The organism is Spirosoma sp., assembly GCF_048594605.1.
In the GTDB taxonomy this organism is placed as follows: Bacteria; Bacteroidota; Bacteroidia; order Cytophagales; family Spirosomataceae; genus Spirosoma.
On the sequence record NZ_JBMDWV010000219.1, the window covers coordinates 1 to 57,671 of the forward strand.

Genomic DNA, 57,671 nt, shown 5'->3' on the forward strand with positions numbered 1-57,671 from the left:
GGAACGCATGAAAGGCACACGTAGTAACGAAGAGTTTTTTATTTCGATGAATCGGTAAAACGTAACAATAGATTACACACAAAACGGTCCGCCGTTGCGGTGCAAAGAACATGGAGAAAACTCTCTGTACTTTGTACCGCAACGGCGGACCGTTTTGTGTGTAATCTATTGCTACGTTTTACCGATTCATCGAAATCAAAAACTCTTCGTTACTACGTGTGCCTTTCATGCGTTCCAGCAGGAAATCCATTGTTTCCATCGGATTCATGTCGGCCATGTGCTTGCGGAGAATCCAGACACGCTGAAGAGTTTCTTTATCCAGCAGCAAGTCTTCCCGGCGCGTACCCGACGCCAGTACATCGACGGCTGGATAAACACGTTTGTTGGCCAGCTTCCGGTCGAGTTGGAGTTCCATATTGCCGGTACCTTTGAATTCCTCGAAGATAACCTCATCCATTTTCGAACCTGTATCGATCAGAGCTGTAGCGATGATTGTCAATGACCCGCCATTCTCTACGTTACGGGCCGCTCCGAAAAACCGTTTTGGCCGGTGTAGCGCATTGGCATCAACACCACCCGACAGGATTTTACCCGACGAAGGAACGACAGTGTTGTAAGCACGTGCCAGACGCGTAATCGAATCCAGCAGGATCACTACGTCGTGGCCACACTCAACCATCCGTTTGGCTTTTTCAAGCACCATGCTCGACACTTTTACATGCCGGTCGGCCTGTTCATCGAACGTAGAGGAAATAACTTCTGCATTTACACTACGTGCCATGTCCGTTACTTCTTCGGGGCGCTCGTCAATCAGCAATACGATCAAATACACCTCCGGGTGATTTTTCGTAATGGCATTGGCGATTTCTTTCAGAAGCACCGTTTTCCCCGTTTTAGGCTGGGCTACAATCATACCACGCTGACCTTTGCCGATAGGAGCGAACAGGTCCAGCACCCGCGACGAATAATTTTCCGGACGATTACTCAGCCGTAATTGTTCATCCGGGAAGAGCGGGGTTAAATATTCAAACGGAATACGGTCACGAATTTCTTCTGTAGTTTTGCCATTCACCGTCGATACGCGCAGCAGGGCGAAGTATTTTTCACCTTCTTTCGGTGGGCGAATAGAACCACGTACTGTATCCCCCGTTTTCAGGCCAAACAGTTTGATCTGCGAAGGTGATACGTAGATATCGTCCGGGCTGGCTAAGTAATTGTAATCTGCCGACCGCAGGAACCCGTAGCCGCCATCCTGCATAATTTCCAGTACGCCTTCGTTATCAATGATCCCATCGAACTCACGAATATGTTGATTATACTGGCGACGGATGCGACTCTGATATTCTTGAGCTTCGCGGGATGGGCCCTGAAGCTGCGGCTGGCCCGACGGTGTTGGTTCCGGTTGCGGCTGCTGCTGAATGGTTTGGGGTTCACTAGCTACTTCAGATGGGTTAAACAGGGCTTCGGTCGTTGCGGTTGGTTCGCCCGATAACTGAACGTTAGCAGCATTGTCGTCTGAAACAACGGTTGGTGTGATAAATTCCTCTTCGGGTTGCTCGCCAAAGCTGAGTGTCAGTTCGTCTGTTGGCACCCGGTGGGTGCGTGGGCGCTGATCACGTCGATGAATATTGTCGCGTTGGCCGCCGTCACGATTGTTGCGATCACGTGCTACGTCATTTCGATCGCGGTTATTATCAACACGCTGGCGGTCTCGCTGACTAGGCTGATTTCCGTCAGGTCGTTGATTACGGTATGGATTCTGATTCGAGTCAGGGCGGCCATTGCGATCATTACGCTGATGATTCGGACGACCTGTCCGATCTGAAGCAGGCCCATTGTTATCAGTACGTTCACGCCCATTCTCATTCCGATTTCGAACGGGTTGATTGTTCGAACTGTTACCTTGGGTTGTGTCAGTTGCCCCTTCCTGATTTTCTGGCACCGACTGGGGTGCTACCGGTATGCCGGCAGGGTCAGCCGTTACTGCTGCTACAGATGGCTGTGGGTTAGCAACTTCAGGCAGATTGGCTTCCAGTTCACTAACCGGAGGGTTAGCCGAAATGGTAGGGGTATTTTCCCGCCGGACACGCTGGCGCGAACGGGTACTGTTGTCTGAATTTGCAGCTGAGTCAACTGCTGGTTCACTTTGTGAAGCAACCTCGGGCGCGGCTTCTGCTAACTTTGCCCGGCGGTTACGTTTTGGTGCTTCTTCAACAGAAGTTTTCTCGTCGGCTCCTTCTGGTCCCGGACGTTCGGACTGCTGTTTTATTATTTCGTAAACCAGTTTTTCTTTGGTGAATTTACTCAGGTTACGAATGCCGAATTGTTCGGCAATAGGGTGAAGCTCCGCGAGAAGCTTCTTATCTAATTCTTCTTTCTTAAACATACAGGTCAGGTTAGCAATAAACCTTAAAAGGACCGCTGGTGCGGCAAAGATGGAAATAGGGGATTGTCGAAATATGAAATGGTAGTTTTGATAGGCAGGTACGCAAACCCAGATAAGCCTGATAGAGGGGCTATTGATTGATCACCCAAATTAACCTTAACTGATTGCAAGTAATATACGCGACGAATAAAAGTCAAAAAGTATGAACCGGGATGATGTACCTAATCCAAACATTAGTAGCTGGTGAGGCCAGACAGAGTAGGTATCAAAACATTTGGAAACCGATAGATTGCCATTACAACAACTTATCATTGTGCCAGGCTGTTTTCTTGGGAATACTACCTAACACTGGATTGATGGTAGCAAAGGTAATAATTTGATACGGTCTTGTCAAGATAACGTTATTTAAGAATAAATGTTTCCAGTTTCAACATAAAATTGTGACTGAACTATAGAAAATAATAGGTTGCCACAACTGTAAGTCTGTATATAGTTCATAATAGTTCTGTCGTTAAAAATCCTTAAAACGACGGAGAATTACAAATTTTGTGGATTAAATCAGCGTTGACTGCTCATACAACGAATGGGAATACTGACGAATGATAAACCGTCTGGTGTAAATCTGGTGATAGATTGGGGGAACTCCAGCCTGAAAACGGGCTGGTTTAACGGATCATCCTTAGTCGAAACAAATCGGTATGGTTCGCTGGGGGCCTTACATGCTGCGATCAGACAACGTTCTGTAGCTCATATTCTGGCATCATCCACGAGTCGACCGGCTGATGAAATTCGGACTGAGTTGTCCAGTTTGACCGACAATTTTTGGGTGTTAGATAGCCAAACGCTTGTGCCCATACGCAAGACGTATGAAACGCCGGCAACACTCGGGGCCGACAGGGTTGCTTCAGCTGTGGGCGCTGTTACGTTGTTTCCAGGTCAGGATTGTCTGATACTTGATCTGGGCACTTGCCTGACGGCTGATTTTGTTGATCAGGATGCGGTGTTTCATGGCGGTTTAATCTCTCCAGGGTTGCAAATGCGGTTTCGGGCTATGCATGAGCAAACAGCGCGTTTACCTCTGATAGAGGCACCTGCTGAATGGCCTTACATAACCGCCAAAAATACTCGACAATCCATGCAAAGTGGAGTGATGAATGGGTTGTTATTTGAAATGAACGGTATTATCGATACGTATCGTCAGAATTGGCCGGATGTGGCTGTACTGACTTGCGGTGGCGATATATCTGCCTTTGAAAGTCGTTTTAAACCCCCGATATTTGCAGTGCCCGAATTGGTGCTGATTGGATTGAATCGAATTTTACGCTATAATGTTGAGAATTTACAAGCGAATACGCCGGACGTTAACGCATAGTTTGCTGGCTGTTGCCGCGACATCGCCAATGGTACTGGCGCAAGGATTAGGAAATTCACCCTATTCGGCTCTGGGTATCGGAGAGTTATATAGCCCCGGTAACGTAACGAATATAGGAATGGGCGGAGTGGGCATCAGCAACGCCAGCTCATTTTACCTGAATCTGCAAAATCCAGCGCTGCTGGCTCGTCGAACACGATTTACGGTATTTGAGGTTGGGCTGATCGGAGAAACCAAAAGCATTAGCCAATACATCAGTAACAGCTTACAAAGCCAGCGATCCACGGCGGGTAACCTGGGTTATCTGGCATTGGCGTTTCCAGCTAATTCGCGCTGGAATATGGCCATAAGCCTGAAACCGTACACCTATGTCAACTATAGTATTCAGCAGAGATCAATCGTACCAGGAGCAACGTATGCCGCTCAGTATGATTATACAGGGCGCGGAGGGTTGAACAAAGCAACGTTTTCTAATGGTGTACGGCTTACAAAAAATATCTACGCAGGTGTAGAAGCAGCTTTCCTGTTTGGGAATATTACGTATTCGTCAAGTTCAGCCTTATTACTAAGCCCAACTACCACAGACGTGGGTGTTTCGCGTCTGAATCGGGTCAATTACAGCGATATAGTATGGAAACTTGGCGCTGCCTGGCGCCCTAAAATAAGTGAGAACTGGACGCTGAATCTTGGCGCAACCTACGATCCACAGACAGGAATCAAGGCCGTCCAGACGGATATTAATCAAAAGACTTACCTGGGAGCCGTAGCGGACACGCTGCGACTTAATTCTACGGCAAAGGCTATTTTGCCGCAACAGATGAACTTTGGTATTAGTCTGGAAAAGAACAACTCGCTTCTGATTGGTGTAGATGTTGGCTTTCAGGAGTGGTCAAAGTTTCGTACTGCCGATAACAAATCTGGAAATCTGGCTGATGGTATGACCGTTGCGGCTGGTATTGAATATACACCAAAACCGACTTCGAACCGTTATCGGGATCTGATTACGTATCGGGCTGGTTTTCAGTATAATCGCCTGCCATATCTGGTAAATGGTACGCAAATTAATGATGTCAATGGCAGTTTAGGCGTATCGTTGCCGCTCGGCTCTTATTTAGTTAACCATATTACACTGTCTCTGGTTGGTGGACAACGGGGCGTTCTGACAGGTACACAAATTCGGGAGCAATACGTACGCGTGGCACTTGGGTTTTCGCTCAATGACTGGTGGTTCCGTAAGCAAGTCGTTGATTAACCAAGTTTAAGGAACAATGAGTAGTACAAAAAGAATAATAGGTAGCTCGATGGTGAACTACGTTAGTCGTTATTTATTATTCGTTTGTTGTTGCACGCTCCTGTTTTCCTGTGAACAGCCAAAACAAAATAGGAAAATAGAGCCATTCTCTGGGCCAGTTGAAGAAATCAACGACGTAAAATTACTGTATAGTGAAGCAGCTGTGCTCAAGGTTAGGCTAAAAACACCCAAGCAGTTACGATACAGTAACGATGACAGGAAATACCCACAACCTATCAATATTGTCTTCTACGGCCCAGCAGGGGAAGAAATGACCACGTTACGGTCTGACTCGGGTCGTTATAACAAAGCCAAGGATCTCTACGTCGTAATGGGTCACGTAGTGGTTATTAATAAACAGAAGCGTGAAAAGCTACTTACTGATGAATTAACCTGGAATCCGGTTACCAAGAAAGTATATACCGATAAACGAGTAACGGTACTTAGCGATTTAACTGGCGAAAAACTCTACGGAGTCGGTTTGGACGCCAACCAGGATTTTACTCAGTACGCCATTCGCAAGCCGACAGGCATTTTTAACGTAGAGACAGGTATTTAAAAAGTCACTCGCACGTAGCAGGGGTGTAGCTTGCTACTGACTAGTGACTTTACTACACTTTTCCAGAATGGGGGTGACTTCAGTTACACTAGTCACTTTGGTTTCGTCACCCCATTCGTTATAAATGTAGGTGATTAACTCAGCCACTTCGAGGTCGCTAAGCTGCGGTTGTGGAGGCATTACCCGGTTATAAGGCTTTCCATTTACAACAATTGGTCCTTGTTGACCATAACGGGTCAAACAGATTACCGCGTTTTTATTCTTTAAAAAATCGGAATTGGCTATCGGCGGATAAAGGGCAGCAAGACCTTCTCCCTTGTTCTGGTGGCAATTCGCACAGTTGTTTCTATAGACGGCTATTCCTTCAGTAATATAACGTTGTCGCTTTATCTCTTCCTCACTCTGACAAGACAAAAGGAGAGTTATTGAAAGAGATAAGATTACCTTAATGACTCGCATCATGACTTATATTCGGCAAGCAGTCGCTCCATGTCTTTCATTAATTTATCAACACCTGCTTCGGTAGTACCGTCATATATACCCCGGATATGCTTGGCTTTGTCGATTAGAATAAAGGCTCCGCTGTGGACTACTCCACCAGGAGCTGATTCATCGGCCTGTGCTGTGACCATATAGCTATTTTGCCCGATGTCGTAGATTTTTTCGCGATCTCCCGTTACAAACAGCCACTGACGATCCGTAACCCCAAGATTGATGGCAAACTCCTTCAGAACAGCTACCGAATCATGTTCAGGATCGATCGTATGTGAGAGAAACATTACGTTCGAATTTCCCTTATATTTTTCATAAACCCGCTTCAACTGTACTTTCATTTTAGGACATATAGTTGGACAAGTCGTAAAAAAGAAATCGGCTACGTATATTTTATTCGCGAGGGTTTTAGCCGTCACGGTATCGCCATACTGGCTAATAAAGCTGAAATCAGGTATCGTCTGATAAACGGAGTCGGTTACAGATTTCCCGTCAACTACCCTCGTTACAGCCTCACGTTGCCCTAGAATAGGCAACGTATCATTCGTTTGCCCACATCCCCACAGCAGTACAAACAGACTAGCCAAAAAGAGATAAGCACTACTTCTTGTCCAGAAACTGAGTGGCCTGTTCGATACTTGAATTAACTTTTGTTTGAACATCACTAATTTGATCTTTTTGAGCAGCTAAATAGTTAAGAGCTTCCTCCGACGATAGTTTGGCGAGTGTATCGCCGTTATAACGGTTCATCCAGCCCATCATCAGACTATCTGCAACCTTTAAATCACGACTCAGACGCATAGCCTGATCTCTATCTTCATCAATTCGAAGCGTTTTCGATGCCGATTCAGTGGCTTTGAGACTGTCAAGCGAGGCAATACGTTGCTTCAGGCTTTTTTGCAATTTCATCATGTTTCCCATCTTAGGCATCACCTCGTCATGGATGGCAAATACTTCATTTTCAGCCTCCTTGACGCCATTTTCATCGGAGTTGCATGAGTAGACAAAAAAGCTGAAAATTAATCCAGTAACCACAATAGTAGATTTGTGCATAGATTCAGGAGTAGAAATTGAGATTGACTATATAAAATTGAGAGCATGCAAATAGATTAGCGTAGAATCAAATTATCTGGCCGCTGAAGCGGTACGTTGCTTTAAAATCTCGCGGGCGTTTTTGAGGGCGCTGGCCGATGGGTTTTTGCCACCAATCATTTGGGCGATCTCGTTGATACGTTCGTCGAGCGTAAGCTTTTTGATTCGGCTGACGGTTTTGTCCGCTGAATGATCCTTATAAACGAAATAATGGGCTGTTCCCTGACCGGCGATCTGATGCAAATGCGTGATAGCGATAATCTGGTGATTATGAGCCATATCGCGCATCATATTACCCATTTTAATGGCAATTTCCCCCGATACACCCGTATCAATTTCATCGAAGACAATAGTAGGTAACGAGCGTTTGCTGGCTAAGATGTATTTGATGGCCATCATCAGGCGCGAAAACTCACCACCCGACGCTACGTTCTTCAACTGCTGAGGTTTAATGCCCTTGTTGGCACTAAACAGAAAGGAAATGGTGTCGATTCCCGTTGGTGTGGGCTTCGACTTTTCGGCTGCTATTTTCAGCGAGGCATTCGGCATACCAAGGTCGTGCAGCAATTTTCCAATTTCGCTCTCGATGGATGACAATACGGCCTGGCGTGATTCGGAAAGCGTTTCAGCGCTGGCTTGAAGCTTGGTGCGGGCTGCATCAGTTTGACCTTTTGCATCCGCTAACGCATCGTCAAGATTTAATACCTTGCTTACCTTTTGACTAAGTTCGTCACGTAGTGCGATAAGCCCTGTTACGTCTTTAACCTGGTGTTTGGTTTGTAGCTGATAAATCAAATTCAACCGCTCACGTATTGACTCGGCCCGCGAATCATCGACGTCGACGCGGTCTTGCTCGGTGCTGATTTCGTCGGCTAAATCACGCAGTTCAATCAAACTACTCTGGGCCCGCTGCTGTAGCTGCTCGTACTGATTCGAAAGCTTACTGATGTAGGCCAGATTGCTGACGGTGCTCTTCAAAAAATCAATGACGGATTGCTCAGTGTTGTCGAGGTATTCATAAGCAAGTTGCAGCCGTTCTTTAATTTCCTCGGCATTTTCCAGGATAGTCAATTCCTGCTCAAGCGATTCCTGCTCGTCAGGCTGCAACTGCGCCTTCAACAGCTCTTCGTATAAGAAGTTGTTGTAATCAAACTCTTTGCGCATGGAAGCCGCTTCAGCCAGCAACTGGTCATACTGGTTTTTGCACGTCCGATACGTCTGATAATCTGCATGATAGGCACGTAGCAGATTATCGTTCTGAGCATACGTATCAACAATCTCCAGTTGGTATTCATTCGAGCCGAGCAAAACCGAATCATGTTGGGAATGAATATCCATCAACTGACTCGTTACGCGCCGGAGCGTTTCCAGATTTACGGGCGTATCATTTACAAACGCCCGCGACTTACCGCTGACACTAATTTCGCGTCGGACGATACAGGTTGAGGAATAATCTAACTCTTCTTCGTTAAAAATTTGCTCAATAATATAACCCGATACGCCGAATATACCCTCAATAATGCACTTCCGTTCCGGATTATATAACACGCGCGTGTCGGCCCTATTGCCCAGCAGAAGGCCAATAGCACCCAGCATGATCGACTTTCCGGCCCCAGTTTCCCCCGTGATAATATTAAGCTCACGATCGGGCGTGAGTTCAAGTTCATCAATCAGGGCGTAATTCTTTATAAGTAAATGCGACAGCAAAATCAGTGATTAGTTAGTAGTTGATAGTTAATAGTCAGCAGTTCATGAAATTTCCTGCTATCGACTAATGACTATTTACTGTCCTTCGGTGATTAATTTTCGATAACTCTCAGTTTTCGCCGGGTCTAAGTAAGAAAGTAAATCAAAAGCTTGTTTACGTTCTGCTGGTGTTCCTTCATACATGATGTTGTACAATTCCTGGGATTTGGCATCAAAGAAAGAGTTGATCAAGACCGAATTAGGTAACTGTAACCCAATTGTACGTATTGTATTCAGCAATCCAAGCGTTTGCTTTCTCACCTCTACCGGATTAACAGCAAACGCATCTAATCCTAATCGATGATACGTATATACTCCATCACGGAATGGTATTAACTGCTGGTTTTGCAGATTCTCAATCAACCAGTAACGATTCCGACGGTCGCCCCCTGTTTGCCAGGCTCCATTGGGTGAGCCCTGTTGCGCTAGGTTTGTGATGGCGTACGCTTTCTGAATAAACAAGTTGCCGCCCTGCTTACTAAATGTGTCATAATCGACAGCCAGAATTACATTCGCATAAAATGCCAGTAGCGACGTAAGATCGTCGGAAAATTGATTATCCCGGAAATAGACAGGTGTTGTGGGTAGGTAAACGAAATTAAAGGCCCGATCTACGTAGCTAAAAACCGTTGTCTCGTAATTGGTACCATACACAGGTCGTGTTACAACAATCTGCGCTGTTGCCTCAAAAGCGCCCTGAGTTAATGATTTTATAAGGTTGATATTCAGCGAACAATTGATACGTTCGGCAACGGTAAACTGATCATTGCTCCAGCGCCGATTGTTCATGAATTCGGTAATGATTCCTTTAAGCTGGTTTACGTATGAGAAGTCCGTTTTCTGCTGTGCGAACAATTGATCGGAGTTAACTGTCACCTGACAATTTAGCTCCTGTGCATACGCCGAGCGGAGAAAAAGACTCAGTAACGTAATGATATATAATGCTTTCATGCGGTTATTGCGCTGAGAAATTGTATTTTTCTACTAACCTCCGGCTTGCAATTATAACGAAGGTTTTTTTTCGAACTCTAACGTATCAGCAATCAAATTTACCAAATCCTGCGCTACTTCCTCCTTCGATTTCAGGGTAAATTCGTAGGTTTTCTCTTTCCTGTCGATAACGGTAATTTTATTGGTATCATGTCCGAAACCGGCACCCGCATCACGGAGTGAATTGAGAACAATCCAGTCCAGATTTTTCTGATGCAGTTTTTTTAAGGCGTTATCGCGTTCGTTGTTTGTTTCGAGGGCAAACCCCATAAGCAATTGCCCGGCACGTTTCTGACGTCCTAACGTAGCAGCAATGTCGATTGTCTTGACTAGTTCGAGCGCAAAGGTCGATTCGTTCTTTTTTATTTTCTGATCGGCAGGATGAGCGGGAGTATAATCGGCAACAGCGGCATTTAATATCACTACGTCCGCATCAGGAAAAGCCCGTTCCGTAGCATTGAACATTTCCTGAGCTGAGCGAACATCAATACGTTCAATCGAAGGGTCGGGGAGTTGGAGAGCCGTTGGGCCACTCACCAACGTAACGCTGGCACCAGCTTTTGCGAAAGCATTAGCGATTGCATACCCCATTTTGCCCGTAGAATGATTGCTGATGTAACGTACCGGGTCAATGGGCTCCTGGGTTGGTCCTGCAGTTATAAGCACCTGCTTGCCTGCAAAAGTGTCTTTTCTACTACGTATCTCCGTTTCAGGCATTACGTTCTTCTTAAAAAACAGGTTAAGAACGTTCATAATCGTATCGGGCTCAGCAAGACGTCCTTCGCCAATCAGTCCACTAGCCAATTCGCCATGTTCTGCCTGAATAATGTAGTTTCCAAACGATTTAATCCGACGCAAGTTTTCGACCGTGCTCGGATGTTGGTACATATCAACATCCATAGCTGGCGCAAAAAAAACCGGGCACCGCGCTGACAGATAAACGGCGGATAAAAGATCGTCACATAAACCAGTGGCGCAGCGGGCAAGCGTATGTGCCGACGCAGGGGCTACTATTAGGGCATCGGCCCATAACCCTAAGTCTACGTGGTTGTTCCAACGGCCGCTATCGTCTGCTACAAACGTTGACAAAACAGGCCTTTTTGAGAGGGTTGCCAGAGTTAAGGGCGTAATAAATGCCTTGGCCGACTCTGTCATGATGACCTGTACGTCGGCACCTGCCTTTATGAGAAGCCGTATTAATAAAGCTGATTTATAAGCCGAAATGCTTCCTGTTACGCCCAGTAGAATTCGTTTCCCTGCTACTGACATGGTTAGGTAGTCGAAAGTCAACAGTCGTTAATAAATAGCCAGGAGTAGATGTCTGATGACTAACGACTAATTAAAACGCCAAAACCGCACGATGTTGTTTACCGTGCGGTCATGAATAAATGAACAATACGGTTTACCTTATTGCTGAGCTTCTTCGTCGTTATAACGCCAGTAAACTTTTTCTTCCAGGAACTCATCGGTTGCAATGGAAGTAGGTTTAGGCATCCGTTCGTAGAATTTAGAAATTTCAATCTGTTCACGGTTTTCGAAAACTTCTTCGAGGTTATCAACCGCCGAAACGAACTCCGATAATTTGTTGCTCAACTCCTCTTTGTTTTTTGAGGCAATTTGCCGGGCACGTTTAGAAATGATCGAAACTGATTCGTAAAGATTTCCAGTCTGAGCCGCAATTTTGTCGTTGTTGCGGGTAATGATAGATTGATTCGTTGCCATAGTATATTCGATAATCGTCAGTCGGTAGTAAAAAGTCCGACAATTATTGACTTTTATTGTTTGGACGCCGTTACTTTCGCTGGCGCGTTCTTTAATCTTTCTTTCTCTTTTTCACGTTCCTTTTCCAAGGTATCCAAGCGTTCAATTTCTTTTACGCTGGTTTCGTACATTTTCTCCGATTGCTTCAGAAATCTACTGTTTGGATATTTGTCGACAAACGCCTGATGATAACTGATCGCTTCCTGATAACGTTCCTTTTGTTTGGTTTCCAGGCTGTTCTGCGCCAGGCTAAATTCCGCATCAACTTTCAGGAAGGCCAATTCTTCATTGTATTCAGAATCTGGAAATTCCTTTTGAAAATTATTGATAGAAATGACCGCCGATTTGTAGGAAGCAATATTAAAACCGCTGGTTTTAAAATATAATTTCGCCTTCTCGTACGCTTTTCGTTCCAGCTTACCGCGCAGATCCAGAATTAATTTTGTTGCCTCATCTTTATACTTGCTATCAGGATACATATTTATGAAATCCTGTAGCGCCGAGGTGGCAGTCAACGTATTGGATTGATCCAGGTTGAACGCAGGCGTGTCTTTGTATAGCGAGTAAGCATACATGTACATAGCCTCCTGCGCGTAATCGGAGCGGGCAAACGTCTCGTAAAACTTCTTGAACAGTGTCGAGCTGAGCAAATACTGCTGCTGATGGTACTGCGTGTAGGCGTAATAGAACTGGGCCAGCTCGGATTCCGTACTACCTTTCAATACAGGAATTAATTCTTCAAACAGCAGGCCGGCACGGTACCAATCGCCTTTTTTGTAATACTCCGTGGCGGCTTTATATTTTTCGTCATCAGTTCCACTTTTTTGCAGCTTTGAGAATGGGCTGCATGAACCAAGCAGAAACATGACCCAGATTCCCAGCAGAACCCTAACAGTATGACGGTGTTGCATATGGTTGCAAAGATACAAAAAAATTACAGGCTATACCGTTTTAACGACGACGTAGCCTGTAATAGTGCCGAAAATACGTAACGATTGTCTTTGTTTATACAATTTTAACAAAACGTAGTGTAACTTACTGATGGCGGACAAGTAGGCGTTTTGTCGCTACTTTTTTCCCATCAACGGAAAGTTGATACAGGTAGTAACCCATGTCAAGCTGACGGGTTGCAATACGTACCTTATGCTCGTTCCGATCCAGTTCGTGAGTTGCTATAGGGGCGCCCAGTACGTTTAGCAGGGTAAGTTTGGCTTCTTCAACCGGACCGTTGATTTTATAATCAAGTTCTGCAAAATCGTCGGCTGGATTCGGATACGCATTGGAAACCCACAATTTATCGCTGCTGTATAAACTTTCCTCCTTGCTTTCCTGAATAATAGCTGGCCGCTGGTCGTTAGCAGGTGCCGGCGAAGTTTCGGCAGTAGCAGTGCGCGCAGTTGCTTTGCTCGTCTGCTGGTTTGGGCTTATCAATAACGATCGGTAATGAGCGTTGATCGCCGTATTCTTGTTAACCGAAATAGCCCGATCAAGACCTGATAATCCCTGGTTCGACGTTATCGAAAACCGTTGAGAAGGCAAGGCAGGCGTGGGTTTTCGTGCGGAAGACGTGCGGCCTAGTTCAAGCCGGCTTCCCTTCCGGGCATCCGAATCTCGCTGAGCAACCTGGGCTCGGAGCGGGATTGTTGCCGTTAGCAAGCCCGTCAATACACCAATAAGTATAAATTGTTTCATGAAGTCCTATTCAAATGCACAAATATTCAACACAAACCTATCAATCTTAAAAGACAATGTCAACGTATCGGTGTCTAAAAAATTGTTAAAAGGTTATTTAGTATTTCTTCGAACGAGTTTCTTAGCCAATGGTTTAACGCCCGATTTATTTTTTGGCATTTTCTTAGCCAATGGTTGCTCGGCTGGTGGTGTTTCTGTCCATAAAACCTGCCCTTTAGTTGGCTTCTCCTGTTCGCGCCAGCGAAAACCATCCAATTGTTGCGCTTCACTTGTAAATTCTTTTGGCGGAATAAGTTGCGAATCGGGATGACCATAAAATCGAATTCGTCCGACTTTATTATCTGCAAACTCGATATTCATGCGGCTGGATTCAACATGATTCAACCCAATCATTTTATTTTTCTCGTCGAGCGCGTAATAAATACTTTGCCCGTTGCCTTCAACAATGACCCGATCAAGCACAGTCTGTTCCTGAAGTTGAGCCGTTGTTGACGCTGGCGTTGATATTTTATTTTTAACTAATACGCGTTCGGGAGGGGCATTCGTTGCAACGGCCGACGTATTACGTACATTAATTGTTGATGAGACGGCTTGGCTGACCGACGTACTAGAAACCGTAGATGCAAGCGTATCCGGATTTACGAGCTTTGTAACAAAGTAAGCCGTAATTGTTCGCCCTTTTACCTGATTGTAATTTTTCAGCGTATCAAGAGAAATTACGAATGATTTACTCTTCAGATACAACGTATTGATTCGATTATTTTTGAGCAAAGCCCGGATCGAATCGGCTTCCATTTGGTATTTATTTTGACTCCAGACAATTGGTTTTTTATAGAAGTAAAGCGTCGAATCGGCTGTACTATAAATGAGCGAATCGCATTTGCTTTGTAAGTCAGATTTATAGACAAATACGTTTTTCTGCCCCAAAAACCGGCGTGTATTTGTTTCTTTGTTATCGAACGAAAATAACGTATCGGCCCGCAGATAAAGCGTATCATTTGTCGTTTCGTTAGCCAGACTTTTGGCCACGGCATGACCCGTTACCCGCGATATACCTATTTTTCCGTTATATCGAACGTGATCGCCTAGAATTACCGCCTTACGGTCTTTGGCAACCATTATTACGTTGCCTTTGGCAATGCCCAATTCTGTTATGTTATCATAATAAAGTGAATCGCCTGTGAGTCGATATTTAGGCGTTTCGACCGTAGCTCTTTTCTGGAAATTTGAGATGCCGGTTACTGTATTGTATTCTCCTGCAACCGCCGTTAGAATACCATCCTTGTTTTTAATACGTGTTGGCCCCTGAAACGTAGCGATACGGGTTAAGGAATTGTATAACAGAGAGTCGGCGTTGAGCGTACCTTTCGGATTAACTAGCTGTACATTTTGTCGGAAGGTGAACAGTTTGGTGCGTGTATCATAATAGCCCTCGCGGCTGGTAAGTACGTTTTCCTTATCAATGATCCGGCCAGGTACCGGATAATGTGCAATTCCCGACAGCATGTCGTAATCAAGCTGCGCGGTTGTTAGGGTCATTTTTCGGTCGCGCATCACTACGTGCCCTCGCAGGTTAGCCTGGCGCGTATTGCCGTAATAAAACATCGTATCGCCCCGAACCGTAATGGTGTCTCCCTGTACTAATCGTACATTACCGTAGGCTTCAATAATATTGGTCGTTACGTTCTGAATAGCCAGATTGCAATACATCAGAACCCCTTTATGACGTAACCTGACGTTATTGTGTAACTTTCGAACGGCCTGACCAGGAATGTTGAGCACCACCAGGCTATCGGCATGAAACAGCTCCACTTTATCGGAGGCACCGCCGGCTGAAGATGGCCGACCCGATGAAGGAACGCCAACTTGAGCCTGTACATTTGTAGACAGGCAAAGTGAACCGAAGCAAAGGAACGTAACGAATAAGCGGAAAACGAAACGAATCATAGTAACAAAACTACGGTCTTAGGGCCGCGACCGATACATTGGAACGGGATTTTTTAGGATTTATTAACGATAACCATCTGTTCGAAGCGTCCGACCGAATTTTACTCGCGGTGAGCGGAGGACTGGATTCCATTGTAATGGCCGAATTATTTCATCACATCGGTCAGCCATTTGCCATTGCTCACGTGAATTTTGGTTTACGTGGAACAGAATCCGACGCCGATGCTTTCTTTGTGCAGAACAAGGCTGAACAGTATGGGGTTCCGTTCCATCTGATCCGATTCGATACAGCTACAATAGCTACTGAACGGAAAATGTCCATTCAGATGGCCGCCCGCGAACTTCGCTACGACTGGTTCTATCAATTGCTCAGGCAACACGACTACCCCTATGTAGCTACGGCGCATCATCAGAACGACGTACTGGAAACCTTGCTACTCAATTTGACTCGAGGTTCGGGAATTGCAGGTTTGCATGGCATACGGGTTAAGCAAAATCAACTTGTTCGACCATTACTCTTCGCCACCCGCGACCAGCTGGCCGCTTATGCCGAAACCCATAAAATAACGTATCGGGAAGATAGTTCTAATGCCGAAGATAAGTACGCTCGCAATCGAATTCGCCACCACGTAGTGCCGGTGCTAACAACGCTAAATTCGAGCTTGTGGCAAACTTTGCCACGTACTGTAGAACGGTTTCGTGCCGCCGAAGCGTTGCTAAAAGCTGAGCTTGAGCGCTCCTGGCAAGAGCTTACGGAGCCGGTAGGGGAGCAGTTATTACTTCCGATGGATCGGTTATTGGCGTCTTCTGAACTGCCCTTCCGACTTGCCGAGTGGTTAAAACCGTTTGGTTTTACTGAAGCACAGACTGCGCAAATGCTAAGTACGTTCGGTCAACCAGCCGGGCAGGTGTTTGCATCAGCAACGTATCGAATCACGCACGAACGTAACGGTCTTTTACTGGAGCCTTTACGCCCAAAGTCAGACTATGAGATCAGATTGGCTGAATGGTCCGATTCGCTGATATCTATAGTCGATAAATTTTTTATATCCGTAGAGATTGCTGAAAAACCGGAAGATTTTAAGCTGAATATAAATTCGAACGTAGCGTGTTTGGATGCAGATAAATTGACATTCCCGATTACGATTCGTCCCTGGCGGCAGGGTGATCGATTCCGGCCGTTGGGCCTGAAAGGGCACAAACTGGTTAGTGATTTATTAAACGATTACAAACTTAACCGTTCTGAGCGGGAGCAATCGGCAGTACTTCTATCAGGCGATGCAATTGCCTGGGTAATTGGCCGACGAATCGATCATCGTTTTCGCATAACAGCCCAAACCAAACGAATTTGTCAGCTTACGTTACGGAATGAATTACCGTAGTTCCCAATAAAAAACGGACTGGCATTCTCATCAGTCCGTTTTTTATTGGAAAAAGGAAAGTTTACGAAGTCTTAACGTGCTTTTTATGAACTGACTTGGTCGATTTTGTAGATGCTTTGGCAGTCGGCATACTTTTTTTCACCGTTGTGGTGGTTTTACTGACGGGTTTATCCTGCGATGGGACATTGGCTAACGCTACGTTTCCGCAAATAGCAGCTGCGGCAAGCACAGCCAGGATTGACTTTTTCATGGTATAAGAATGGTTTTGAGTGAACTGAGTCCACAAGTTTTGTGGATTTCGAATCAATAATCGACTGAGTTTATAAACAGCTGATAAACCATAACTTAAAAGCTCATTAAAGTGTTATTACGCGTGCTGTCACGGATAACTGTCCAACGTGGCGCATAGTGTGCTCTGCCGCATGAAAGAGTAAGCCAACCACTGTCGATGGCAATTTTGCCCGGCCAACACCCCGAAATTCGGTCAGTGTGTTCTCATCTGTACTACGTAGTTGAGCCAATGCCCGGTCAACCTGCTCACTAAAGCGATTAACTAATTCCTGAACGGATGGAGTAGACCGATCTGTCTTTCCTTCTGCCTCTAGGGCAGCTAGTTGACTCGCTGAAAGGGATTCCCCACGGGCATACGTAAAGATTCGGTCCAAAACACCCGTTAGATGTTGTAGATGGAAACCTACCGACGCTACGCTGTTAGGACGATCCCAGAGATGACTTTCCGGGAAGTTCTGCATAAGCGCATTTATTTCCTCGCGAGCCTGAAGAAGCGCATGGGCAACTGGCTGGAGCAAAGGTGGTACGTCAGGTAGTGGACCACGTAACCAAACTTCCCGTGTTTCGATAGAAGGCATAGAATTTTGATTCAGGAATACAAGTCGCTACGTAATAGTCAGCCCAAAACTGATTATTGAAAGTCTGCTACTAATGACCGTAAATAATGTTTAGATAACTGTTCCGCCATCGGCATAAAACAAGCTCCCTGTGCTATAGGAAGAGGCATCAGAAGCCAGAAAGAGAGCCAGCGGACTAATCTCGTCTGTAGTGCCCATACGGGCAATGGGTAGTCGTTTTGTGAAATGATTCAGAATTTTTTCATCCTGCCAGAGAGCCTGACTGAATTTAGTTTTGATCAGACCAGGACAAATAGCATTTACCCGAATCCCGTCTGGGCCCCATTCTTTGGCCAGCACTTTCGTCAGCATATTCAGCGAGGCCTTGCTGACACTATAAATACCCAGGCCGGGATCGGGTGTATGGCCAGCAATGCTGCTCATCATAATAATACTGCCTCCACCACGCGCTTTCATGCTAGGATAGCACAGCTTGCTCAACTCAAACGGAGCCTTTACATTGGCCTGCATGATCTTGTCGAATGCCAGACCATCACAATCGAGAGAAGGGCCGAAAACGGGATTTGATGCTGCATTATTGACAAGAATGTCGATCCCGCCATACGTAGCAATGGTTTGGTCGACTAACTGCTGAAGCTGACGGGTATCGCTTACATGAGCAGCAATTCCTGTAGCGTTACCACCCTGTTTTTGAATGTCTTCTGCAAGAGCGTCACAGGCATCCTGTTTACGACTGCTGACAACAACGCTGGCGCCGAAACGAGCAAACAAACGGGCAATGTCTTCGCCGATGCCTTTACTCGCTCCTGTAATGATGGCTACTCTTCCCGTTAAATTGAATAAAGTTTGTTCGTTGGCTGGATTCATAAAGTCGAAGTAAGCTCGGTATCAGGTAAAGTTCGATGCGAAGTTAACCGATCCCGGCGAACATAAATGCGAACGCTATCTACTGAAGCTACTAGCGAATAGTGATCCTGAATGACACGATCTACTGGCGTAAAATGCTTGTGCTGCTGATTGGGTTTATTTAAAATCCGACTGGCAGCACCTAAGGCGTCAACAAACGCAGCCGGAGGGTCTGTATTTGCAGTAAGGAATAAGACCCGCTGGAAAACCTAGAATTCAAAAGGTTGAATCCGGAACGGCATGGCCTTTTGTCGGAAATACTCGTATCGTCAGATAAAAACAGATTGTAATAACAGGTGGCGAGCTAAGTTCACTGCTGTAGTGTGGATAATCGGTTTCGGCCAAAAAACGGGTCCTGAGCCAGCATAATTGCTTGGGTAATTAACGGATCTTCATCTGGATTTAGCGCTGAGTTGCCTGATAAACTCGGTAGCCGCATGAAAATGAGAGTACATAGGCCGAGGACCATAAAAGTGATGTCTGACCGAAATCGACTATTACGTGCCGTAATACGTTCTGCCAACTGACATTGGCGCAGAAGTAGGATAAGAAACCCTATCGAAACAGTTTAATACATCCGGCGAAACATGGGCAGTTAGTAATTTTCTCTCATCGTGCCTGCTTGTAGGTTTACGATATGAAGAGCTAATTATACTGCTCTGAAAAAAAGTCATTATTGATTAACTGGTGATATTTAGGACTTATTTCTCGAAAAAGCATACTGTGCCACCCACCCAATCCTTGTTTTTGTTAAAATTGACGCCAATCATCTCGCCCCGACTTAAACGGCTAAGATTAGTCAGTAAAGTTGGTTTAGGGTCGTTTTTGGGCCATATAAACAGCATTCGAATCTCGCATTTGACCAGGCCATCGGGCGATTGAATGACGGGTTCGTATTTTACCTTACGTTGCAGTAAGTAACCACTACGCTGCTCAGTCGGAATCGCGTCAAGATCTGCTTCTGTGATGTTGAGCTTGACGCCACTGCCTGCGAAGGAGAAGAGCGGTTTTAATACGTAGTTTTCCAGATCGGCCGGATATTCGTTAAGGTCCGACAAAAAATAACTTGCCGGTACGTAGGGACTCTTCAGGAAGGGCAATGTGTATTTGCTAATCCGGAAAAACCAGTTTGGGTGCCCAACCCACTCCACATCAACGTCGTCGGTTAGCTGAAAATCCGTTTTTAAGTCCGGGAAGTTTTTTAAGTCGTCGAATATCAATCGGTTGTAAATGCGTTTGATACGTATCTGACGACCGTCTTTTTCGTAATATAAAGCCCGCCCATCTTTCCGGATTTTGGTTAGACAAACCGCACCAACACCCGTATATTTTTCGGTCAGAACAAAGTCAATACGTGTTTTCTGTTTTTCGGGATAGATCTCCAGCAGAATCACCTCTTCAGGGTTGAAATCCCCGACCAGCAGATTACGTAATTGGTCCAGGTACTCAGCGTTCGTACTGACGTTAAATAAATGCGAGAGATTATCAGGTATTGGGTACGTATCACGGAAGAGGCTTGCCAGGTAGGGTTGAAATCCATACAGCGACGGAAAGCCCTGCAATTCAATCAACTGCGGAGTCAGCTCGCCAGAATCATCTTTACAAACGGCAAAATCTACCGCCAGAAACTGCGTATGAGCGTCCGGTCTGTCGAACGGTTCATTCGGAACGTGCTGATCGGCTGGAATAGCGTTCTGCGTCAGGGATTTAAAATCATCCCGCGTGATGGTATCAACAATATCGCTGCAGGCTTGCAGAATCTTGTCGGTCAGTAGTTTAGGAACAAAAACGGGCGTTTCGGCCACCCGGAAGTCTAACAGATTGGGCAGATCTGCATTGATTTTATCCAAAAAAGCCCGGTAGCGTTCCGGGCTAAAAGCATGATTAAAGGTTTGGCGAGCGGACTGGATCATAGTTTTTTTCGAAATTGATTAAACACAGAGCCACAAAGAACACGAAGATATTACATTCTCTCTGTGTGCTTTGTGGCTCTGTGTTTAAATAATTAATTCTGTTCGATGAATTGTTCCGTTGGCGCTAAAGCTGAGATGGCCTGGCGCAGAAAACCCGGTATAATAACCGACTCAGTCAGCGGGATTTTATCGGGGTCCTGCAAATACGCAACCATGTCGTCGTATTTGGCCTGGCCGAAATTAGTGACAATCTGATTCCGCTTCTCTTCTTTCATAAAGTAACGTAGCATCCCTTCATTGTCGGCTTCTGGATGAAACTGTGTTCCAATGATTTCGGGAGAGAAACGCACGGACATAATTGCCCGGTCGAGTGCTACGTGTGGCCGGATTTTTTCCAGACACAATATCGCTGCACCCATCTCATCGATACGTTCCAGATTTGGTTCCGTAATCTGATAATCCCGTGAATCAACGGCGTAGAACGGGTCAGGAAGCTTTTTTAACAAAGGCTCTGAGCAACCTTCGTCCGTTTTATGAACTGGAAAAATACCGAACGAAGTCGATTTGCGCCGACTCAGCACTGCCAGATCCAGATGACGCACGACCAATTGAAATGAATGACAGATCAGAAAAACAAACTTCTTCCGATCGTTACGTTGATTCCAGGCAAAAAGCTGGTCGATCAGGGCAAAATAAGGGTTTTCCCAGGGTTCGTCTGATTCCAGCGGACTGCCGGGGCCGCCCGAAGAAATATATACATCGTAGTCTAATCCGGGAATTTCGTTTTTCGCCCGGACATTGAATACATCAAAGGCTATTTCAGCATGATCGTTTCCCTGTACGTTCCGGATCAACTGTAGAATACACCGCATACCTTCATTGGCATGCCCGTTATTCATATCCAGAACGGCAATTTTTACTAAGCTCATAGGTGTCTGTTACGGTTGATGAATGGTAATAACCGTCTGAAAAATAACTAACTGATTCCTAAAGAAGTTTCCTCGACAATGTAATCGACAACTCGTTTTAAGTCGTTATGCTGCTGAAAAACAGCTAACTGCCGATCGGCGCCAGTACCCATTTCCAGGATTTTTAATACGTATTCGCACTCAGCGCGGCTGCCCAGATCATCAACAACATCGTCAATAAAATTAAGTAATTCGTGAATGAGATGATGCGTTGGCACCTCTTCCTGCTTACCGAAATCAATCAATTTGCCTTCAATACCGTAGCGGGCTGCCCGCCATTTATTTTCGCTGATCAGCACCCGTCGGTAAGGCCGGAAATTCAGGTTTTGCTTGTGTAGTTTATAAATCTTGGCAACCAGCGCCTGCATGATAGCCGCCAGACAAAGCGTTTCGTCAACGCGCATTGGTACGTCGCAGATTCGAAACTCGATTGTGTTGAAAAACGGATGCAGCCGAATGTCCCACCAGATTTTTTTGCCGTTGTCGATGCAATTGGTTTTAACCAGCAGCGCGATGTATTCGTCGTATTCAGCCGCCGAGGCAAAATAGTCGGGGATACCCGTCCGGGGGAATTTATCGAATACTTTCGAGCGGTACGACTTGAAGCCGGTATTACGTCCCCGCCAGAACGGAGAGTTGGTAGACAAGGCGTAGATATGGGGCAGAAAATAGCGTACTGCGTTCATGATCTGAATTCCCTCATTCCGGCTTTCGATGCCGACGTGGACGTGCAGACCAAAAATCAGGTTCGAGCGGGCTACGTCGCGCAGTTCCTCAATGAGCCGGTCATACCGTTCGTTGGGCGTAATGAGTTGGTCCTGCCAGTCCGAAAAAGGGTGAGTACCAGCCGCTGCAATTTTCAGGTTTTGCTTGTCGGCCAGCTCAATAATCATTTTGCGCAGATACGTTACTTCCTGGCGGGCGTCATGAATATTATTGCAGATGTTTGTGCCAACTTCTACTACTGCCTGGTGCATTTCGGCTTTTACGCGCTCCTGTAAAACGATTTGACCACCATCGACTAATTTCGACATGTGTGAACGCAATTCGCCCGAACTGGGGTCAATTGTTTGAAATTCTTCTTCGATCCCGAGAGTAAATATTGGCATTGATGGTATGATTTAAGATTGTCGAACCACAGAAACGGGTCGTAACTACGAGGTAAGATACAGATTTTTTGTAAACCTGAAGAGCTAAGAATGGTTTTCCTAAAGAACAGAAAATTAAACGCAAACGATATTATGCGAACGCAACGTGAGAAAAAACTGATAACGAAATACTGGCTCTTTGGGGGCGGAGGTGCGATGTTGCTGGGCAGCGGATTGGCCGTATTGTTACACGGCTCGAAGCTCAAAGAAATTAATGCTGATTCCTGGTTTTGGGTCAGTACAGGCGGTTTTGCACTAATCATGTCGGGCCTGGGTTTCATTGGTGATGCAAACCGATTCCGCACCTTGGCAGACGTACTGCGGGAACTGGATACACGTAATAAAACGTAACCTTCCAATAAAAAAGGAAACGTTTAGAAGGTAGCGGTAATTTGACCGATATGTCCGATAAGCCCAAGCGAACTATAATTGATACCGTTAAACAGTACGGAAATCGGCTGTCGCGGTTTATTCGTGGGCAGGTAAAATCGGACGAAGATGCCGAGGATATTTTACAGGATGTCTGGTATCAGCTTAGCCGGGTTGTCGATCTCGACGGTATCGAAAGCATCAGCGGCTGGCTGTTTCAGGTTGCTCGAAATCGAATCACAGATACGTATCGAAAGAAAAAAGAAGACGCCTTGTCCGATACCGCCTTTGATGATGAGGACGATAATCTTAGCTTCCGCGAAATTCTGCTGGCCGATGCCGAAACACCCGAAGACCAGTTTTTTAAAGACCTGTTTTGGGAAGAACTAATGCGGGCACTGGACGAACTACCCGAAAATCAACGTAGCGCGTTTGTACAAAATGAACTGGAAGAGCGAACGTTGCAGGAAATTGCAGACGAAACCGGCGAGAACCTGAAAACGATCATTTCCCGAAAACGCTACGCTGTTCAGCATCTTCGGAAACGGCTCAAAACCCTTTACGACGAACTCAATAAATTATAAGACAATGAGAGCTCCTTATGGACGAAGACGATTCCGGTTTTTCCCTCTGCTTATACTTTTGGTTCTGGGGTTAATTACGTTCGTCGTATATTGGCTCTGGAACAACGTACTGGTGGCCGTTACGGGCGTCAAAACCGTTACGTTCTGGCAGGCTATGGGCATCCTGATTCTATCGCGAATTTTGTTCGGAGGCTTCAAGTTTGGTCGGCCATCGAGGGGCTCCTATTACGGTGGTGACCCCAATTGGCGCGAAAAATGGCGTCAGATGAGCGAAGAGGACCGCGCAAAGTTCAGGAGCGAATGGCACAGGCGCTGGCGCGGAGGAGGTAGATCGTAAAGTAGCTACGCTAAAGGATTAAGAATTCAATTAAGATGAAAAGGTTGCCTGTCCTGATCGATTAATTTGGCGTTATGAATTAAGCCTAAAATGATCAGGCCAATGATAATAGAGATCCCAATCTGTACAGTTGAAATTATACTAAACTGCGACGCTTCGCTTCGAGAGTTATTGAACAGTTCCTGGCCAACAATGGATTGAATTTTAATCAGTTCGTTCAATAACGTAATGCTTTGCTGGAAAGTAGCCGAACTTTGTCTTTCAAAAAGAGCATGGCTCGCTTCCCGATTGCCCGTTTCACTAAGTTGCAGAATCGTTTGTTCCATCGACGCATACACGCTAAGACAGGCTTTAAACGCGTGCAGACTTCTCGATTCTTCCCGAACCAGGTAAGTCTTTTCAAAATCGTAGATCAGTGAATCAATCGTCGTATTGTACGCCTTCAACTGCTCTCGTATTTCGACAGGCGTAGCTCTCGCTTCGGATAAAAGGTAATTTTCAACCAGCAGCCTTTTCTTGTAGAGGTTTTCACTTAAGTAGACAATGCTAATGGCTGGTACAAGTCGATCCTGATACATAGACGTAGAAGACCGATCGATTCCTCGGATATTATGAGTTGCCACTAACGTAGTGAGGATGATAACGGCCATTAGTCCTGTCAACAACAGAGCCGCTTTCAGTTTTTGCTGGATTACAAATGACCATTTCATACTCAATCCTGTTAAGCGAACCTGAATTTCTAGCTTGTATCTTACACCAACTTTACTGACCACTGAACAAAATAACCAGTGAAGTGAATAAACTTAAAGCTAAAAGTAATACATATAATGTCCTAAAAAAACATTATATATTTATAAGAATATTCGTTCGATAAGTTCTTGGTTCAGAGGTGCCGTAATTATGATTATGTTGACATTAGTTTTTTTCTTTTACGATGAAATACAAGCTAGTCATTTTTGACTTTGACGGTACGCTGGCCGACTCTTTTCCTTATTTTCTACAAACGGTAAATATATTGGCTGAGAAATATGATTTTCCGCCTATTGATACTCAAAATGTTGATCAGTTGCGGGGAATGGATGCACGCCAACTGATGAAAAATGCCAAATTACCTGCCTGGAAAATACCGCTTATTGCCAGTTCATTCATTCGTCTGATGAGCCGCGACATTGATCAGATTCGTTTGTTCGATGGCATTTCCGACGTGCTGAAGCAATTATCAGATCTGGGAGTTCAACTGGCTGTTGTTAGTTCCAACTCTGAGGCCAACATCCGCCGGGTGCTTGGCCCGGAAAACGCTTCGCTCATTACGTATTACGGCTGTGGTACGTCGATATTTGGGAAGCAGCATAAATTCAAAAAGGCAATTACAAAAAGCGGTGTTACGTCCGGCGAGGTTCTCTGCGTAGGGGACGAAATCCGCGATATCGAAGCTGCAAAGGAAGCTGTCATGGCATTTGGAGCGGTTTGCTGGGGATACACACGTGCCGACGCACTGGCCTCTTATCCCGGAATTGATCTGTTTTACAAACCCGACGATATTGTACTGGCTGTGACTGGCAAATGAATCGCTGGCAGGGCTTCAACGTAACGCGCTTATTTGGTTAATCCTCAATGAGCTTCAGAATTAGTTTGCCTTTTACTTTGCCCGACTCACTGTAGTCGTGGGCCTGAGGAAGTTCGTGTAACTGATACGTCCGGTCAATAACCGTTTGCAGCTTTCCCTCGGCCATTTGCTTTAAGAGCCACGTAGCATCCTGCTGATTGAAGCTGGCAATGAGCGATTCGGCTTTCTGGGATTTGAACAGGCTGACAACCTGATCCACAAGCTGTTTGGGCGAAGGAAGGGTTGTTACGTAGATGCCGTCTTCCGTCAGTACGTTTTTACACAAGTCATAGCTGCTCTTCCCGATCGCGTCGAAAACGATGTTGTATTGTTCTGGCTGTTGCGTAAAATCGGTTGTGTTATGATCAATCACATGATCGGCTCCCAGCTCTAATACCAGAGCAGCATTATCTGCACTACAAACGGCCGTTACCTGTCCACCCATCAAGCGGGCAATCTGCACAGCAAATGCGCCAACTCCTCCCGAAGCTCCGTTGATCAATACACGATCGTTAGGGCGAAGGTGGCCCTTTTCCCGAAGGGCCTGAAGAGCCGTTAGTGCCCCGACAGGAACGGCGGCTGCCTGCTCAAAACTTACTTCATCCGGTATCTTAACAACGTTTTTTCGCTCCGCTACCGCGTAATCTGCATAGCCACCTCCCTTTGCACCCAACGACGCTATTACCCGATCGCCGACCTGTAGATCTGTAATCATCAGGCCAACTTCCATAACGACGCCAGCGCATTCTGCACCCAGTATTTTTGGGAAATCCGTCGATAAAATCAGTTTCATGTCGCCTGACCGAATCTTGCTATCCATAGGATTAATGCCTGTGGCATGAACGTGGATGAGCACATCGTGTGTATCGACTTCTGGTTTGGGTGCATCGGCTACGTGTAATTGCTGACTGTCTCCGTACTGATCAATCACTGCGGCTCTCATGAATAATTTGCGGGATGTTACTCATAGATAACTCGCTAACCGCCCCCTGAGGTTTAGTTATTTTAGCTACGGGGACAGTTATCCGGTAATAGTGTGGTGGGGATGTGCTAAATTTGACTAACGATTAATCAGTAATAACGATTGACTTTTCTTCAAAAAACGGCCCAACGTGTTTTCGAAGCTCATGGTCCCAGCCTGAGCGACGTTTGGGTAATTTTGCCGACTCGCCGGGCTGTATCCGTTTTCCTCGACGAGCTGGCTGCGCTTTCCGACCGACCTTTTCTGGCTCCTCACACGTTAGCCGTCGACGATTTTATCACCCAGGCGGCTGGTGTGCAGTTAATTGACTCGGTCAGTCTGCTGTTTGAACTCTACGATGTTTTTAAGGAAATCGACCCGCAGGTTGAGTTCGAACAATTTATCGGATGGGCATCTGTACTGCTGGCTGATTTCGATCGTATTGATCAATATCTGGTTAATACCAACGAACTGTTCAGTTACCTGACAGCTGCTAAAGCACTCGAACGCTGGCAGGTGGATATGCCATCATCGGCCAAACCGATCGTCGAAACGCCCGGTACATTACGTTATTTCAGGCTCTTCGAGAATTTGCAGACAGCCTATAACGCTTTACGTCAGCGGCTGACTGAGCAAGGGCTGGCGTATCGGGGGATGGCCTATCGATTATTAGCCCAGAATGTTGAATCGCTCATTCGGGATAACCTGGCTTATGAACGTATCTATTTTGTAGGTTTCAATGCGCTCAGTCGCGCGGAGGAATATATTATTCGTGTACTGGTTGATGCCCAGAAGGCCGAGCTGGTTTGGGATGCAGACCAGTATTACATCAATGACTGGCGGCAGGAAGCAGGTGAGTTTCTGCGTCGATACAAAGACAACGGCTGGTTTTTCTCGAAACAGAATCACGAAGATTTGTCACAACTGTCTAACAATCTGTTAGGTACTGAGAAGAATATTCGTGTCGTTGGAGTTCCCAATGCCAGTATGCAGACGAAGGTAGCGGGGAAAATTTACAGCGAGTGGCAGAGGGCAGAGAGCAATGGACAGAGAGATAAGGGTCAGGAGAAGGCAACCCTCTCTACCCTTAGCCCTTTGCCCCATGCTGCACGCCAGAAAACCGCCATCGTCCTTGCGGATGAAACGTTGCTGGTACCCGTACTGTATGCGCTGGATGAAAGCGTAACGGATTTGAACGTAACGATGGGCTTATCACTACGTTCGTCGTTGCTGTTTACCCTGATCGATACGTTGTTTGAGATGCAGCGGACGATACACGAATTTCGAACGAAAGACGGACGCGATTTAAAAATTCCGAAGTTTCACCATCGCCACGTAGTAAAGGTGCTGAGTCATCCGTTTGTGAAGCAATATGAGCGGATTCGGAACCTGAAATCGCTGGAAGAAACGCTGGAGTCAGGTGAGGTTTTACCGCCCGAGCCCTTGTTTCAGTGGATGGCGAAAGTAATCGTACGGGATCAGCGCGTTTACCTGACCGAAAAGGAAATTCAGGAATTAGGACAGAACGATCCACTCGTAAGGGTACTATTCTCGCGCTGGCCTGACGAGAATCCGGTGCAAGCCATCCGAACATTCTACGACCTGATTGACCTGCTGCGTGATGTTTATCGAACCAGTCAGGACGCTATTGAAATAGAGTACCTGTATTTGTTCTACACCCTTCTTCGTCAACTCGAGGCAACGTTAGAGCGCGGGGCAGGGGAAAAGGGGGAAGCAGCAAAACCCCATGCCCCGCGCCCCGCCGTCACCATACGCAGTTTTCGGCAGTTTCTATATGAGTTGATTCGGCAGACGAGCATTCCGTTTACAAGTGAAGGCAAAAGCCAGTTGCAGATTATGGGAATGCTCGAAACGCGGGCACTGGACTTTGATCGAGTTATTATTCTGTCGGTCAATGAGGGTGTTTTTCCGCAGTCGAGAAGGCTGAACTCGTTGATACCTTTTGATATAGCGTCCGAACTGAAACTGCCAACGTATCGCGAACAGGAAGCGGTCATGGCCTACCATTTTTACCGGCTGTTGCAACGGGCAAACGATATTGTTCTGCTCTACACTACGTCGACGGATGCGTACGGTAACAGCAAAGGTGAGCCAAGCCGGTTTATTCGGCAGATTGAGCACGAACTGGTGCCCAAGGCCAAGGGGCTCATTCGCATTAGTTACCCAACGGTACGTTTCGGTCAGACAGGGAGCGAAAAAATGGCGGATCTGACCAGGCTGAGTGTGCCAAAAACGCAGGAGATACGTAGTAAACTAATTACGTTGCTCACCACCCGAGGGCTGTATCCGTCTTATCTGAACCAGTTTGTGAGCTGTTCGATGCGGTTTTATTTCAGCCGGATTGTCAACATCAGCGAGGAAGAAGATATTGAAGAAAAAATGGGTGCGGCTGAATTTGGCAGCTGGTTGCATAAGGTCATGGAGCGGCTGGATATCGATTATCGACTAAAAAACCTGCCGATTGATGAGACGATCATCAAAAACCTGCTGGAAGAAGAATTTGCGAAGTCGATGAAAGGTCGGGTTATTGAGTCGGGTATGAATCTGTTACTCTATGAACTGGCTCAAAAACTGATGCTCGACTTTCAGAAGCAACAGAATTCGCTGACGGGCCTAACTGTTATCAGCACGGAGCAGACGCTCGATACCACGCTGGACGTACCTATTGACGGAAATAAAATTATTCATGTGCGGATTGCCGGGAAGATTGACCGTATCGAAAAAATTGGTGATCAAATACGTATCGTTGATTACAAAACAGGGAAGGTTGAGCTGGCGGACAAAACGCCGAAAGATTTGCCGGAGAAATTGCTGAGAGACAGCCGGGAAGATAAGATGCGACAGTTATGGCTGTACAGATATCTGACTATAAAAAACATCCGTGATTATGGAGGACTGCCGCGCGACAGAGCTAAGCGGGATATTTTTCCGGCTAAAGGCTTGCCGGTTGAAGCTGGCTTTTATTCGTTTCGTGATATTTCCGGAGGATTTAAAACGAACCCTGTACGGTTTGGCGATGGCGATGATCCGGACCAATACATTGCCAATTCGGAAGATTTATTGCGCCAGTTAGTTCAACAGATTCTTGATCCAACCCAACCATTTCGTAAAACAGATCAGATCGAAATCTGCCAATACTGCGATTTTAAGGGCATTTGTGGGCGTTGAAACAGTATATGGCCTGGGGTTTGGGGCAGAGGGTAAACAATGTGCTCTCGTTTCATCCTCTGCCCCAAATCCCAGGCCCTATTTCGCTTTGCATAAAAAAGGCTGGTCGTAGCGCGACCAGCCTTTCCTGTTTGAATACAACCTGAATTGAAAAAAGCAATGATGGATACTCCTCTGCTTGAGTAGTAGATGAGTCAAAATTGGTAAATAAAAAGAATTAATACAACTTTTTTGCTAAAAATAATAAATCATCCAATTCTAATGAGTAGAAGCATGGGAATAACAATCTGGACTTGAACGAACAGACATAATTAGGCCGAAGCCGAACAGTAGGAAGGCTATCAGTGTCCTACGTAGCAGGAGTTGATGCTGGCATAAAATGCTTCTGATTGAGCGGCAGATTTTCCGCTGTCCACTCCACATTACGGACAAATGCGGAGCCGCGTACGGGGCAATTAGCAACCCGACAGTAATGGCAGCAAGCTTTTTCGCAGGGGTCGGTATGTACGAAAATCTCGACTTCAGCCTGAAAGCCCTCTTTCAGCGTATCTTCGAAGTGATGGACTTCGTCATGAACTTTATTCAACTCCCAATAATAAGGAAGTGTCAGGTGACAGTCGATGTGAAGATCGGCCCCGTATTTCTGGACGCGCAGGTTATGAACGTCGATCCAGTTGCGATCTTTTCGAGTATTTAACAGATCAACGACCCGGTGAATTGTCGGTACGTCGGCTTCATCCATAAGCCGGGCAATGGATTGGCGCGCAATCGTGAAGCCGTTGTAAATAATAACAAGCGCAATGCCTACCGACAAGGCACTGTCGATCCAATGCTGGCCTGTCAGCCAAACGAGCGCTACGCCAATCATGACAACAACACTGCTAAACGTATCCGTGAGCAAATGCTGACCATCGGCAGTCAGTGCGGCCGAATCCGTCTGTCGACCCTTACGAATTAGCATCCAGCCTACGAAAGCATTCGCAGCGGCTGTTAAGCCAACGAGCGCTACCCCCCAATCGAGGTTACTTAGGGGCTTAGGCTCAAAAAAACTTAGAATGGCCTGCCAGATAATGACCAAACCTGCCGACAGAATCATCGCTCCCTCAAAGCCGGAAGATAGAAATTCGATCTTGCCGTGGCCGTAGGGGTGATTTTGATCGGCAGGCTGGCCCGCTAAATAAATACTGTAGAAAGCAAAGCCGCTGGCTATTACGTTCACAATGGATTCAACCGCATCGGAAAGGATGGCGGTTGAAGAGGTTAAAAAATAAGCTGTGAATTTGAGAATCAGCAGGACAAGGCTTAGTCCCAGCGAGATGCCCATCCAGCGGTATTTCGTTTGTTGACTGGCACTCATGAAGCCCTGCGGATAGCGTACGTAACACAAAGGTAGGGATTCATGCGGGGTTGTTGGTATACAAATCTACTTCCAGCCTCCACCCAGTGCCCGGTACGTATTAACCTGAGCATTCATTTGCTGCATTCTGGTTTCGATAAGCTCCATTCTCGATTCCAGTACGTCGCGTTGCGTCAATAATACTTCCATATAATCAGCTCTGGCCGACGTGAATAACTTAAGCGATATATTGGTCGATTGGGTAAGTGCCTGAACCTGATTGTTCTTCATCGTGTATTTCTGACCCAGGTTATTGATATTAGCCAACTGATTGACCACCTCGATGTACGCATTCAGCACCGTTCGCTCGTAATCATATACCGACTGTATCTGTTTGGCATTGGCGCTTCTGTACGTAGCCGTAATGGCGTTTTTATTCACCAGTGGCCCAACCAAATCGCCTAACAGCGAAGCAAATATCGACTCCGGAAAATTAGCCAAATACATAGGGTTGTAAGCCATTACGCCCAATGAACCGGTGAGACGTAACGAAGGGTAGAAATTGGCCCTTGCTACGTTCACATCCAGCTTGGCCGCTTCCAGTCTCAATTCAGCTTGTCGGACATCAGGTCGATTTTCCAATAGCTGTGAAGGTACACCCGCCTGAATCGGAGAAGGTATCAACGTATTGAAATTCTGGGAATTACGCTGAACCGGTTGCGGAAACCTACCTACCAGAAAGTTGATTCGGTTTTCTGTTTCAATAATCTTCTGCTGAATTTCGTATTGAAGACTTTGCGTTTTAAACACCTCGGCTTCAAACCGACGTACCGCCAGCTCGGTCACTTTGGCCGCTTCTTTCTCCTGCCTTATAATCGATAGGGCATTCGTTAGAATATCGATGTTCTGCCGAATAATACCTAGCTGATTATCCAGCGCCATCAGTTCGTAGTACGAGTTGGCAATTTCCGCTACCAGGTTAGTCACCTGAAAGTTTTTGCCTTCCACAGAAGCCAGATAATTAGCGACTGCCGCTTTCTTGGCATTACGTAGCTTGCGCCAGATATCGACTTCCCAGCTCGCAAAAGCCCCGATATACGTATTGGGTAAAATAGTTGGCGTTGGTTTGCCGGGTTTTATCTCCGACAGCTCATCACTGGCGCCCTTACTGGTGTATCGGGATACTTTCTCGGCACCCGTGCCGCCCCCCAACGTAACGAAGGGTTGATATTCCCCCTGTCTGGCTAGTATCTCGTTGTTGGCAACCTGAATTTCCTGAAACGTAATGTTTAACTCCTGGTTGTTGTGCAAGGCCGTATCAATCAGGGCCGTCAGGAAAGGATCTGTGAAATACTGCCTCCAGACGGTCTTTGCGGTATTGGTGGAGTCCTGCGAGCCGTTATAACTCGCCGGGACATTCCTGTTCTCTGTTTTCTGAACCAGGCGTGGTACGCTGCAGGCAGTGTGGAGTAGGGCAAGAAGCGTTATTCCTGCCCAACTTAAAATTTGTTTATTACTCATTGACTTCACTTTCTTCAGGTTGGGGAAAATGATCTACTGAATGGACAAGATTTTCGGTTAACGAATCATCTTCTTCGCCTTTTATCAGTTTGCGACCATCGGCCAGATGGCCAAAGATGTAATACAGGCCAGGGATGATAACAACCCCGAAAATGGTTCCGAATAACATGCCACCCATAGCCGATGCACCAATGGTCCGGTTCCCGATTGCACCCGCGCCCTTTGCCAGAATCAATGGAATCAATCCGGCAACAAAGGCGAACGAAGTCATCAGAATCGGGCGGAAACGGACCCTGGCTCCTTCAATCGCTGCGTTGAGAATTGTTTCTCCCTGCTGTCGTTTCTGAACCGCAAATTCGACAATCAACACGGCATTCTTACCCAACAGACCAACCAGCATGATAAGCCCAATCTGCGCATAGATGTTGTTCTCCAGCCCCATCAGTTTGAGCAGCAGGAACGAACCGAATATCCCGACTGGCAGGGAGAACAAAACGGCTAACGGAATGATAAAACTTTCGTATTGAGCAGCCAGCACCAGGTAAACAAAGGCTACCACAATCAGAAAAACATAGAGCGTTTCATTGCCCCGAATCGATTCATCGTAGGAAAGTCCTTCAAAAGCGATATCATATCCTTTGGGTAGTGTTTTAGCGGACACTTCCCGAATGGCCTGAATTGCTTCTGCGGTCGTGTATCCTTTGGCCGGAAGCCCCTGAATAGCAGCCGAATTGTATAAATTGAATCGGGTAATTTCATTAGGACCCTGCCCTTTTTTCAACGTCATAAAGGACGAGTAGGGGACCATTTCACCCGCGTCATTTTTAACAAACAACTTTAACAGATCGGTCGGGAGCCGTCTGAAGCTAGGATCAGACTGCACGTATACTTTAAAGAACTGGTTGAATTTGATAAACCCTTGTTCGTACGTACTACCAATCAGAATATTGAGGTTATCCATCGCTTTACCGATAGACACTCCTTTTTGCATGGCCAGGTTATTGTCGATTTCCAGTTCATACTGCGGATAGTTTGCCGCAAAAAAGGTGAACAGGCCGGTAAGCTCTTTACGCTTGCCCAGATTCTCCATGAATTGCTTGTTAACTTTATCGAACTGACTATAGTCTGTATCCGTATTTTTATCCAGCAAGCGCATCGAAAAACCACCCGACGTACCAAAGCCAGGAATGGCTGGTGGCTCGAAGAATTCGACTGTAGCGCCAAGTCCTTTCGATTTCACCTCCAGTTCTTCCATGATTTCCTTTACGTTATGATCGCGCTGCGACCAGGGTTTCAGGTTGATCAGACACGTACCGGCGTTGGAACCGCGTCCTTCGGTCATGATCTCGTAACCAGCCAGTGATGACACCGATTCGATGCCCGGCACTTCTTCACAAATCTTTTGAAGCCGTCGGGAAACCTCATTGGTTTTTTCCAGCGTAGAGCCCGGCGGTGTCTGGATAATGGCATAAATCGTACTCTGGTCTTCATTCGGGATAAAACCGGCGGGCAGAATCTGATTCTCGTAGGCGATTCCCAGACAGAAAGCACCTAACACGATAAACGTAACGACACGCCGGTTGACAATTAATTTCAACAGGCCAACGTAGCGCCCGGTCATTTTATCGAATCCACGGTTAAAACTGTCGATTGCGCGGGTCATCAAACTTTTCTTCCGGGCATGTCCATGATGATTTTTTAACAGCATGGCACACAGAACAGGAGTAAGCGTCAGAGCAATCAAGGCCGAAATCACAATCGAACTGGCCATCGTAATGGAGAATTGACGATAGAACGTACCGACCGGGCCCGACATAAAGGAGATCGGCAGGAATACCGACACCATCACCATTGTAATGGCAATAATCGCTCCGCTAATTTCACCAAGTACTTTTTTAACGGCACCAAAAGGGGTTAGATGTGGCTCTTCCTCCATCTTGGCGTGTACGGCTTCGACCACCACAATCGCATCGTCGACCACAATACCAATAGCCAGTACCAGCGCAAAAAGCGTAATCAAGTTGATGGAAAGCCCAAAGGCCTGAATCACAAAAAACGCTCCAATCAAGGACACCGGAACCGCCAGAATCGGAATCAGGGTAGAACGCCAGTCGCCCAGGAAGATAAACACAACCAGAGCAACCAGAATAAACGCGTCCCGCAACGTATCAATCACCTGCTCAATCGAAGCATCCAGAAATTGCGATACGTCGTAGCTGATTTTATAATCCATTCCCGGAGGGAAGGACGCTTTCATGGCTTCAAGCTTGGTTTTGACTTCTTCGATTACGTCGCTGGCATTACTGCCATAGTTTTGACGTAACACAATAGCGGCCGAAGCATGACCATCCAGGTTGGAATAAATATCGAAGAATTCGCTGCCTAGTTCTACTCTGGCAATGTCCCTCAAGTGAATGCTTTCTCCCTCCGGATTGGCCCGAATAATGATACTTTCGTACTCTTTCGGCTCGCTATACCGGCCTTTATAGGTTAGTACGTATTCCAGCGACTGGGCTGCTATACCGGAGCTTTGACCAATTCGGCCTGGTCGGCCAATAATACTTTGCTCGCCGAGGGCCTTCATTACTTCTTCCGTAGAGATGTTGTAAGCCCGCATGCGGTCAGGATTTAGCCAAACCCGCATCGCATAGCGTCGGCTACCTAATATCTGCGCTCTGGCTATCCCCTTAGTCCGTTGAATTTCAGGGATCATTTTGACCGTAGCGTAGTTGAACAGAAATTTCTCGTCAATACTCTTCGTCTTCGAATAGAGGTTGACGTACATCAACATACTGGGCTGGATGGGGGTGATAATAACCCCTTCACGCTGAACCAGTTCGGGCAGAAGTGGCATAACCTGGTCAACCCTTGTTTTAACCCGGATAACGGCATCGTTCGGGTCTGTACCGGGTTCGAAAATAATCCGAAGGGTGGCCTCGCCCGCACTGGTTGCATCCGTAGCAATATACCGCATATCCTGTACGCCGTTGATGGCCTGCTCCAGCGTAATCAGCGTGGATTTTACCAGTACGTCGGCGCTGGACCCAGGGTAAGCAATGAAAATATTGACCGTTGTAGGGGCTATATCCGGGAATTGAGAAATCGGTAATTTCTTGATAGCCAGTATGCCGATAAAGACGATCATGACCGATATAACAATAGCGAATACGGGCCTTCGTATGAATTTATTGAACATGTTTTCTGGTTTAAATGAATGAGCAATTCAAAATGAATAAGAGGGATCGCTCTCGGCTAACTGACTGATAAATAGTATTTTGTTTTTTACTCCCTTTACTCATTCGGCGTACAGATCCAGGTGCGATATAACCGAAGCCGGCTGTACGAATGTGTAGGCTATCTTTTCGTTCTCCTTTACTTGACGTAAGCCTTCCAGAAGAATTTTGTCCGATGGATTCAACCCACCTTTGACCACGAAAATGTGAGGCAGTTCTGCTGCAATATCGATCTCTCTGGATCGTATTTTGTTGTCTTTATCCACTACATATACGTACTTCTTTTCCAGAACCTCGAAAGTGGCCTTCTGCGGAATGATCATGGCATTTTTGAGCGGTAAGGTCATTTGAATATTACCTGTTTCGCCATGACGTAGCAGCCCGTTCGGATTGGGGAACGTAGCGCGGAAAGCGATGTTGCCGGTTTCGTTGTTGAAATCCGCTTCAATAGTTTGTACCACACCCGGATGTGTAAATACCTGATTGTTAGCCATCAACAGGTTTACGTTATTCAGGTTTTCCTGTTGAGCGTGGGTTTTATAGTTCAGATACTCGGCTTCTGGTACGTTGAAATACACCCACATTTTACTGTTGTCTGACAACGTAGTAAGCAAATCGCCTTCGTTGACCAGGCTACCCAGCCGCACCTGAAAATGGTCCATAATCCCGTCGAAAGGAGCCCGTACTTCAGTGAATCCAAGATGGACTTTCGCCAGAGACACTTCGGCGTTTGCCTTGTCCAGCTTAGCTTTGGCCAGTGCCAACTCGTTTTTCGAGACAATGTTGCTGTCTGCCAGCGCTTTTGTGTTTTTATACTCGACACCGACGAAGTTGGCTTCTGCTTCGGCTTTCTGCAATTCTGCCTGATACTGTATCGGCAGAATCTGGAACATGAGCTGGCCTTTCTTAACGTGCTGACCTTCGTCTACAAAAATTTTCTGTAGATACCCTTTCTCCAGCGCTCGAAGCTCAATATGCTGAATGGATCGAATCTGGCACACGTACTGATTCGTGATCGTGGTGTCTTTTTTTAACGGACTGGTAACCGAGTATTTAATTTCTTCCTCCTTTTCTTCTTCCTTGTGTGAGCAGCTTGTGCAGTAGAATAAGGCGCACAAACTCATGAGCACGAGACTTCTATTCATGATATTTTTATTTTTTGTTCTCACTACGTGGTATGGCGGATTTATGTGAAGGTTCTGTTTTTCTAATCGAATCATTTCAGGATAGCTCTTACGGGTCGCTCGTTTAGCCCAACGGTAATAGGTACCGGTTTCAATCGGACGACTGAACGAGCTGATGCATATCCGTTACGGAATAAGTAGCAATTTGGCCAAAACGCATGGAGCGCCCTTGGCAGCGCCAGCGCTAACCTGGAACCTGAGAATAAAATCGGGGAGTAATTCCGGCGTTGCATAGATCTGCGTCCGTTTTGCTTTGACACAAATCAACCTTTACCGTATTAAAATGAGGTGAGAAAGAAATTAAAATGTATTAGAAAAGTTTAAATCCTATCCTTCGTAATTCCTAGAATTTCAGGCTTTTTTTAACTCAAATTCGCCTGAAATAGGAGAATTATATGATATTATTTAACATATCGGTTTTTAATATGCATAAACTTTATTGAAAAAGTACTAGATTTTTTTAATCTGTCTGAATAGAATTTTATTCAGGCGCGGTTGAGAACCTACTCGTAGACCTGCGTTAATCCAGGAAGGTCATTTGGTGGGTTTGGCGCCTAGCCAGTTATCGCGAAACTTTTGCATTTCCGGCGTGAGCGACAACCCTGCGGTTTCGTACAACTGAACGGACAAACCCGGGTTTTCGATGAGAGATACTGGCGCCGTCCTAGATTCGCCCCGATGTATATAAGCAACCTGAATAACATCACCGGGCTTGTGTTGGGTCAGCCTGTTCTGGACGTCGGAAACGGACGTAACGGGTTGACCGTCAACGGCTGTGATAATGTCGTCAATATCTAAACCGGCCTTGTAAATTGGAGTTTCCCGGACCGTATTGGCTACAATCGTCAATCCCTTATCGGTTTCTGAATAGCGGACGTTACCGAGCCAGGCTTTGCCTTCCTGCGCCTTTTTTAAGGCCAATCCAGCCTTGGTCAGTAGGGAGGCATAATCAATTGCTTCGTGGCCATAAACGTATTTACTGAAAAAAGATCGGGCGAACTCAGACGTAGTAATCTGAGTCAGAACGGTTTGTAATCCATCAACCGTATAGGGCTGTTCCGTCTTGCCGAAACGCTTCCAGACGGCTTGCATATACGTATCAAGGGATTGATTGCGCTGGCGTAATTCCAGATCCAGCGCCAGTGCTACGGCTGCTCCATACGTGTAGTAAGACGTGAACATGTTGGCGTAATTCGACCGGTCGACGGAGGAGCCTGCATCCACAAAAACGGCATGACAGCTTGCGTCGATGGGGGAGTAATACGTACCACCGGGAGTTAATTGTTTCCCCGATATAATTCCCGTCAGTGTATTCATGTAATCGGGAACAGCCGTCAAACCTGCTCGTGTAAGCAGCAATTCCCCATAATATTGCGTAAACCCTTCAGCAAACCAGAGTTCATAGCTCATGTTGCTTTTCTCGAAGTTGAACGGTTCCAGCGTTTTCGGGCGAATCCGTTCGACGTTCCAGCAGTGAAAAAACTCGTGTGCAAATACGCCCAGTACATGCTCCGGCCCCGTGAAGGCAATCGGGACGGTAATCATGGTTGAGTTTCGGTGTTCCATACCATCGCCCCGAACGTACGGGTTCAGGCTGGCCAGGAACGTGTAGCTGCCATAGTCATACGTCGGAAATTCGCCATAAACGGCTTTTGCCTGATCGACGATGCAGGTTATCTTCTTCGCGAAGTTGTCCGCTGTGGAGTCTGCAACGGCTGCTTCCAGTGCTAGCCGGAACGTAACGGGCTTGCCATCGGTATTCGTTCGCTTCCATTCCTTAATGTTTAGCTTTCCGATCTTCGTGGGCGAGTCCATGAAATACTGGAGACCTGGTGCTGTGAACGTAAACCGGTCGGCCGTAGGCACCAACTGAGTAGCAATAACGCCCGCATTTTCGCCTGGCAGATTGAATTTAACTTCGATAGGCCGCTGATCGAAACCCTTGATCCATATGAACGTAGCGGGCATATTTAAGTGAATACTCTGTGGATCGATGCCCATATACGTACCGTCCGGATAATTCCCGAAAAGTGTATAACTCAGCTTGATGGTCCCCTTATGCTTTGGTACGGTATACACATCGCCGTCGGTACGTGTAACGGCTAGGGGTCGATTCTGCTCATCGGAGGCCTTTACGTTATACACATTCTTCCCGAATTCATGCGTAGCGTACCGACCCGGCGAAGAACGACTCATCCGAAAAACAGCCGCCTGATTTGGTAATTGCGTAACGGTCAGGGTAATCTGCGCTTCATGATGAATCGCGTTTGGGAAGGCCATTTCGTACCGTATCGTCTGCGCGTGAGCCGAGCTGATAAGTAAAAAGCAAAGAAGGGAAGGGATAATTCTCATACTGATGAAGAACGCTATAAACCATTAACGCTTACTTTTAAAACGCTCGAACGCTTTATAAACCGCTAAATGAAAAATAGTCGCGTGATTTTCATTTGCAAAATACTGGAAATCAGGCATTACTGTACTCCCTTTTTTCACTACGTCGATCAATCGTCTTACGTCTGTTTCCATAATCTTGCCTTCATTTCCTACGCCCACAAAAACGGTTATTTGCTGACGAAAGCTGGGCTCCAGGAAAAGCGGTTTGTGCATAAGCAGTGATTTGTTATCCCACCATAAACTCGGACTAACAATAATGTAGTGATTGAACATGGCTGGCTTTTTGAAAAGAATTTCCGTAGCCAGCAAGCCGCCCAACGATTGACCGATGATTGTTTTTGACGGGTTAGTGCTGTACTTTTTATGGATATACGGCTGTAATTCTTTCTCTAAAAAGGCGATGAACCGATTCGAATGTCCGGTAGTTGGATAATCCTGCTTATCTTTTTCTATTGTGGTTGGATACGTGAAATCCCGTCTCCTGTCAACATTCGCAATGCCAACCACAATCGACTTGGGCAGCCAGTTAACCCAGGAAAAATTCGCAAACTGAACCAAACCCGCAATATGAATGAAATCTTCATCAGCCGAGCCGTCCAGCAAATAAATAACTGGGTAATTCGCAATCGAATCATTTGAATAGCCTTCCGGCAGGTAAATATTCAGGATTCTGGTTTCATTTAATTCGGTCGATTGAATCGAATCAATCCTGCCCAGTACAAACGGCTTCGCTGTATGATTACCAATCGTTTGCCCGAAGGATACGCCCGATAAAGTAATCAGAAGATTAATTAAAAAGATAGAATGTAGTTTTCTTATCATCGCATCGGCGGGCAAATTACGGTGCATCAGAATGAATAAAATTAGGGTTTTATCCATTCTGATGCATACAGTACCAGTTTACCGGGCTGCCTGAGCGGCTGCCGTCTTCCGCGGCAGTTTCTCATCCCGCATGGCCGCATTATACACAAAGCTGGCAACAATTGTAGCGGCTTGTTTCAGGTCGTCGGGGAGCAGATGATCGTACGTATCCATGTTGGTGTGGTGAGTGCGTGTGCCGTATTCAATCGGGTCCTGTATGAACTGAAAACCCGGCAGACCAACCCGGTCGAACGAGAGGTGATCGGTGCCGCCTGTGTTTTTGGGCGTTACAGCAATTGCCCCCAAATCGTTGAATGGTTTTAGCCATTGCGTAAAAATAGGCCCAACTGCCTGATTCTCCTGTAGATAAACGCCCCGAATCTTTCCTGTTCCATTATCGAGGTTGAAATAGGCGGCAATGTTATCGCCCTCCTTAGTTAGCTTCTGCGTTGCAGGATCGACGAAATGGTTGGTAACGTAGTTTTTAGACCCGTGCAAACCTTGTTCTTCACCGCTCCAGAGCGCAATACGTATCGTACGGCGTGGTTTCACACCAATCGTTTTCAGGATTCGTACAGCCTCCATCATGACCGAACTGCCCGCGGCATTGTCCGTAGCTCCGGTAGCGGCATGCCAGGAATCGAAGTGAGCGCCCAGCATAACTACTTCGTCTTTCAGTTTCGGATCGGTACCCGGAATTTCCGCCAGTACGTTATAACCTTTGGTGTCGTCCCGATAAAATTTAGTACGTACATCAATATCCAGTTTGACGGGTACGCCCGCTTTCATCAGTCGGCAGAGCGTAAGGTAATCTTCAACGGCTATGTTCAGATCGGCCAGATCGTCGGGCGTAGCGCCCAGCGCTGCATTGGCATAGTCGCCACTAACAAACAACGTACCATCAACACTGTTCTGGGTGGTGTTCAGCATCCCTAACGCGCCTTCCTGCTTGGCCAGCTTACGCATTTTCTGATTGAAGGCGTTCTGCGTACGCATGGCCAGAATCATCCGGCGATACGTAGTGTCGGTACGTTGGCTAACGGTTTCACCGGCCATTTTCTGGAGTGCTTCGTCAGTGTATCGATTCGCATCAGCTTTGAAAGTTGGGGTGATCTTGTAGGATTGATCCAGCAGAATGATCTTGTTTTTCAGCTTATTACGATAACTCTCCAGACCAGTTGTGTCCGATGCACTAATGTAAAGAATCTCGGCGGCCTGTAACTTATTCGTACTGCCACTCCAGGCTCTTGGTACGGCAATGATCGGTTTGTAATAAGGAGCCGTCATGGCCAGATAACAATGCTCAACGCCCCAGCCTGTGCCCCATTCGCCCCAGGCCTCCAGACGGGAATTCTGTAAGCCCCAACTGGTTAGTTTGTCCTTTGCCCAGTTGGCCGCTTTTTTGAACCCCGGTCCCTGCAAACGTGGACCGTTGACATCGGTCAGATAAAAAGCCGTTTCCATGACCTGCGAGCGCTGTAGACCTTCCTCACGAATTTTTTGGATTGTTGCCATATCCAGCTTCTCTTCCTGACCGTACGACAGAACCGTACTGCCAAGCAACAGGCTGGTTATCAGAAGTTTTTCATGCATAGCCTTAACGAATAAAAGAGAATTAGCCCGAATTTACCGATTTATAAGCTTTTACTATTTACTACGTAGCATCTTTCATCCCGACGACTATAAATTCTTGACATTGTGCAATACACAGCAAGTGGAAAGTTTATGGGAATAGCGCAGACCAGTTGAAAAGCCAGAAATACGCGCAATGGATGGGATAAAGGTGATAAATTAGCAGCTTTTATGAAGGAATTTGCCCAGCATGGATACAACAGAAAACCCCTGGCAGACGCTGAACTCATCCGTCAAATATGAAAATCCCTGGCTCTCCATCCGACACGAAGACGTATTGACCCCCGCCGGTACGCCAGGAATTTATGGCGTCGTTAGTTTTAAAAATAAAGCGGTAGGCGTCATTCCAATTGATGCAGACGGCAATACGTATCTTGTTGGACAGTACCGTTATCCGCTGAATGAGTACTCATGGGAAATTCCTGAAGGAGGTTCTCCACTCGGTATCGATCCACTCGAATCGGCCCGGCGCGAATTGAAGGAAGAAACGGGGCTGGAAGCCAGAAAATGGACCAAAATAGCCCGTATTCATACGTCAAATTCGGCTACTGATGAAGAAGGATTTCTTTACATCGCTGAAGACTTGATTCAGGGCGACCATGCCCCGGAGGAAACGGAGGATCTACGGGTCTGGAAGCTGCCATTAGCGGAGGCCGTTGATATGGCTATGACCAGTCGAATTACGGATTCACTTAGCGTAAGTGGCCTTTTAATGGTGGCGCGCCTGCGGGGAATCTAACAGTTATCCGATATATATAGTTGTAGAATTTTAACGTAACAGGTTAGCCGTTGGCCTGCTGTGCTCTTCTACGACTACCTTTACAGCAATAACACGTAGCAACTACATAACTTAACAAATAAGTGTTTTTACCAATTCTGTTCGGTTTTTTATTGGGTGTAGGACTGTGTTTAACGTTCGGAACCGTTTTTTTTGCCCTGATTCAGAATAGCGTCGACAACGGATTTCGTTCAGGATTTAAAATGGTGCTGGGCGTTATTGCCGGTGACATCATCTTCGTTATTGCGGCTCTGATTGGTACGTCGTTTATTCCTCGCGTCCAGGGGTTCGAGAACATTATGGCAACTGTTGGAGTCATATTTCTAGTAGCCTTAGGAATTGTAAACATTGTTAAAGGAACGCCTAAACTGGCTTACCCAAAAACACGCTTCGGCAATTTCGTCTATTACTTCACGACCGGGTTTTTTCTGAACGCACTGAATCCCGTCAATTTTGTGGCTTGGGTAGCCATCGTGGCCTACATCCGCTCGCATCTGCATTATTCAGATGCACAGCAATACGCCTTCATGACTGCCGCGCTGGTAGGAATTTTCGTAACTGAAAACGCACTGGCTTATTATGCCAATCGACTGAAAAGACTCTTTACACCCAAAGTGGTGCTTATCTTCAATCGAATAACGGGGGTTGTTTTTTTAATTGGAGCAGCCAATATCGCCTACAACCGATTGCTTGAACCCTTGTCTAAGGCAATGAACTGGTGAATGGCAGGATGTGATTATTCTTACTTCTACGACACTTCTACAAAAACCTTTAAGCGTTAGTTGAGGCAGTTTTCATATCGTGTAAATTGGCTGTATATCTATTGAGCTTTAGTCTGGCGACAAAAACAATTTTTGATCGTTAATGGCCTAAAACAGTACGTAGTACAACCATCGTATGGTAATATATAACAATGCGGTGGAAATCCAGGCTATCAGTGTCCAGGGACCCGGTAGAAATGAATTTTTCTTACTAGTCATACAGTTACGGCGTTTCAATGAACAGCATACCAAAATAAACAAGTATTATCATGATAAATTACATGTATTGAGTAATTATAACTAAAATTTAATTTGAGTATAAGCGGAGGCCATAAGTCTGATAGAGAGGTAGTTTACGGTTAAAACAAGCAGCCCAGCTAGTTCCCTTGCAGACAAGGCCAATAACTAAACTGGCCTCCCGGAAGCAATCTCCCGAAAGGCCAGTTAGGTTCGTAAAACGAATGGGGATGCTACGTATTGGCGGAGTTCAATTTTAGATACCCTTCCCATTCAGTAATCAGGTTCTTTTTCAGTACACGGGGAAATTTGTGCTGACCACCCAGCTTACCTTTTGCTTTCATCCAGTCGTAGAATGTTTTGCTGGGAAGCACAGTTACCGAGACATCCTTTAGTGCGTGCCGACGTTCAACGGCGTAATCATCATTCAATTCTTTCAGTTTAGCGTCGATCCGGTTGCGGAGGTCATTTGCATCAACTTTGTCGTCGGTTCCAACATACCAATGATGGGCAAACAACGTACCATGCGAAACGCCTGCTACCGTGAACTCACGTATTGAAATTCCTAACTCCTGGGAGACCAGCTCAATCGCTTTGTTCATGTTATCGACGGAGAGGTGTTCACCGCACAGACTCAAAAAATGCTTGGTACGTCCTGTAATGACGATTTCTGCGCGTTTTTTATTCACAAACCGGATCGTATCGCCAATAAGGTAGCGCCAGGCACCAGAGCAGGTCGACAGCAGCAAGGCGTATTCTTTTCCTTCTTCTACCTGGTCAATCATCAAAGTCTGAGGCTTTTCGGTTAGCTCCCCATCGGGTGAGAAATTCTGCTCGTTGAACGGAATAAATTCGAAAAACAACCCATTGTTGAGGACCAGTTGCATGCCTTCAGCATCGGGGTGGGTCTGGTAGGCAATAAAGCCTTCGGAAGCCAGATAGGTCTCGATATACGTAATGGGGTGGGCAAGGAGCTTCTCAAAACCCGCCCGATAGGGTTCAAACGATACGCCCCCGTGTCCAAAAACCATCAGATTGGGCCAGATATCATGGATGGTTTTGACGTTATAACGAGCAATAATTTTCTCCATCAGCAACTGAATCCAGGCCGGAACGCCTACTACGTAGCCAATATCCCACTCGCCGGCTTTTTCCGTAATCTCGTCCAGTTTCACCGCCCAGTCGCGCTCCTGAGCAATTTCCCGACCGGGCTTATAAAACCGCTGAAACCAGAAGGGAATCTGACTAGCCGTAATACCGCTCAAATCACCTTCGTAATGACCTTCACGGGCGTTGAGGTTTGTACTGCCTCCCAGCATCAGAAATCCTTTTTCATAGAGCGTGGCCGGTAAATTCTGATATTTCCCCAGGGTCAGAATCTGCCGAATGCTGGTACGCTGGATAGCTTTCGACATGGCTTTCGTAACAGGAATGTATTTCGTAGCCGCTTCCGACGTACCCGAACTAAGGGCAAAATACTTTACCCGTCCGGGCCAGGTTACATTTTTTTCACCAGCCAGCGTCTGTTTCCACCAGCCGTCAAACATTTTATTATAGTCGTGGATGGGGACATACTGCTTGAACTTCTCATAAAATTCGTGGTCGGAACCAAACGTGATAGCGCGGAGTAGCTCATCGAAATGATACGTAGTGCCAAACTTGGTAAACTGCGCTTTCTGAACGAGTTTACGAAAGGCTTTACGTTGCTGACGTAGCGGATTGAATTTTCTGAGTCGAACAGCGTTTGTCAGGCGAATCCCACTTTTAAGTAAATTACCTATGAGGGCCATGATTGAGTAATAAGTGATGATTTGCCAGGAACATTCATCATTGTGTTTAAAGCTTCCAGTTTGTCAATTCGTTCATCATGCTGTAGGCCGTTAAATCGTACTGACAAGGTACTACAGATGTATAGTTATTAGCCAGCGCGTATTCGTCGGTATCTTCAGCGTGTGTGTCGAAATTCACAAAATCGCCTGCCAGCCAGAAATAACGCCGACCATGTGGGTCACGTCGTTCATCAAATACTTCCTGCCATTTGGCGTTGGCCTGTCGACAAATGCGAATTCCTTTCAGCGGTTCGGCCGAACGAGCCGGAAAATTGACGTTCAACGCTGTGCCCGGTTTAATACCGCGCTCTATTACATTACGTGCAATTGTCAGAATATGTTCGTGCGTATGAGCGAAATCGGCTTGCCGGGTAAAATCATTCAACGAAAACCCAATGGCTGGAATCCCCTCGATAGCCGCTTCAATGGCGGCCGACATTGTGCCCGAATACAAAATACTGATGGATGAATTGCTGCCGTGGTTTATTCCACTGACCACCAAATCAGGAGCACGATCTTTCAGTACGTGGTGTTTAGCCAGTTTAACGCAGTCGGCGGGCGTTCCCGAGCATTCGTAGGCAGGAATCTCACCGTAGATGTCGGACGGATAAAGACGGATTGGATTCGCAATGGTAATGGCATGACCCATACCCGACTGTGGGCTGTTCGGTGCAACAACTACGACCGTACCGAGCTGCGTCATTAATTCAACAAGGGTGCGAATACCCGGGGCTGTAATGCCATCGTCATTCGTCACTAAAATCAAAGGCTTTTGATCAGACATAAAAATAGTCGATAGTCAGAGTCGATAGTCAGCAGCCTGGTACTGTTGGCTGCCGACTATTGACTATTTTGCAATAGTACGTAAATCGGACTGAAGGTGCTGCCGAAAATTTGGGTGAGCAGTGCGACAAAAAGACAGTTTACGAAGCGGTGTTTGGTCTTCTGCCAATAGTTAATAAAACGTTTGTTAAGCTTTACCAGAGCCACAAACAGCTTTCCTTGACCGGTCGGCAAATATAATTCTACAAAGAGAGCATATTGGCACAAAAGGTAGTACGCCAGGCTCCCGCCAGATAAACACGTACTGCATCTACCGGCTTCAACTAACACGTAGTGCTATCAAATCAATAACTGGATGACGCTCGCTATTCGCCAGTGAGATTAATTTCCAGACGCTGCCCTTTCCGGCTTTTAAATCCTTGAACAGGTGAATAACTAAACGTCTGCTTACCGTAATAACCTGTCCCGTCATACTCACGAAGGTTAGGGTCATTCTTGCAATCGTCGGTGCAGGTTCCCAGATGCTCAAGCCCGCAGGCTTCGCACATAGTGAAGTGATTGTTACAGGCTGGACTCGCACAGTTCACCATTCGGCTGGTGGGCGTACCGCAGCGGTAGCAGGTTGAAATAATGGCTGGATTGACGTGATTGACAGGTACAGTTACGCGGTTGTCGAATACGTAGCACTCGCCATCGAAATCTTCACCACCGGCTTCTATTCCATATTTGATAATACCGCCGTGAAGCTGATAAACGTTCTCAAAGCCCCGCGCCAGCAGATAAGCTGATGCTTTTTCGCACTTGATCCCACCTGTACAATACGTAACGATTTTCTTGCCAGAACCTTTCAGATGCTCAATTTCAGCAATATGATCGGGTAGCTCGCGCAGGTTTTCCATATCGAACGTAATGGCGCCTTTAAACTTGCCCACTTCGTGTTCGTAATTGGAACGCATATCCACGAGCACTACGTCGGGATCATTCTTGAGCTGACGAAATTCTTCCGGCTCAAGGTGAATGCCCGTTTGTCGGAGTGGATCGACGGGGAGTTCGGAGTGAACAATTTCGGCTTTTACCCGTACGTGTAGTTTCTGAAACGCGTGCTCATCGGCTTCGTCGATTTTAAATTCAATACCAGCAAAGCGTGGGTCAGCGTAAAGAGCATTCATATACGCTTCGCAGTCGGCAGCCAAACCCGAAACGGTACCGTTCAGGCCTTCAGGGGCGACGATGATACGTCCGAGCAGATTCAGACGGAGGCACAGCAGATGGTGTTCCTCACGGTACTGCTCAGGGTTCTCGATGGGTGAATAAATGTAGTATAAAAGAACGCGATACGGTTTCATAATACAAAATTAATCCAAAACAGTCATTAGTCGATAGTCGTTAGTCAAACGTAGCGACTACAATTCATTAACGACTACCGATCAAGAAATGCACATTGCTATTACGGGAAATATTGGCGCTGGTAAAACGACATTAGCCGAAAAGCTGGCCGATTACTATGGTTGGGAGGTTCTCTATGAAGCCGTTGAAGATAATCCCTATCTGGCTGATTTCTACGAAGACATGCCGCGCTGGTCGTTCAACCTGCAAATTTATTTTCTGAATAGCCGCTTCATTCAGATGAAGCGGATCATTGATAGCCAGCAACTGAATCTGGAAAAAGGAATTCCGGTACGTACGATGGTGCAGGATCGGACGATTTATGAAGATGCCGCCATATTTGCCCGTAATCTGTATCAGCGTGGCGATATGGCTGAGCGTGACTATCTAACGTATCGTCAGGTGTTTGAGAATATGATGAGTCTGGTTCGGCCGCCTGACCTGATGATCTATCTGCGGGCCGATTTGCCCAAGCTCCGGAAGCAAATCCAGAAGCGCGGCCGGTCGTTTGAACGTTCCATTAGCGACGATTACCTGAACAGCCTCAATCAACTCTACGAGGATTTTATAACTGATTACCAGTTAGGACCACTGGTGATTGTGGATGTTAATCAACTGGACTACGCTAATCGTTCCGCTGATTTCGACGAAGTAGTGCAGCAAATTAATCCCCGGTTAGTAGCCGTAAAGTAGTCAGGAAATGACTATGTCTTAACGAACAGGTTATACGTAAGTCTTTGAATCAAGGCTTTCGCACGGCCGCTTACCGCCTGACAGCCAGATATCACAAGATATATAATTGTTCTAGTTTTTATATTAATATTAATGTATTTTTATATGATAATTATTATAGTGATTACATAAGATACTCAACCGTAAAATTTATTAATAATAGCGTAGTAAAATAAATATTTATGTTAGTTATGGTTTTCATATTTATGCATATGTATAGATGGCGTTGGAGTGAATTTACTAATTAGATTGATAATATGAGTAGACGTTTCCTTCAACGAATACACCTGTTATCCAATTGGTTGATCCATTATTATACCCAGGATTCTACCAGAATAATTAGCGTATTTGTGTTAGCGTCTGGGTTACTTTATTCGCATGATTTACTAGCACAACTTAAAATTACGGCTCCTGTAAGTCGCCAGATTGTACAACGAGATAATAACAATCAGGCAACTGTGCAGATCGCTGGTAGCTATGGACAGCCGCTGGATGCGATTGAAGTGCGGGTGGTGGCTCGTGCAGCCGGACAGGGCGTTACTACCGACTGGACTACGTTACAGTCCAATCCTTCTAACGGTCAGTTTAATGGCACAATGATTGTGAAAGGTGGATGGTACACTATTCAAGTGCGAGGACGTAGTGGTGGTGCCATTGTTGCCTCTGATGAACTTGACCGGTTTGGCGTAGGAGAAGTGTTTGCCATAATGGGCCATTCAAACGCGCAGGGGTCTGGGTGTACGATTGGCGGAACGGATCAATGCACCACCATTGAAGGAGCCACAGACGATCGGGTAAATGTGGTGGCCGTCGATCAGAATAGCGCTTTATTTCGGCGATATACAAGTACAGGTGATACTAAATTTTTACCTGGTCTGATGTTTAGCCAGCTAACGACCACGAGCGGAATAGCTCCTTTTGCTAAAATGCCGTGGTTGTGGAGCAGAATGGGTGATAAGCTAGTTGGACGAATTAATGTGCCGGTATTACTATATAATGCCGGTTTTGGAGGGTCGAATATGCAGCAAACCTACTGGGCTGCCTATGATATTCCTTTTTCGCATTCTTTCATCCGATATACTATCCGTATGCCTTATGCTAACGTCCGTAATCTAATGAACCTTTACGTTCCGACAACAGGCTTGCGGGCCATACTTGTTCAACACGGAGAAAACGATCGGGACAATCCTGCTGACTCAACGTATAAATACTACCGGAAGGTTATTGAAAAAACAAGAACTGAATTTAATAAGCCTGCTCTGGCGCATATTATTGCTTTGTCGTCGTATGTGGGTGGCCGCTTTGAAAACGTACGGTCGGCTCAGTTAAGCGTAGTGAACTCCACTCCTCAGACCTTTCTGGGGCCCGATCTGGATACCAATACGGATCGGCCGGACGGCATCCATTTCTCTCAAACAGGTCAGCGGAAAGCAGGAGAGTTATGGGCCAACGCCATTACAGATACGTATCTGGCAACGATCAACCCTTATTTGGCTCAGCCACAACCTTTGGCAACGATTAGCTGTGCCACTGATAATCAGCTAAACATTAGTCAGCCGGCCGGCTATCAATATCTGAGAGGGACCGATACGACTTATTCGACCAACAATACAATAACGGTAGGCGCAGGAACGTATTTGGCCCGGATAAAAGATGCGCAAAACAAGATTTTATTTACACCAGCGGTTGTCGTTCCTGCTTCTGTTAGACCAGCAGCACCAACGATCAGTACGGCTAACGGAACCACGGCTATATGCCAGAGTACGGGCCTGACACTTACATCCTCGTATTCTGGGTCAAATAACTGGAATACGGGCAGCACTGCACCATCTATTGTTGCAACAACCCCAGGAGTTTATACAGTGCAGGCTAAAAATGCCGTTTATGGCTGTTTATCTCCCCCGGCTAGTCTGAGCATCGGTCTGGCCGATTCAGATTTGAGTTTATCGATTCAGCCAAGTCGTAAAGTTGTTGCATTGAATGACACGGTAACTTATAAGATTACGGTAAAAAATAATGGAGGGTGCGATGCAGGGCAAATAACCTATGAAAACCGGTTACCTCCGAACGTAGCAGTGGTATCTGTAGATGAAGGACTACGCGTACTAAATGGGGATAGCTCTGGAAATAAACGTATTTATAACATAATCGATAGAATTCCCGCTAATCAATCGATCAGTGCTGAATACGTTGCTCGCATAAACGCTGAAGGCACATACATAAGTGCCGCGGAATTGATAACAATAACGAATCCTCAGCCGAAGGCCATTCCTGGTAATGGTACGGGAAATGGCGAGGCCGACGAAGCTCAATCGGACTTACGAACAATGGGGGCTTCTGATGCTTTATACCGTTCCCCTAACCCCCTTCAGCAACCCTTACCACCAGTTCAGTCGAACCAGCCTGCTCCTGAGGCTAACAAAATTGACCTTAGTTTGAGTATGAGCACCCTTAATCGGGTGGTACTGGTTGGAAACACAACTAAAATTACACTTACAATCACAAACAGGGGCGCGTTAGCTGCAACAAACATTGGTATTTTTAATTTATTACCGGAAGGCCTGCAGTTTGTGGAATCACTAGCCATGGATGCGAATGGAAATCTGGTTAATGCCAGAATTGCGCAAATTCCGGCCGGGCAATCAGTTAATTTGGTATTTACGGCACGTGTCCTCAGTAAAGGGGTGTTGACCAATAAAGCGCAAATCTATGAAGCGGCTCAACCTGATTCCGATTCAACACCTGATAACGGCTATACGAATGGCGAAGACGATGAGGCTATTATCGATCTGAGAGGAATTTAGTAAGGTTCAGCAATTTTTAGTGAAAAATAAGCTATGAAAACGTTACTTATATGGTTAAGCTGGGTGCTGCTGACTTCTTGTGGTAAGGCGCAGGATAAGGATACTCCAACCCCAATATTACCATCGGGCTACCTCTATAAAGTGGAGCCCGGTATTCCGGGAAAAGCAACTTACGTATGTGGAGAACGGCCTTTCAATTCGAAAGGGGAGCTTGTGGCAGTCGGCGATTTGGATGGTCAGACAAAGCAAGTGTTTGATAACATCAAAACGTCGCTGGCCACGGTCAATATGACGCTTAAAGACGTGGTTCAGATTAAGTATTTGGTAAGAGGTACATATACAAACGTCAGTGCCGATACAGTACAACGTCTCAATAAGGTTAGTGCAGCGTATTTTTCGACACCACCTCAACTCATTGATATGAAAAGTATTGCTAAGATCGTACGCGACGATGTATTAATTGAGATTGAAGTGATTGCTTCAAACTAACAGCAAATGCCTCGACTCAGATTAAACAAAGCTTCCTGCCAGCAAACAGAAGATTTTGTTTCTATGTCGATTGGTCAAAGTGAAGCCTAAGATTAACGTAGTGAATTGATGTAATCACTCATTTCCTGTACATTAAATACATAATCGATCGATGCATAAAGAATAGCCTGTTGCGGCATAAAGGATACCTGAGCCGTGTCGGGATGCTGAACAACCGTAGTGCCGCTCATTTTTTTGATAGCGCGCAGGCCGTTCGTTCCGTCAGTATTGGCACCCGACAGTAATATACCCGTTAAAGCAGGTCCGTATACATCCGCAGCCGACTCAAACGTTACGTCGATCGATGGGCGGCTATAGTTGACCTTTTCTGAGTCGTCAAGCGAAAAAGTACCATCCTGTTCGATCAGTACGTGGTAGTCGGCAGGAGCCAGGTAAATATTTCCTGATTCAACCGGGTCTTTGTCGTCTATTTCCTTGAGCGGAATCTTTGTTTTAATCGAAAGCAGATCCGCCAGTGCCGAATCGGAGGTGTTTTTACGATGTAAAACAAGAACCAGGGCAAACGGTAAAGGCGCCTGCAAGGCCGGTAACAGCTTCATCAGGACGTCAATACTTCCCGTAGAACCACCAATTAGAACCACTTTATCGTGCTTGATCACCCCACTTTTCGCCATATTTTTTCGCCGTCAAGTTGTTTGAATTGGGATTGGATGCTGGAGAATTTCAGCGTTTCCTTCGATCCTAAAGCCAGGTAGCTAAGCGTTCCTAAACTGTCGTTGAACAGGGTCAGTACGCGTTCCTGAAGCGGTTTATCGAAGTAAATCAGTACGTTGCGGCAAAGGATCAAATCGAACTCATTGAAGGAACGATCCGATACCAGGTTATGGGTTGAGAAAACCATTTTCTCCGCCAGGTCTTCATTAAATTTTACGAAGCCATACTGTGCTGTGTAGTACGTTGAGAAATCGTTTGTCCCGCCCGAAAGGATATAGTTTTCAGAATATTGCTTCATTGGAGCCATCGCAAAAATACCTTTGCGGGCCGCTTCCAGTACTTCAGGATTCAAATCGGTGGCGTACAAAATCGATTTATGCAGCAGATTGGTTTCTTTGAGCAGAATCGCCATCGAAAACACTTCTTCGCCCGTTGAGCAACCCGCGTGCCAGATACGAATAAATGGCTTCGCCGATAACGTAGTGAGTACATCCGTTCGAAGCGTTTTGTAAAACTGAGGATCGCGAAACATCTCAGTAACGTTTACGGTCAATTCCTCCACAAATCGCTTTATGTAGCTCGGATCTGATTTAACCCGGTAACGTAGTTCGGCAAAACTCGGGAATTTGTCCAGCGACCACAGCCGATTGATACGTCGCTTCAGCGACGCCCGGGCGTAATGCGTAAAATCGTATCCGTAAATCTCCAGCAGATCATTCAGCAAAAGATCAAGCTCACTCTCCTCAATCATAATAGGGTCGTCGTCGTCAGTTGAGAGTCATAGTACAATTGACTGATTGACGACTTAAATTGTTGATAATAAGTGCAATAGCCGATCGACGTCAATAGGCTTGGCAATGTAATCCGTTGCTCCGGCTCGCAGGCATTTCTCCCGATCGCCAACCATTGCTTGGGCTGTAACGGAAAAAATGGGCGTCTCGCGTCGGTTATCTAAATTTTTGATACGTGGAATGGCTTCATAACCGTCCATGTCGGGCATCATCATGTCGATCAGAATGACGTCGATCACTTCCTCTGTTTTAAGAATAGTCAGGGCTTCCAGAGCGCTCAGGCAGGATCGGCACTCAAATCCCTTACTTTGTAAGGTTGCCTTCAGCGCAAAAATATTCCTGGTGTCGTCGTCAATAATCAGGACTCGTTTTTTGAGCATGGTGTTTAACAGGGTTTATGATCGATCGTACAGCCAGACACGTAGTAAGGAAATAAGCTGGTCAATATCAACCGGTTTGGTGATGTAATCCGATGCGCCCGCCTGAATGCATTTTTCCCGGTCGCCGGTCATTGCTTTGGCCGTAACGGCAATTACCGGTAGGTTTTTCCACTGATAATGCTCCCGAATCTTACGGGCCGTCTCGTAGCCATCCATGTGCGGCATCATCATGTCCAGCAGAACAACATCTACATTCGGGGTTTCGGTCAGCTTTTGCAGAGCCTCTTTCCCGTCAAGAGCGGCTATTACGGTCATGTTATATTGCTCCAGCGCTTTCGACAGAGAGAAAATGTTCCGTACGTCATCGTCAGCGACCAGCACGGTTTTATGCTCAAGGACCTGCGTTAGCGCGCCCAGTTTTTTGGATGTTCCATTGGTGCCATTGGCCTGTTTATTCTCCTCAACCAGATGCAGAAACAGCGATACTTCGTCGAGCATCCGCTGATAGGAGTGAGCCGTTTTGACGATAATCGAATCGGCGTACTTTTTGATACGTAGCTCCTCCGCCATCGACAGGCTTTTGCCGGTGAAAATGATAATTGGCAGATTCTCTAGTCCCTCATTTTCCTTGACTTCTTCCAGGGTTTTGTACGCGTTACTATCCGGAACGCCCATGTCCAGAATCACACAGTCGACTTCTTTACGTTTTAAGGCATCGATGCCTTCTGTTACGTTGCTTTTAAGTTCCGACGTAATGTTAAAGGTTTCCAGGAAGTAAGCCAGGGCTTTGGCATGTTTCGGATTATCTTCAATAATCAGTACTTTCTTATCATCCCGATTCAGGACGTACTCAATTTTTTTGAAAACCTCCTGCATTTGCTCAAAGGCCATCGGCTTATCCACAAAATCAATCGCACCTTTCATCAGACTTTCGTACCGGAGCTTATGCGACGACATAATGTGCACTGGAATCGGGCGCGTCTGCGGGTTCGCTTTCAGTGCATCCATGACTTCCCATCCACTCATAACGGGCAGTTGAATATCCAGCAGGATACCCGTGGGCTTATAAACAGCTGCCAGCCGCAGTCCCTCGTCGCCCCGAACTGCCACAATGCCTTTGTACCCCTTCTGGCGAGCGTAGTCCAGCAGCGATTTAGCGAAATTCGTATCATCTTCCACGATCAGAATAATTTTATCCTCTTCGGTGAGGGAGTTACGATCATCGGGAATGGCTTCCGGAATCGTGCTGCTGATGTATTTATCGGGGACGGCAGCCGCTACAACCGGTAACTGAGGCTGGCTAACCGGAACAACCACTTTTTCTTCGGGAACAATCGAAGCTGAGCCGGAAACAGGGATGTCTACTGTAAATTCACTGCCCTCGTTGACTGTACTGGTTAAGGTAATCGTGCCGCCCAGTAGTTTAGCCAGCTCACGGCTGATGGACAGACCCAGACCTGTTCCGCCGTATTTACGTTTGGTTGATCCGTCGGCCTGTTGGAAAGCCTCAAATACCAGTGGTTGTTTTTCGGGCGGAATCCCGATTCCCGTATCCTTGACAACAAAATTGAGTCTGTCCGCCTGAGTAGGGTGTTTTTTGATGGTTAACGTAACACTACCGGTAGCGGTGAATTTGATGGCATTGGAGAGTAAATTTTTCAGAATTTGTCCCAGCCGCATTTTATCAGTTTCAAAAACAGACGCTACGTCCGACTCGGTTATGATGGAAAAAGCCAGTCCTTTTTCCTGGGCCAGTAAACCAAAGAGGGCCTGAAGTTCATCCGTTACGTCGCTGAGGTGGACATCCTGATAATCCAGCTTCATCTGTCCGGCCTCAATTTTAGACAGATCCAAAATTTCGTCAATCAGCCCCAGCAGTCCATTACCCGACGATTGAATGACTTTCGCGTATTCGACCTGATCGTCGTTCAGGTTTTCGTCTGTGTTTTCAGCGAGCAGTCGACTCAACAATAAAATGGAATTGAGTGGTGTCCGCAGCTCATGCGACATATTGGCCAGAAACTCTGATTTATAACGGGTTGCCAGTTCCAGCTCGTCGGCCTTTTTTTGAATTTCATCATTTTTCTCCTCCAGCAATAGGCCGCGTTCTTCGAGCTCAGTATTCGTTTGCTGAAGCTCTTCCTGCTGAACCCTGAGTTCCTCCTCCGATGCCTGTAGTTTCTGCGCCTGCATTTCCAGCTCGGCATTCAGGTTTTCCAGTTCATTATGCTGCGCCTGTAACTCTTCCGACTGTGCCTGGGTTTCTTCCAGAAGGTTCTGCAACCGGATGTAATCCATTGCTGAATTGATGGAAATGGCCATTGGCTCAAGGTTGCGCTTAACAAAATCGATGGTGAGAGCGTCTGGTTTCTGCAAAAAACCTAACTCAATGGCGCCCAGGCAGACGTCTCTGTAGAGAAGGGGAGCAATCATCACCGAGGTTGGGCGTGTGTCACCTAACGAAGAACTTATCCGGCTGTAGTCGGATGGCAACTGATCGACAACGATGATTTTCTTCCTTTCAATTGCCTGACCAACCAATCCTTCGCCTGTACCCACTGAAATAGGTGCCTGCTGAGCGGCATACGCGCCGGATAGTTTGTAGCCCAACTCCTTATCCGCCAGATAAATGGTTCCCAAAGGAGCTGTTACGTAGTCGGCAACGGTATCAATCAGACGGTTGGCCAGTCGTGTTAAATCCCGTTCATCACGTATTGTATCGCTGACTTTAACCGTACCTGTTTGCAGCCAGTTTTGATTGTTCAAGTCTTTAAAGGTCTGCTCAAGTGAGGCTACCATCTGGTTCAGAGCCCTTGCGATACGTCCCAGATCATCATCGCCCGTATCCTCACTACGTTTGGCATAGTCACCATCGGCAATTTCCTGGGTAATATCTTCCAGGGCGGCAATTCGCCTGTTGGTTTCAACGTATCGTTCTTCCGATTTTCGCTGTCGGGCGATCCGATCATCCATATCCTGTTTGATACGAATGTAAGTGAACGCGGTAATCAGCATTGAGATGAACGCGGCAATAACCAGCAGAAAGGGTGTATACGTAATATAGATTTGCTGCTGCTCAATCCGGGTTTGAAGCAGTTTGTTTTCCTCCGTTTTCAGGTTGTTGATCACCAGCCGAAGTTCATCCATAATCTTTTTGCCCCGTATCATTTCCCGATGCCGCTCAATGGTGTCCCGGACAAAGGCTCGGTTCCGTTTGGTGATGGTGATGATCCGGTCCATCTGGGCAAACTTGGCTTCATACAAAGTTTTGGCCTCATCAAGCTTTTTCTCCTGCGTTGGGTTATCAGCGATTAGCTCACGAAGCCGATAATAACTGGCCCTTACTTTCTCATAACTGCCATTGAAAGGTTGCAAAAAGAGCGGGTCTAACGTAACGAGATACCCACGCTGACCCGTTTCGGCATCCTTCACGTAAGACATAATATTCTCCGACTCGATCAATACCTGATTGGTGTGATTGACCAGCTGCGAATTGCTGATCAGCTTCTGAATGCTGTAAAATGAAGCAGTCAGGCTGACAAGTAGTAAAACTGTCGAAATGGAGAAGACAATCTGCAACTGCCGGATAACGGAATTCGACGTTAAAGTATGGGGCATACGTAGTGAGTTAGTACCTGACTAACTGGCTTGTTTTACAGGTAAAACGATAATAAAACGAGCCCCTTCATCGATACGACTTTGGGCTGTGATGAGGCCATTATGCTTATCAATGTTTTTCCGGGCAATGGCCAGCCCAATGCCTGTGCCCTCGTAACTGCTTCGGTTGTGAAGTCGCTGGAAAAGAATGAAAATGCGGTCCAGAAATTTTTCATCAAATCCTATTCCGTTGTCCTGAATCACAATCCGGCAGAACGGGCCATCGGCAGCGGGTGTACCGTCGATGTCTTTTTTGTCGATACGATCGGCCTGAATGCTAATGATTGGCGGGATGTTTTCTTTGGCAAACTTGAGGGCATTGCTGATCAGATTCTGAAAAACCTGGCGGATTCGGCTGGGCATTGTATCAATGACCGGCAATTGGTCGATCTGAACAACTGCACCTTTCAGACTGATCGTATCATCGAAGTCCAGCAATAGTTCACGGAGCATTGCGTTCAGATCCGTTGGCTGAAAAGGCTCTAAACTTGATAGCCTCGAATACATCAGCAAATCATTGATCATGGCCGACATCCGGGCCGACGACCGAATCGAGCGTTCGAGGTAAGATACCGCTTCGGGATTGTTGCTGAGGTACTTCTCTTTTAT

48 protein-coding genes (1 of these 48 running past the window's edge) are annotated in these 57,671 nt (G+C 46.3%); 14 read left to right on the plus strand and 34 right to left on the minus strand.

Annotated elements, in window-relative coordinates:
• Window positions 1-178: 178 nt before the first annotated feature.
• On the minus strand, window positions 179-2,386 hold the full coding sequence (gene rho, locus ACOJS8_RS13845; protein ID WP_420149135.1) for a transcription termination factor Rho: 2,208 nt from the start codon (window positions 2,384-2,386) through the stop codon (window positions 179-181).
• 583 nt (window positions 2,387-2,969) lie between these two features.
• Here rho and ACOJS8_RS13850 point away from each other — a divergent pair.
• The 3 genes from ACOJS8_RS13850 to lptC are packed head-to-tail and all read left to right on the plus strand — an operon-like array spanning window position 2,970 to window position 5,608.
• A complete protein-coding gene (locus ACOJS8_RS13850) occupies window positions 2,970-3,758 on the plus strand; it encodes a type III pantothenate kinase (RefSeq protein ID WP_420149136.1) in 789 nt (262 codons plus the stop codon).
• On the plus strand, window positions 3,715-5,010 hold the full coding sequence (locus ACOJS8_RS13855) for a hypothetical protein (RefSeq protein WP_420149137.1): 1,296 nt from the start codon (window positions 3,715-3,717) through the stop codon (window positions 5,008-5,010). Before ACOJS8_RS13850 ends, ACOJS8_RS13855 begins: the two co-directional genes overlap by 44 nt.
• A 49-nt stretch (window positions 5,011-5,059) precedes the next feature.
• On the plus strand, window positions 5,060-5,608 hold the full coding sequence (gene lptC, locus ACOJS8_RS13860) for an LPS export ABC transporter periplasmic protein LptC (protein ID WP_420149195.1): 549 nt from the start codon (window positions 5,060-5,062) through the stop codon (window positions 5,606-5,608).
• Between the two features lie 33 nt (window positions 5,609-5,641).
• Here lptC and ACOJS8_RS13865 read toward each other — a convergent pair whose 3' ends face one another.
• From ACOJS8_RS13865 to ACOJS8_RS13910, 10 genes are all read right to left on the minus strand, one after another.
• Window positions 5,642-6,070: a c-type cytochrome gene (locus ACOJS8_RS13865; RefSeq protein ID WP_420149138.1), complete on the minus strand. Its 429-nt coding sequence runs from the start codon at window positions 6,068-6,070 to the stop codon at window positions 5,642-5,644.
• On the minus strand, window positions 6,067-6,762 hold the full coding sequence (locus ACOJS8_RS13870; protein ID WP_420149139.1) for an SCO family protein: 696 nt from the start codon (window positions 6,760-6,762) through the stop codon (window positions 6,067-6,069). Before ACOJS8_RS13870 ends, ACOJS8_RS13865 begins: the two co-directional genes overlap by 4 nt.
• The gene (locus ACOJS8_RS13875; protein WP_420149140.1) at window positions 6,701-7,153 is read right to left on the minus strand and encodes a viral A-type inclusion protein; all 453 of its coding nucleotides are present in this window, start codon (window positions 7,151-7,153) and stop codon (window positions 6,701-6,703) included. Before ACOJS8_RS13875 ends, ACOJS8_RS13870 begins: the two co-directional genes overlap by 62 nt.
• Window positions 7,154-7,225: 72 nt before the next feature.
• Window positions 7,226-8,899 carry a DNA repair protein RecN gene (gene recN / locus ACOJS8_RS13880; RefSeq protein WP_420149141.1) on the minus strand — a complete coding sequence of 558 codons (1,674 nt, stop codon included), beginning with the start codon at window positions 8,897-8,899 and terminating at the stop codon, window positions 7,226-7,228.
• Window positions 8,900-8,974: 75 nt separating this feature from the next.
• The gene (locus ACOJS8_RS13885; protein WP_420149142.1) at window positions 8,975-9,889 is read right to left on the minus strand and encodes a DUF4835 family protein; all 915 of its coding nucleotides are present in this window, start codon (window positions 9,887-9,889) and stop codon (window positions 8,975-8,977) included.
• A 51-nt stretch (window positions 9,890-9,940) separates the two neighbouring features.
• A complete protein-coding gene (gene coaBC, locus ACOJS8_RS13890; RefSeq protein ID WP_420149143.1) occupies window positions 9,941-11,197 on the minus strand; it encodes a bifunctional phosphopantothenoylcysteine decarboxylase/phosphopantothenate--cysteine ligase CoaBC in 1,257 nt (418 codons plus the stop codon).
• Window positions 11,198-11,335: 138 nt separating this feature from the next.
• The gene (locus ACOJS8_RS13895) at window positions 11,336-11,650 is read right to left on the minus strand and encodes a DNA-directed RNA polymerase subunit omega (RefSeq protein WP_420149144.1); all 315 of its coding nucleotides are present in this window, start codon (window positions 11,648-11,650) and stop codon (window positions 11,336-11,338) included.
• A gap of 53 nt (window positions 11,651-11,703) precedes the next feature.
• Window positions 11,704-12,600 (minus strand): outer membrane protein assembly factor BamD, encoded by an 897-nt coding sequence (locus ACOJS8_RS13900; RefSeq protein WP_420149145.1) that lies wholly within the window; start codon window positions 12,598-12,600, stop codon window positions 11,704-11,706.
• 124 nt (window positions 12,601-12,724) lie between these two features.
• On the minus strand, window positions 12,725-13,381 hold the full coding sequence (locus tag ACOJS8_RS13905; RefSeq protein ID WP_420149146.1) for a T9SS type A sorting domain-containing protein: 657 nt from the start codon (window positions 13,379-13,381) through the stop codon (window positions 12,725-12,727).
• A gap of 93 nt (window positions 13,382-13,474) precedes the next feature.
• Entirely contained in the window at window positions 13,475-15,328 is a 1,854-nt protein-coding gene (locus ACOJS8_RS13910; protein WP_420149147.1) for an OstA-like protein, read from the minus strand.
• 38 nt (window positions 15,329-15,366) lie between these two features.
• Between ACOJS8_RS13910 and tilS the strand changes: the two genes are divergently transcribed.
• Window positions 15,367-16,710 (plus strand): tRNA lysidine(34) synthetase TilS, encoded by a 1,344-nt coding sequence (gene tilS, locus ACOJS8_RS13915; RefSeq protein ID WP_420149148.1) that lies wholly within the window; start codon window positions 15,367-15,369, stop codon window positions 16,708-16,710.
• 61 nt (window positions 16,711-16,771) lie between these two features.
• Here the strand turns inward: tilS and ACOJS8_RS13920 are convergent, their stop codons facing one another.
• From ACOJS8_RS13920 to ACOJS8_RS13945, 6 genes are all read right to left on the minus strand, one after another.
• Window positions 16,772-16,960 carry a hypothetical protein gene (locus tag ACOJS8_RS13920; protein ID WP_420149149.1) on the minus strand — a complete coding sequence of 63 codons (189 nt, stop codon included), beginning with the start codon at window positions 16,958-16,960 and terminating at the stop codon, window positions 16,772-16,774.
• Between the two features lie 106 nt (window positions 16,961-17,066).
• Window positions 17,067-17,579, minus strand: a complete 513-nt coding sequence (locus ACOJS8_RS13925; protein ID WP_420149150.1) for a DinB family protein — start codon at window positions 17,577-17,579, stop codon at window positions 17,067-17,069.
• Between the two features lie 90 nt (window positions 17,580-17,669).
• Window positions 17,670-18,446, minus strand: a complete 777-nt coding sequence (locus ACOJS8_RS13930) for an SDR family NAD(P)-dependent oxidoreductase (protein WP_420149151.1) — start codon at window positions 18,444-18,446, stop codon at window positions 17,670-17,672.
• A gap of 740 nt (window positions 18,447-19,186) precedes the next feature.
• Complete coding sequence (locus tag ACOJS8_RS13935; RefSeq protein WP_420149152.1) at window positions 19,187-20,398, minus strand: hypothetical protein; 1,212 nt, start codon at window positions 20,396-20,398, stop codon at window positions 19,187-19,189.
• Between the two features lie 92 nt (window positions 20,399-20,490).
• On the minus strand, window positions 20,491-21,327 hold the full coding sequence (locus ACOJS8_RS13940; RefSeq protein ID WP_420149153.1) for a type 1 glutamine amidotransferase: 837 nt from the start codon (window positions 21,325-21,327) through the stop codon (window positions 20,491-20,493).
• A 47-nt stretch (window positions 21,328-21,374) separates the two neighbouring features.
• Complete coding sequence (locus tag ACOJS8_RS13945) at window positions 21,375-22,475, minus strand: carboxylate-amine ligase (RefSeq protein WP_420149154.1); 1,101 nt, start codon at window positions 22,473-22,475, stop codon at window positions 21,375-21,377.
• A 132-nt stretch (window positions 22,476-22,607) separates the two neighbouring features.
• Here ACOJS8_RS13945 and ACOJS8_RS13950 point away from each other — a divergent pair, with 132 nt between their 5' ends.
• Genes ACOJS8_RS13950 through ACOJS8_RS13960 form a run of 3 tightly spaced genes read left to right on the plus strand, consistent with a single transcriptional unit; the run spans window position 22,608 to window position 23,804 of the window.
• The gene (locus ACOJS8_RS13950) at window positions 22,608-22,865 is read left to right on the plus strand and encodes a hypothetical protein (protein WP_420149155.1); all 258 of its coding nucleotides are present in this window, start codon (window positions 22,608-22,610) and stop codon (window positions 22,863-22,865) included.
• Between the two features lie 50 nt (window positions 22,866-22,915).
• Window positions 22,916-23,467 (plus strand): RNA polymerase sigma factor, encoded by a 552-nt coding sequence (locus ACOJS8_RS13955; RefSeq protein ID WP_420149156.1) that lies wholly within the window; start codon window positions 22,916-22,918, stop codon window positions 23,465-23,467.
• A gap of 4 nt (window positions 23,468-23,471) precedes the next feature.
• A complete protein-coding gene (locus ACOJS8_RS13960) occupies window positions 23,472-23,804 on the plus strand; it encodes a hypothetical protein (protein WP_420149157.1) in 333 nt (110 codons plus the stop codon).
• A gap of 26 nt (window positions 23,805-23,830) precedes the next feature.
• On the opposite strand, the gene ACOJS8_RS13965 is transcribed toward ACOJS8_RS13960, so the two are convergent.
• On the minus strand, window positions 23,831-24,514 hold the full coding sequence (locus ACOJS8_RS13965) for an MCP four helix bundle domain-containing protein (protein WP_420149158.1): 684 nt from the start codon (window positions 24,512-24,514) through the stop codon (window positions 23,831-23,833).
• Window positions 24,515-24,738: 224 nt separating this feature from the next.
• Here ACOJS8_RS13965 and ACOJS8_RS13970 point away from each other — a divergent pair, with 224 nt between their 5' ends.
• On the plus strand, window positions 24,739-25,371 hold the full coding sequence (locus ACOJS8_RS13970) for an HAD hydrolase-like protein (protein ID WP_420149159.1): 633 nt from the start codon (window positions 24,739-24,741) through the stop codon (window positions 25,369-25,371).
• 37 nt (window positions 25,372-25,408) lie between these two features.
• Here ACOJS8_RS13970 and ACOJS8_RS13975 read toward each other — a convergent pair whose 3' ends face one another.
• A complete protein-coding gene (locus tag ACOJS8_RS13975) occupies window positions 25,409-26,353 on the minus strand; it encodes an NAD(P)-dependent alcohol dehydrogenase (protein ID WP_420149160.1) in 945 nt (314 codons plus the stop codon).
• 141 nt (window positions 26,354-26,494) lie between these two features.
• Between ACOJS8_RS13975 and ACOJS8_RS13980 the strand changes: the two genes are divergently transcribed.
• Complete coding sequence (locus tag ACOJS8_RS13980) at window positions 26,495-29,560, plus strand: PD-(D/E)XK nuclease family protein (protein WP_420149161.1); 3,066 nt, start codon at window positions 26,495-26,497, stop codon at window positions 29,558-29,560.
• Between the two features lie 349 nt (window positions 29,561-29,909).
• Here the strand turns inward: ACOJS8_RS13980 and ACOJS8_RS13985 are convergent, their stop codons facing one another.
• The 7 genes from ACOJS8_RS13985 to ACOJS8_RS14015 form a co-directional block, all read right to left on the minus strand.
• Window positions 29,910-30,917, minus strand: coding sequence for a cation diffusion facilitator family transporter (locus ACOJS8_RS13985; protein WP_420149162.1), 1,008 nt, complete (start codon window positions 30,915-30,917; stop codon window positions 29,910-29,912).
• A gap of 66 nt (window positions 30,918-30,983) precedes the next feature.
• Window positions 30,984-32,417 carry a TolC family protein gene (locus tag ACOJS8_RS13990; protein ID WP_420149163.1) on the minus strand — a complete coding sequence of 478 codons (1,434 nt, stop codon included), beginning with the start codon at window positions 32,415-32,417 and terminating at the stop codon, window positions 30,984-30,986.
• Complete coding sequence (locus ACOJS8_RS13995; RefSeq protein WP_420149164.1) at window positions 32,410-35,613, minus strand: efflux RND transporter permease subunit; 3,204 nt, start codon at window positions 35,611-35,613, stop codon at window positions 32,410-32,412. Before ACOJS8_RS13995 ends, ACOJS8_RS13990 begins: the two co-directional genes overlap by 8 nt.
• 99 nt (window positions 35,614-35,712) lie before the next feature.
• The gene (locus tag ACOJS8_RS14000; RefSeq protein WP_420149165.1) at window positions 35,713-36,795 is read right to left on the minus strand and encodes an efflux RND transporter periplasmic adaptor subunit; all 1,083 of its coding nucleotides are present in this window, start codon (window positions 36,793-36,795) and stop codon (window positions 35,713-35,715) included.
• 573 nt (window positions 36,796-37,368) lie between these two features.
• Window positions 37,369-39,186 carry a M61 family metallopeptidase gene (locus ACOJS8_RS14005; RefSeq protein WP_420149166.1) on the minus strand — a complete coding sequence of 606 codons (1,818 nt, stop codon included), beginning with the start codon at window positions 39,184-39,186 and terminating at the stop codon, window positions 37,369-37,371.
• A gap of 24 nt (window positions 39,187-39,210) precedes the next feature.
• The gene (locus ACOJS8_RS14010) at window positions 39,211-40,107 is read right to left on the minus strand and encodes an alpha/beta hydrolase (protein WP_420149167.1); all 897 of its coding nucleotides are present in this window, start codon (window positions 40,105-40,107) and stop codon (window positions 39,211-39,213) included.
• Between the two features lie 21 nt (window positions 40,108-40,128).
• Entirely contained in the window at window positions 40,129-41,682 is a 1,554-nt protein-coding gene (locus tag ACOJS8_RS14015; RefSeq protein ID WP_420149168.1) for a M28 family metallopeptidase, read from the minus strand.
• Between the two features lie 229 nt (window positions 41,683-41,911).
• On the opposite strand from ACOJS8_RS14015, the gene ACOJS8_RS14020 reads away from it, so the two are divergent.
• Both ACOJS8_RS14020 and ACOJS8_RS14025 read left to right on the plus strand, forming a co-directional pair.
• Window positions 41,912-42,460 carry an NUDIX domain-containing protein gene (locus ACOJS8_RS14020; protein ID WP_420149169.1) on the plus strand — a complete coding sequence of 183 codons (549 nt, stop codon included), beginning with the start codon at window positions 41,912-41,914 and terminating at the stop codon, window positions 42,458-42,460.
• A 122-nt stretch (window positions 42,461-42,582) separates the two neighbouring features.
• A complete protein-coding gene (locus ACOJS8_RS14025) occupies window positions 42,583-43,221 on the plus strand; it encodes a LysE family translocator (protein ID WP_420149170.1) in 639 nt (212 codons plus the stop codon).
• Between the two features lie 509 nt (window positions 43,222-43,730).
• Here ACOJS8_RS14025 and ACOJS8_RS14030 read toward each other — a convergent pair.
• The 3 genes from ACOJS8_RS14030 to ACOJS8_RS14040 all read right to left on the minus strand — a co-directional run bounded on the left by ACOJS8_RS14030 (window position 43,731) and on the right by ACOJS8_RS14040 (window position 47,455).
• The gene (locus ACOJS8_RS14030) at window positions 43,731-45,287 is read right to left on the minus strand and encodes a GH3 family domain-containing protein (RefSeq protein WP_420149171.1); all 1,557 of its coding nucleotides are present in this window, start codon (window positions 45,285-45,287) and stop codon (window positions 43,731-43,733) included.
• A gap of 46 nt (window positions 45,288-45,333) precedes the next feature.
• Window positions 45,334-46,110 carry a 5'/3'-nucleotidase SurE gene (surE, locus tag ACOJS8_RS14035; RefSeq protein ID WP_420149172.1) on the minus strand — a complete coding sequence of 259 codons (777 nt, stop codon included), beginning with the start codon at window positions 46,108-46,110 and terminating at the stop codon, window positions 45,334-45,336.
• 364 nt (window positions 46,111-46,474) lie between these two features.
• The gene (locus ACOJS8_RS14040; RefSeq protein ID WP_420149173.1) at window positions 46,475-47,455 is read right to left on the minus strand and encodes a rhodanese-related sulfurtransferase; all 981 of its coding nucleotides are present in this window, start codon (window positions 47,453-47,455) and stop codon (window positions 46,475-46,477) included.
• 88 nt (window positions 47,456-47,543) lie between these two features.
• Between ACOJS8_RS14040 and ACOJS8_RS14045 the strand changes: the two genes are divergently transcribed.
• The 3 genes from ACOJS8_RS14045 (at window position 47,544) to ACOJS8_RS14055 (ending at window position 51,520) form a co-directional block, all read left to right on the plus strand.
• Complete coding sequence (locus ACOJS8_RS14045) at window positions 47,544-48,188, plus strand: deoxynucleoside kinase (RefSeq protein ID WP_420149174.1); 645 nt, start codon at window positions 47,544-47,546, stop codon at window positions 48,186-48,188.
• Between the two features lie 389 nt (window positions 48,189-48,577).
• Window positions 48,578-51,031 (plus strand): sialate O-acetylesterase, encoded by a 2,454-nt coding sequence (locus ACOJS8_RS14050; protein ID WP_420149175.1) that lies wholly within the window; start codon window positions 48,578-48,580, stop codon window positions 51,029-51,031.
• A gap of 33 nt (window positions 51,032-51,064) precedes the next feature.
• Window positions 51,065-51,520: a RidA family protein gene (locus ACOJS8_RS14055; protein WP_420149176.1), complete on the plus strand. Its 456-nt coding sequence runs from the start codon at window positions 51,065-51,067 to the stop codon at window positions 51,518-51,520.
• Window positions 51,521-51,612: 92 nt separating this feature from the next.
• Here the strand turns inward: ACOJS8_RS14055 and ACOJS8_RS14060 are convergent, their stop codons facing one another.
• The 5 genes in view from ACOJS8_RS14060 to ACOJS8_RS14080 are tightly spaced (at most 54 nt apart) and all read right to left on the minus strand, a layout consistent with a single transcriptional unit that may run on beyond the window.
• Window positions 51,613-52,194, minus strand: coding sequence for a chemotaxis protein CheB (locus ACOJS8_RS14060; protein ID WP_420149177.1), 582 nt, complete (start codon window positions 52,192-52,194; stop codon window positions 51,613-51,615).
• Window positions 52,176-52,985 carry a CheR family methyltransferase gene (locus tag ACOJS8_RS14065; protein WP_420149178.1) on the minus strand — a complete coding sequence of 270 codons (810 nt, stop codon included), beginning with the start codon at window positions 52,983-52,985 and terminating at the stop codon, window positions 52,176-52,178. Before ACOJS8_RS14065 ends, ACOJS8_RS14060 begins: the two co-directional genes overlap by 19 nt.
• 54 nt (window positions 52,986-53,039) lie before the next feature.
• Window positions 53,040-53,405, minus strand: a complete 366-nt coding sequence (locus tag ACOJS8_RS14070) for a response regulator (RefSeq protein ID WP_420149179.1) — start codon at window positions 53,403-53,405, stop codon at window positions 53,040-53,042.
• 15 nt (window positions 53,406-53,420) lie between these two features.
• Window positions 53,421-57,023 carry a response regulator gene (locus ACOJS8_RS14075; protein ID WP_420149180.1) on the minus strand — a complete coding sequence of 1,201 codons (3,603 nt, stop codon included), beginning with the start codon at window positions 57,021-57,023 and terminating at the stop codon, window positions 53,421-53,423.
• A gap of 21 nt (window positions 57,024-57,044) precedes the next feature.
• Window positions 57,045-57,671 carry the 3' end of a response regulator gene (locus ACOJS8_RS14080; RefSeq protein WP_420149181.1) on the minus strand. Its footprint extends 942 nt past the window's final position, so the window shows 627 of its 1,569 coding nt (coding positions 943-1,569); its start codon lies off the right edge, out of view; it ends in the stop codon at window positions 57,045-57,047.

What these genes read in the sequence shown, in the direction of transcription:
- rho (WP_420149135.1), bottom strand. Translation starts at nt 2,386, where the DNA reads ATGTTTAAGAAAGAAGAATTAGATAAGAAGCTTCTCGCGGAGCTTCAC.
- ACOJS8_RS13850 (WP_420149136.1), top strand. Translation starts at nt 2,970, where the DNA reads ATGGGAATACTGACGAATGATAAACCGTCTGGTGTAAATCTGGTGATA.
- ACOJS8_RS13855 (WP_420149137.1), top strand. Translation starts at nt 3,715, where the DNA reads ATGTTGAGAATTTACAAGCGAATACGCCGGACGTTAACGCATAGTTTG.
- lptC (WP_420149195.1), top strand. Translation starts at nt 5,060, where the DNA reads ATGGTGAACTACGTTAGTCGTTATTTATTATTCGTTTGTTGTTGCACG.
- ACOJS8_RS13865 (WP_420149138.1), bottom strand. Translation starts at nt 6,070, where the DNA reads ATGATGCGAGTCATTAAGGTAATCTTATCTCTTTCAATAACTCTCCTT.
- ACOJS8_RS13870 (WP_420149139.1), bottom strand. Translation starts at nt 6,762, where the DNA reads ATGTTCAAACAAAAGTTAATTCAAGTATCGAACAGGCCACTCAGTTTC.
- ACOJS8_RS13875 (WP_420149140.1), bottom strand. Translation starts at nt 7,153, where the DNA reads ATGCACAAATCTACTATTGTGGTTACTGGATTAATTTTCAGCTTTTTT.
- ACOJS8_RS13885 (WP_420149142.1), bottom strand. Translation starts at nt 9,889, where the DNA reads ATGAAAGCATTATATATCATTACGTTACTGAGTCTTTTTCTCCGCTCG.
- coaBC (WP_420149143.1), bottom strand. Translation starts at nt 11,197, where the DNA reads ATGTCAGTAGCAGGGAAACGAATTCTACTGGGCGTAACAGGAAGCATT.
- ACOJS8_RS13895 (WP_420149144.1), bottom strand. Translation starts at nt 11,650, where the DNA reads ATGGCAACGAATCAATCTATCATTACCCGCAACAACGACAAAATTGCG.
- ACOJS8_RS13900 (WP_420149145.1), bottom strand. Translation starts at nt 12,600, where the DNA reads ATGCAACACCGTCATACTGTTAGGGTTCTGCTGGGAATCTGGGTCATG.
- ACOJS8_RS13905 (WP_420149146.1), bottom strand. Translation starts at nt 13,381, where the DNA reads ATGAAACAATTTATACTTATTGGTGTATTGACGGGCTTGCTAACGGCA.
- ACOJS8_RS13910 (WP_420149147.1), bottom strand. Translation starts at nt 15,328, where the DNA reads ATGATTCGTTTCGTTTTCCGCTTATTCGTTACGTTCCTTTGCTTCGGT.
- ACOJS8_RS13920 (WP_420149149.1), bottom strand. Translation starts at nt 16,960, where the DNA reads ATGAAAAAGTCAATCCTGGCTGTGCTTGCCGCAGCTGCTATTTGCGGA.
- ACOJS8_RS13925 (WP_420149150.1), bottom strand. Translation starts at nt 17,579, where the DNA reads ATGCCTTCTATCGAAACACGGGAAGTTTGGTTACGTGGTCCACTACCT.
- ACOJS8_RS13930 (WP_420149151.1), bottom strand. Translation starts at nt 18,446, where the DNA reads ATGAATCCAGCCAACGAACAAACTTTATTCAATTTAACGGGAAGAGTA.
- ACOJS8_RS13935 (WP_420149152.1), bottom strand. Translation starts at nt 20,398, where the DNA reads ATGATCCAGTCCGCTCGCCAAACCTTTAATCATGCTTTTAGCCCGGAA.
- ACOJS8_RS13940 (WP_420149153.1), bottom strand. Translation starts at nt 21,327, where the DNA reads ATGAGCTTAGTAAAAATTGCCGTTCTGGATATGAATAACGGGCATGCC.
- ACOJS8_RS13945 (WP_420149154.1), bottom strand. Translation starts at nt 22,475, where the DNA reads ATGCCAATATTTACTCTCGGGATCGAAGAAGAATTTCAAACAATTGAC.
- ACOJS8_RS13950 (WP_420149155.1), top strand. Translation starts at nt 22,608, where the DNA reads ATGCGAACGCAACGTGAGAAAAAACTGATAACGAAATACTGGCTCTTT.
- ACOJS8_RS13955 (WP_420149156.1), top strand. Translation starts at nt 22,916, where the DNA reads ATGTCCGATAAGCCCAAGCGAACTATAATTGATACCGTTAAACAGTAC.
- ACOJS8_RS13960 (WP_420149157.1), top strand. Translation starts at nt 23,472, where the DNA reads ATGAGAGCTCCTTATGGACGAAGACGATTCCGGTTTTTCCCTCTGCTT.
- ACOJS8_RS13965 (WP_420149158.1), bottom strand. Translation starts at nt 24,514, where the DNA reads ATGAAATGGTCATTTGTAATCCAGCAAAAACTGAAAGCGGCTCTGTTG.
- ACOJS8_RS13970 (WP_420149159.1), top strand. Translation starts at nt 24,739, where the DNA reads ATGAAATACAAGCTAGTCATTTTTGACTTTGACGGTACGCTGGCCGAC.
- ACOJS8_RS13975 (WP_420149160.1), bottom strand. Translation starts at nt 26,353, where the DNA reads ATGAGAGCCGCAGTGATTGATCAGTACGGAGACAGTCAGCAATTACAC.
- ACOJS8_RS13985 (WP_420149162.1), bottom strand. Translation starts at nt 30,917, where the DNA reads ATGAGTGCCAGTCAACAAACGAAATACCGCTGGATGGGCATCTCGCTG.
- ACOJS8_RS13990 (WP_420149163.1), bottom strand. Translation starts at nt 32,417, where the DNA reads ATGAGTAATAAACAAATTTTAAGTTGGGCAGGAATAACGCTTCTTGCC.
- ACOJS8_RS13995 (WP_420149164.1), bottom strand. Translation starts at nt 35,613, where the DNA reads ATGTTCAATAAATTCATACGAAGGCCCGTATTCGCTATTGTTATATCG.
- ACOJS8_RS14000 (WP_420149165.1), bottom strand. Translation starts at nt 36,795, where the DNA reads ATGAATAGAAGTCTCGTGCTCATGAGTTTGTGCGCCTTATTCTACTGC.
- ACOJS8_RS14005 (WP_420149166.1), bottom strand. Translation starts at nt 39,186, where the DNA reads ATGAGAATTATCCCTTCCCTTCTTTGCTTTTTACTTATCAGCTCGGCT.
- ACOJS8_RS14010 (WP_420149167.1), bottom strand. Translation starts at nt 40,107, where the DNA reads ATGGATAAAACCCTAATTTTATTCATTCTGATGCACCGTAATTTGCCC.
- ACOJS8_RS14015 (WP_420149168.1), bottom strand. Translation starts at nt 41,682, where the DNA reads ATGCATGAAAAACTTCTGATAACCAGCCTGTTGCTTGGCAGTACGGTT.
- ACOJS8_RS14020 (WP_420149169.1), top strand. Translation starts at nt 41,912, where the DNA reads ATGGATACAACAGAAAACCCCTGGCAGACGCTGAACTCATCCGTCAAA.
- ACOJS8_RS14030 (WP_420149171.1), bottom strand. Translation starts at nt 45,287, where the DNA reads ATGGCCCTCATAGGTAATTTACTTAAAAGTGGGATTCGCCTGACAAAC.
- surE (WP_420149172.1), bottom strand. Translation starts at nt 46,110, where the DNA reads ATGTCTGATCAAAAGCCTTTGATTTTAGTGACGAATGACGATGGCATT.
- ACOJS8_RS14040 (WP_420149173.1), bottom strand. Translation starts at nt 47,455, where the DNA reads ATGAAACCGTATCGCGTTCTTTTATACTACATTTATTCACCCATCGAG.
- ACOJS8_RS14045 (WP_420149174.1), top strand. Translation starts at nt 47,544, where the DNA reads ATGCACATTGCTATTACGGGAAATATTGGCGCTGGTAAAACGACATTA.
- ACOJS8_RS14055 (WP_420149176.1), top strand. Translation starts at nt 51,065, where the DNA reads ATGAAAACGTTACTTATATGGTTAAGCTGGGTGCTGCTGACTTCTTGT.
- ACOJS8_RS14060 (WP_420149177.1), bottom strand. Translation starts at nt 52,194, where the DNA reads ATGGCGAAAAGTGGGGTGATCAAGCACGATAAAGTGGTTCTAATTGGT.
- ACOJS8_RS14065 (WP_420149178.1), bottom strand. Translation starts at nt 52,985, where the DNA reads ATGATTGAGGAGAGTGAGCTTGATCTTTTGCTGAATGATCTGCTGGAG.
- ACOJS8_RS14070 (WP_420149179.1), bottom strand. Translation starts at nt 53,405, where the DNA reads ATGCTCAAAAAACGAGTCCTGATTATTGACGACGACACCAGGAATATT.
- ACOJS8_RS14075 (WP_420149180.1), bottom strand. Translation starts at nt 57,023, where the DNA reads ATGCCCCATACTTTAACGTCGAATTCCGTTATCCGGCAGTTGCAGATT.